This is a genomic window from Micromonospora sp. NPDC093243 (assembly GCF_044753725.1).
Lineage (GTDB): Bacteria > Actinomycetota > Actinomycetes > Mycobacteriales > Micromonosporaceae > Micromonospora.
This window is the reverse complement of record NZ_JBIVNT010000008.1, coordinates 281285-325268: the sequence shown is the minus strand read 5'-3', so window position 1 is coordinate 325268 and position 43984 is coordinate 281285. Positions and strand designations below refer to the sequence as shown.

Annotated in this window: 38 protein-coding genes, 1 tRNA gene, 1 rRNA gene and 1 pseudogene (1 of these 41 only partly in view); 19 read left to right on the top strand and 22 right to left on the bottom strand. The window is 71.5% G+C overall.

Going from position 1 to position 43984, the window contains the following annotated elements; all coding sequences use genetic code 11:
* Window positions 1-91 (top strand): 5S ribosomal RNA (rrf, locus tag ACIP9D_RS26945); the annotation flags it as partial.
* Window positions 92-592: 501 nt separating this feature from the next.
* Here the strand turns inward: rrf and ACIP9D_RS26940 are convergent.
* Window positions 593-2404: a VanW family protein gene (locus ACIP9D_RS26940; protein ID WP_350873664.1), complete on the bottom strand. Its 1812-nt coding sequence runs from the start codon at window positions 2402-2404 to the stop codon at window positions 593-595.
* A gap of 183 nt (window positions 2405-2587) precedes the next feature.
* Here ACIP9D_RS26940 and nudC point away from each other — a divergent pair, with 183 nt between their 5' ends.
* Window positions 2588-3508, top strand: coding sequence for an NAD(+) diphosphatase (gene nudC / locus ACIP9D_RS26935; protein WP_350873663.1), 921 nt, complete (start codon window positions 2588-2590; stop codon window positions 3506-3508).
* Between the two features lie 6 nt (window positions 3509-3514).
* Here nudC and ACIP9D_RS26930 read toward each other — a convergent pair whose 3' ends face one another.
* Both ACIP9D_RS26930 and ACIP9D_RS26925 read right to left on the bottom strand, forming a co-directional pair.
* Entirely contained in the window at window positions 3515-4768 is a 1254-nt protein-coding gene (locus tag ACIP9D_RS26930; RefSeq protein ID WP_350873662.1) for a polysaccharide biosynthesis protein, read from the bottom strand.
* Window positions 4765-9162, bottom strand: coding sequence for an alpha-(1->3)-arabinofuranosyltransferase (locus ACIP9D_RS26925; protein ID WP_350873661.1), 4398 nt, complete (start codon window positions 9160-9162; stop codon window positions 4765-4767). The genes ACIP9D_RS26930 and ACIP9D_RS26925 overlap by 4 nt, the downstream gene beginning before the upstream one ends.
* Before the next feature lie 167 nt (window positions 9163-9329).
* Here ACIP9D_RS26925 and ACIP9D_RS26920 point away from each other — a divergent pair, with 167 nt between their 5' ends.
* The 3 genes from ACIP9D_RS26920 to ACIP9D_RS26910 are packed head-to-tail and all read left to right on the top strand — an operon-like array spanning window position 9330 to window position 13147.
* Window positions 9330-11207 (top strand): hypothetical protein, encoded by a 1878-nt coding sequence (locus tag ACIP9D_RS26920; RefSeq protein WP_400451154.1) that lies wholly within the window; start codon window positions 9330-9332, stop codon window positions 11205-11207.
* Window positions 11208-12917, top strand: a complete 1710-nt coding sequence (locus tag ACIP9D_RS26915; RefSeq protein WP_350873659.1) for a hypothetical protein — start codon at window positions 11208-11210, stop codon at window positions 12915-12917.
* Between the two features lie 35 nt (window positions 12918-12952).
* Complete coding sequence (locus ACIP9D_RS26910; RefSeq protein WP_350873658.1) at window positions 12953-13147, top strand: hypothetical protein; 195 nt, start codon at window positions 12953-12955, stop codon at window positions 13145-13147.
* Here the strand turns inward: ACIP9D_RS26910 and ACIP9D_RS26905 are convergent.
* Window positions 13132-14328, bottom strand: coding sequence for a glycosyltransferase family 4 protein (locus tag ACIP9D_RS26905; RefSeq protein WP_350873657.1), 1197 nt, complete (start codon window positions 14326-14328; stop codon window positions 13132-13134). The genes ACIP9D_RS26910 and ACIP9D_RS26905 overlap by 16 nt on opposite strands.
* A gap of 87 nt (window positions 14329-14415) precedes the next feature.
* Window positions 14416-15693: an acyltransferase gene (locus ACIP9D_RS26900; RefSeq protein ID WP_350873656.1), complete on the bottom strand. Its 1278-nt coding sequence runs from the start codon at window positions 15691-15693 to the stop codon at window positions 14416-14418.
* 111 nt (window positions 15694-15804) lie between these two features.
* Here ACIP9D_RS26900 and ACIP9D_RS26895 point away from each other — a divergent pair, with 111 nt between their 5' ends.
* The 3 genes from ACIP9D_RS26895 (at window position 15805) to ACIP9D_RS26885 (ending at window position 19543) form a co-directional block, all read left to right on the top strand.
* Complete coding sequence (locus tag ACIP9D_RS26895; protein ID WP_350873655.1) at window positions 15805-17019, top strand: DUF3068 domain-containing protein; 1215 nt, start codon at window positions 15805-15807, stop codon at window positions 17017-17019.
* Between the two features lie 383 nt (window positions 17020-17402).
* Window positions 17403-18026, top strand: coding sequence for a DUF6230 family protein (locus ACIP9D_RS26890; protein ID WP_350873654.1), 624 nt, complete (start codon window positions 17403-17405; stop codon window positions 18024-18026).
* 77 nt (window positions 18027-18103) lie between these two features.
* Window positions 18104-19543 carry a DUF6114 domain-containing protein gene (locus ACIP9D_RS26885; protein ID WP_350873653.1) on the top strand — a complete coding sequence of 480 codons (1440 nt, stop codon included), beginning with the start codon at window positions 18104-18106 and terminating at the stop codon, window positions 19541-19543.
* Between the two features lie 188 nt (window positions 19544-19731).
* Here the strand turns inward: ACIP9D_RS26885 and ACIP9D_RS26880 are convergent, their stop codons facing one another.
* Window positions 19732-21402 carry a DUF885 domain-containing protein gene (locus tag ACIP9D_RS26880; RefSeq protein ID WP_350873652.1) on the bottom strand — a complete coding sequence of 557 codons (1671 nt, stop codon included), beginning with the start codon at window positions 21400-21402 and terminating at the stop codon, window positions 19732-19734.
* A gap of 140 nt (window positions 21403-21542) precedes the next feature.
* Between ACIP9D_RS26880 and ACIP9D_RS26875 the strand changes: the two genes are divergently transcribed.
* Window positions 21543-22526 carry a DMT family transporter gene (locus ACIP9D_RS26875; RefSeq protein ID WP_350873651.1) on the top strand — a complete coding sequence of 328 codons (984 nt, stop codon included), beginning with the start codon at window positions 21543-21545 and terminating at the stop codon, window positions 22524-22526.
* A 3-nt stretch (window positions 22527-22529) separates the two neighbouring features.
* Here the strand turns inward: ACIP9D_RS26875 and ACIP9D_RS26870 are convergent, their stop codons facing one another.
* Both ACIP9D_RS26870 and ACIP9D_RS26865 read right to left on the bottom strand, forming a co-directional pair.
* Window positions 22530-23600, bottom strand: coding sequence for a PHP domain-containing protein (locus tag ACIP9D_RS26870; protein WP_350873650.1), 1071 nt, complete (start codon window positions 23598-23600; stop codon window positions 22530-22532).
* A gap of 29 nt (window positions 23601-23629) precedes the next feature.
* The gene (locus ACIP9D_RS26865) at window positions 23630-24370 is read right to left on the bottom strand and encodes a M23 family metallopeptidase (protein ID WP_350873649.1); all 741 of its coding nucleotides are present in this window, start codon (window positions 24368-24370) and stop codon (window positions 23630-23632) included.
* Between the two features lie 106 nt (window positions 24371-24476).
* On the opposite strand from ACIP9D_RS26865, the gene ACIP9D_RS26860 reads away from it, so the two are divergent.
* From ACIP9D_RS26860 to ACIP9D_RS26845, 4 genes are all read left to right on the top strand, one after another.
* Window positions 24477-24824 (top strand): hypothetical protein, encoded by a 348-nt coding sequence (locus ACIP9D_RS26860; RefSeq protein ID WP_350873676.1) that lies wholly within the window; start codon window positions 24477-24479, stop codon window positions 24822-24824.
* Between the two features lie 76 nt (window positions 24825-24900).
* Complete coding sequence (locus ACIP9D_RS26855; protein ID WP_350873648.1) at window positions 24901-25068, top strand: hypothetical protein; 168 nt, start codon at window positions 24901-24903, stop codon at window positions 25066-25068.
* A gap of 124 nt (window positions 25069-25192) precedes the next feature.
* Window positions 25193-25720 carry a tRNA adenosine deaminase-associated protein gene (locus ACIP9D_RS26850; protein WP_350873647.1) on the top strand — a complete coding sequence of 176 codons (528 nt, stop codon included), beginning with the start codon at window positions 25193-25195 and terminating at the stop codon, window positions 25718-25720.
* A 184-nt stretch (window positions 25721-25904) separates the two neighbouring features.
* Window positions 25905-26348: a nucleoside deaminase gene (locus ACIP9D_RS26845; RefSeq protein ID WP_350873675.1), complete on the top strand. Its 444-nt coding sequence runs from the start codon at window positions 25905-25907 to the stop codon at window positions 26346-26348.
* Between the two features lie 81 nt (window positions 26349-26429).
* On the opposite strand, the gene ACIP9D_RS26840 is transcribed toward ACIP9D_RS26845, so the two are convergent.
* Window positions 26430-27593, bottom strand: coding sequence for a HAMP domain-containing sensor histidine kinase (locus ACIP9D_RS26840; protein ID WP_350873646.1), 1164 nt, complete (start codon window positions 27591-27593; stop codon window positions 26430-26432).
* Entirely contained in the window at window positions 27590-28246 is a 657-nt protein-coding gene (locus ACIP9D_RS26835; protein WP_350873645.1) for a response regulator transcription factor, read from the bottom strand. Before ACIP9D_RS26835 ends, ACIP9D_RS26840 begins: the two co-directional genes overlap by 4 nt.
* A gap of 184 nt (window positions 28247-28430) precedes the next feature.
* On the opposite strand from ACIP9D_RS26835, the gene ACIP9D_RS26830 reads away from it, so the two are divergent.
* From ACIP9D_RS26830 to ACIP9D_RS26815, 4 genes are read left to right on the top strand one after another with little or no spacing between them, the layout of a single operon-like run.
* Window positions 28431-28955 carry a hypothetical protein gene (locus ACIP9D_RS26830; RefSeq protein ID WP_350873644.1) on the top strand — a complete coding sequence of 175 codons (525 nt, stop codon included), beginning with the start codon at window positions 28431-28433 and terminating at the stop codon, window positions 28953-28955.
* Window positions 28952-30034, top strand: a complete 1083-nt coding sequence (locus tag ACIP9D_RS26825; RefSeq protein WP_350873643.1) for a peptidoglycan-binding protein — start codon at window positions 28952-28954, stop codon at window positions 30032-30034. Before ACIP9D_RS26830 ends, ACIP9D_RS26825 begins: the two co-directional genes overlap by 4 nt.
* A complete protein-coding gene (locus ACIP9D_RS26820; RefSeq protein WP_350873642.1) occupies window positions 30031-30729 on the top strand; it encodes an ABC transporter ATP-binding protein in 699 nt (232 codons plus the stop codon). The genes ACIP9D_RS26825 and ACIP9D_RS26820 overlap by 4 nt, the downstream gene beginning before the upstream one ends.
* Window positions 30729-31937, top strand: coding sequence for an ABC transporter permease (locus tag ACIP9D_RS26815; RefSeq protein ID WP_400451135.1), 1209 nt, complete (start codon window positions 30729-30731; stop codon window positions 31935-31937). Before ACIP9D_RS26820 ends, ACIP9D_RS26815 begins: the two co-directional genes overlap by 1 nt.
* A 97-nt stretch (window positions 31938-32034) precedes the next feature.
* Here the strand turns inward: ACIP9D_RS26815 and ACIP9D_RS26810 are convergent, their stop codons facing one another.
* From ACIP9D_RS26810 to deoD, 3 genes are all read right to left on the bottom strand, one after another.
* A complete protein-coding gene (locus tag ACIP9D_RS26810) occupies window positions 32035-32499 on the bottom strand; it encodes a thioesterase family protein (RefSeq protein ID WP_350873641.1) in 465 nt (154 codons plus the stop codon).
* Window positions 32496-33134, bottom strand: a complete 639-nt coding sequence (locus ACIP9D_RS26805) for a TetR/AcrR family transcriptional regulator (RefSeq protein WP_350873640.1) — start codon at window positions 33132-33134, stop codon at window positions 32496-32498. The genes ACIP9D_RS26810 and ACIP9D_RS26805 overlap by 4 nt, the downstream gene beginning before the upstream one ends.
* A 127-nt stretch (window positions 33135-33261) precedes the next feature.
* Window positions 33262-33969 carry a purine-nucleoside phosphorylase gene (gene deoD / locus ACIP9D_RS26800; protein ID WP_350873639.1) on the bottom strand — a complete coding sequence of 236 codons (708 nt, stop codon included), beginning with the start codon at window positions 33967-33969 and terminating at the stop codon, window positions 33262-33264.
* 75 nt (window positions 33970-34044) lie between these two features.
* Between deoD and ACIP9D_RS26795 the strand changes: the two genes are divergently transcribed.
* Window positions 34045-34131 (top strand) — tRNA-Ser (locus tag ACIP9D_RS26795).
* A gap of 274 nt (window positions 34132-34405) precedes the next feature.
* Here the strand turns inward: ACIP9D_RS26795 and ACIP9D_RS26790 are convergent.
* Complete coding sequence (locus ACIP9D_RS26790; RefSeq protein ID WP_019033731.1) at window positions 34406-34648, bottom strand: hypothetical protein; 243 nt, start codon at window positions 34646-34648, stop codon at window positions 34406-34408.
* 497 nt (window positions 34649-35145) lie between these two features.
* Window positions 35146-36326 (bottom strand): annotated as a pseudogene (locus tag ACIP9D_RS26785) (tyrosine-type recombinase/integrase).
* On the opposite strand from ACIP9D_RS26785, the gene ACIP9D_RS26780 reads away from it, so the two are divergent.
* Window positions 36250-36948: an HAD family phosphatase gene (locus tag ACIP9D_RS26780; RefSeq protein WP_350873638.1), complete on the top strand. Its 699-nt coding sequence runs from the start codon at window positions 36250-36252 to the stop codon at window positions 36946-36948. The pseudogene ACIP9D_RS26785 and the gene ACIP9D_RS26780 sit on opposite strands and share 77 nt — an antisense overlap.
* A gap of 702 nt (window positions 36949-37650) precedes the next feature.
* On the opposite strand, the gene ACIP9D_RS26775 is transcribed toward ACIP9D_RS26780, so the two are convergent.
* The 7 genes from ACIP9D_RS26775 to ACIP9D_RS26745 form a co-directional block, all read right to left on the bottom strand.
* Window positions 37651-39159 (bottom strand): RNA-directed DNA polymerase, encoded by a 1509-nt coding sequence (locus tag ACIP9D_RS26775; protein WP_350873637.1) that lies wholly within the window; start codon window positions 39157-39159, stop codon window positions 37651-37653.
* Between the two features lie 189 nt (window positions 39160-39348).
* Window positions 39349-40473, bottom strand: coding sequence for an XRE family transcriptional regulator (locus ACIP9D_RS26770; protein WP_350873636.1), 1125 nt, complete (start codon window positions 40471-40473; stop codon window positions 39349-39351).
* A gap of 39 nt (window positions 40474-40512) precedes the next feature.
* Entirely contained in the window at window positions 40513-41172 is a 660-nt protein-coding gene (locus ACIP9D_RS26765; RefSeq protein WP_350873635.1) for a hypothetical protein, read from the bottom strand.
* 408 nt (window positions 41173-41580) lie between these two features.
* Window positions 41581-41760 carry a hypothetical protein gene (locus ACIP9D_RS26760; RefSeq protein ID WP_350873634.1) on the bottom strand — a complete coding sequence of 60 codons (180 nt, stop codon included), beginning with the start codon at window positions 41758-41760 and terminating at the stop codon, window positions 41581-41583.
* A 111-nt stretch (window positions 41761-41871) separates the two neighbouring features.
* Window positions 41872-42498 (bottom strand): SigE family RNA polymerase sigma factor, encoded by a 627-nt coding sequence (locus ACIP9D_RS26755; RefSeq protein ID WP_350873633.1) that lies wholly within the window; start codon window positions 42496-42498, stop codon window positions 41872-41874.
* Window positions 42462-43070: a permease-like cell division protein FtsX gene (locus tag ACIP9D_RS26750; RefSeq protein ID WP_350873632.1), complete on the bottom strand. Its 609-nt coding sequence runs from the start codon at window positions 43068-43070 to the stop codon at window positions 42462-42464. Before ACIP9D_RS26750 ends, ACIP9D_RS26755 begins: the two co-directional genes overlap by 37 nt.
* A gap of 201 nt (window positions 43071-43271) precedes the next feature.
* On the bottom strand, window positions 43272-43984 hold the 3' end of the coding sequence (locus ACIP9D_RS26745; protein ID WP_350873631.1) for a hypothetical protein. Its footprint extends 1876 nt past the window's final position; only the last 713 of its 2589 coding nucleotides appear in the window; its start codon lies off the right edge, out of view — the gene reads right to left on this strand; the stop codon is at window positions 43272-43274.

Genomic DNA, 43984 nt, shown 5'->3' with positions numbered 1-43984 from the left:
GCCCGGTCACATTCCGAACCCGGAAGCTAAGCCCTCCAGCGCCGATGGTACTGCACTCGGGAGGGTGTGGGAGAGTAGGACGCCGCCGGACAATCGTTCCCGTCAGGGCCACCCCAATCTGGGGGTGGCCCTGACGGCGTTTTCCAGGCCGTTTCGGTGGCCCTCGGTGTGGGTTTGTGGCAACCGCCGGCGCCCGGCCTAGCCGCGCTGGTCTGGTGCCCGCACCCGCAGGCGCCTTGCTAACTGCGGATTCCGCTTCCAGATCACCCAGGGCGCCGGCAATTCCGGCTGTACGTAGCGGGCTATTTCCCTGTGGACGGTCCGCCAGGCAAGGCAGCCGCGGGCCCTGGTCGGGACGCTGTACCGACACACCTTCCACGGATATTGGCCGCCGAGGTCCCCACCCCGTCGCTTGCTGAAGCGCGAACCGGCCCACCGACCGGGAGCGGCACCCGAGCTGGTCCAGCCCACCGGAGTACCGGCGGGCGACCCGGGACTGGCCGCGGGCCGGCGCTCCACCCCGTACCTGCGAAGCGGCCCCCGCCGGCGACGATGCCGGCGGGGGCCGCTGCGTGGTGGGAGGGGGCGAGCGTCAGGAGGGCTCGCGGGCGCAGATGTAACGCGGCTCGGCGTCGTAGCGCCAGCTGAACTTCTCCCGCTTGACCACCTTGCCGTCCTTGCGGATCACCCGGTACGCGTCCTGGGCGAAGCCGTTGATGCCGTTGCTGGGAATGCAGGACGGCCCCGGCTCCAGGTAGATGGTCTTCGGCACGGTGATGTTGCGGCGCGGGCCGTACTCGGTCTTGACGCTGTCGTAGATCTTCGTGCTCCACATCGACACGGTCACCGTGCTCGACGTGTAGGAGGTGTCGATCAGGACTCCGTGCGGGGTGTTGTTGCGGAACTTGAAGTCGAGGTTCGGCCAGAAGATCGTCGACTCGATGACCGCCGGATAACGGTCGAACCAGTAGGAGTGCGGCTTGTGCTCGACGTCCTCCAAGCCGGCGTAGTAGCTGGCGTTGAAGAGTGTGGTGGTGAACTGCGAGGTGCCGCCACCCACCCCGGGGACCAGCTTGCCGTCGAGGATCACCGGCGCGTCCCGGTAGCCCTGCTGGTAGCCGCGCTCGCCGGTGTGCCCGTTGAGCGAGAACGTCTCGCCCGGCAGCACGACCGTGCCGTCGACCTCCTTGGCGATGGTCACGATGTTCTGGCTGCGCGACGAGGCGAGGCCGCCGGTGAAGCGGGTGGTGAACGAGGAGACCTTCTCCTTGATACCGAGACCGGCCACCTTCTCCGCGGTCACCTCCGGCTCGGTCGGCTTCAGGACGGCCGTGACTTCCCGGTCGTCGCTCTTCGGCAGCACGGCGAGCAGGTCCCGACCGAGCGCGGAAGCATCCAGCTGCTGGCCGGCGCGGCCGGAGTCCACCACCTTCGGCTTGCCGCCGGCGATTGTCAGCCGGGCGTTCTTCGGCGTCACCTCGATGGCCGCCAGATCGTCGCCGAGCGCGGTACGCAGCCGCTTCACGTCCACCTGCGGGCTCAGCTTGCCGGCCTTGTCGGCGGTGAAGCGGAGGCTCTTCGCGATCGCCTTCGGCGCGATGGTGACCGAGCCCTTGTCGGTGGTCAGCTTCACCGGCGCGGCGACCGCCGGCTTCGCCAGCTCGTCGACCAGCCGGTCCACCTCCTCGGCGGTGGTCGCCGGGTGCGACTCGACCAGCGGCACGGTCACCGGCTGGTCGGCGAGCCATCCGGCCCGGACCACCTCGGCGGAGCGCTCCGCGTCCAGCGCCAGGCTGGGCTTCGGGTGGACGGCCTTCGGCGTGGTGCCGGAGAACGTGATGGCCGGCAGGGTCATCTTCCGCCCCTGGTCGCCGACCACCTTCCGCAGCGCGGCATCAAGCTTCGCCGCGTCGACCGAGACCACCGGCTGCACCGAGCGCGAGCCGACCAGCCGGCTGACCGGGTGGGCCTCCGCCTCGACCGCAGCGGCCACCGTCGCCTCCACGTCGACCGTCAGGCCGACCTCCGCGGGATTGATCTCGGCGGTCCGTTCACCGACCCGGACCGACAGCGGGGCGGCCAGCTCGGCCGCGCGCCGCTCCAACTCGGCCCGGAGGTGCCGGGCGGCCTCCGCGCGGCTGCGACCGCCGAGCTCGGCACCGAGCACGGTGGTCCCGCGCGGCACGTCGCCCGCGTACGCGTACGCACCGGCGCCCGCCACGCCACCCAGCACGACGGTGCCGAGCCCGGCGGCGAGCAGCAGCCGGAGCCGGCGCGAGCGGGGCCGGGTGGACGCCTCGGCCGGTGTCCCGGGCTCGGGCTCGTCACCGGGCCAGCTGACCGCGGTGACCTGCACGGTCGGCCGGTCGTCGGCGGGCGGACTCTTCTCGCCGTACAGCGTCACAGCAACCTCTATCGCGACGTGCCGCGGGGGGCGCTCCCCGCGCGGAGGAACACCTACGGTAGCCAATGCCCGGCCAAGCGCGCCGCCGCCGCCCCGGCCCGCCCGCGGTGGCGTGTCGTACGGCGTGTCGGACCGGTGCCGGCCGGCTGCCGAGCCGTCGGGCCGACATGGCACGGTAACGGCATGCGTACCGATGAGCGGGTGCTGGCGTACGGCGGTGGGTGGCTGGACCGGGCGGCCGCGTTGCGCGCCGACGCGGAGCGGATGGCCGCGCTGCGCGCCGACCCACGGACCACCGTGCTGCCGCTGTGGCGGGACCGCTCGCTGGTCACGGCGGACGACCGGCCGGTCCGGTTGACCGGCGCCGCAGCGGGGCCGGTGCTCGCCGCGGCGGACGAGCTGGTCTTCCTCGGCCTCGACGCCGACGTGGCGATCTTCGCCGTCGACCTGTCCGGGCACGCCGAAGCCGACGCGGTCGCGCTCGCCGGCGCGGCGTCTGCGGTCGACGTGCGGAGCCTCGCCGGCCGGCTCGACCCGGCCGAGGCGGCAACCCAGGCGTACGCGCGGGGGCTGCTGCACTGGCACCGGCGGCAGCGCTGGTGCGGCAGCTGCGGTGCGCCCACCACCACCCGCGACGCCGGGCACGTCCGGCAGTGCTCGGCGGCGGAGTGCGCCGCGCTGCTGTTCCCCCGGATCGAGCCGGCGATCATCGTGCTGGTCGAGGCGCCCGGCGCTCCCGACCGCTGCCTGCTGGCCCGGCACGCCGGCGCGTCCGAGGGCGCCTACTCGACGCTGGCCGGCTTCGTCGAGGTGGGCGAGAGCCTGGAGGACGCGGTACGCCGGGAGATGGCCGAGGAGGCCGGCATCACCCTGACCGACGTGTCGTACCAGGGGTCGCAGGCGTGGCCTTTTCCGGCCGGGCTGATGGTGGGCTTCCGGGCCACGGCCGCGTCCGAGGAGGTCCGGGTGGACGGCGTCGAGCTGCTGGAGGCGCGCTGGTTCACCCGGGACGAGCTGCGCGCCCGGATGGCCGCCGGCCGGCCGCTCGGGCGGGTCGACTCGATCGACCACCGACTGCTGCACGGCTGGCTCGGGCAGGGCTGACGGCGGTCAGCCCGATCGGGGTGCGCTGGCCTGATCCACGGCGACCGGCGCCGGGCCCGGCCGGCGGGCGGTCACCGCCATGGCCAGCGTGGTGATCAGCGCGGTGCCGAGGGCTACGACGAGGAGACCCGGGACGGTACGGGGCCGGACGGTCGCCGCGACGGCCACCAGGCCGGCCGCGCCCACCCAGAGCGGTGCCGCCGCCCACCGTACGCCGGCCGCGACGCGGTCGTTGAGCAGCACGAACGCCACCGCGTAGAGCGCACCGACCGCGGCGAACAGCGGCGCGTACCGGCCGAGGTGGGTGTAGTCGGGGCCGCCGGCGAGACGGAAGGCCAGCCCGCCGGCGAGCGTCGAGGCGAGTACCAGCACCAGGCCGCAGCCGCCGGTCACCGCGAGCGCCACGGTGCGGCTGCGGCGGTCGCCGCGGGCCAGCCGCGGCAGGGCGAGGACGGCGGCGACCTGGGGGGCCCAGAGTGCCCCCTTGCTCAACACCGTGCCCACCGCGTACGCCCCGGACCCCGCCGGGGGCAGCAGTTGACGGGCGAGGAGCAGGTCGGCGTAGGAGACGACGAGCATCGCGAGGGTCGCGCCGCAGCCGGCGACCACCTGGGCGGCGGTCAGCCGGGGCGCCGCCGGCGCGGCGGACGGGCGCCCGGTTGCGCGGGCGAGCCGGGCCAGCACCGGCGGGACGAGCGCGGCGCTCAGCGCGCCGCCCACGAGCGCGCCGGTCAGGCCCGTACCGAGCAGCAGCCCGGCGACCACCCCGCCGTAGCGGCCCGCGGCGAGCAGCGCCATCCCGGCGGCGAGCCGCAGGAACCGTTGGCCACCCTGCAACTCCCCGAGGAAGCGGGAGGAGAGCACGACCGCCGCCGTGGTGACCGCCAGCAGCGTGGGCACCTCCACCGGGAGGTCCAGCGCGGCGACCAGCAGCGGGGTGGCCGCGATCAGCGCGCCCGCGCACCCGGCGGCGATCAGCGCGGTGAGCCGCCGGGCGTCGGACGACCCGTGCCGGGCGTGGTGCACGGCGACGGCCAGTTGCAGGCCGAGTCCGGGCACGCTGGCGATGGCCACCAGGCCGAGGGCGGTGGCGAGCGCGCTGAGGCCGGCCGGGTCGAGCCGCCGGGCGGCCAGCACCGGCACCAGGTAGGCCAGGCCGTTGACGAGGACGCCGGCCAGGGTGACGGCGGCTCCGGCCGCGCCGAGGCCGCTGCTTCGTCCGCCCGTCCGCTGCCGACGGGCCGGTAGTCTAGGGCTCATGTGATCGGCGAGAAGTCGGGAACGTGCCCGTCGGCCGGGCCCGGCGCCGCCGTCTCCGGCTTCCGCGGCTCCGTTCCCACCGGAGCCGGCGGGTCGGTCGGATCGGTCGGGTCGGTCGGTGGCGCCGGCGGGTCGGTCGGGTCGCCCGGGGGTGCCGGCGGGGCCGCCGGGGTCGGCGTGACGCGGCGTACCGGCCGTCGCCGGGCGGCGGTGGAGAGCCAGAGGGCGCCCAGGGCGACGACGACCGCGAGCTGCGGGAGCGCGTCGGTGTGCCGTTGCGCCGACTCGAGGTGGAGCCAGCCGGCGAGCAGGACGAGCGCGCCGGGAAGCCACGTCTCGACGGCGCGGCTGATCGCTCTGGCCCGGCGGGGGTCCGTCGTCCAGGGCAGGCGGCGTGGGCCGGGTACCGCCAGCAGGAACCCCGCCGCGACCAGCAGGCCGCCGATGAGTCCGCTCGACAGCACCAGCGCGGCGGCGCCGACGGCCAGCAGCGGCAGGGAACGGGTGAGCCGGCGTCGGCCGCGCGGCAGGGCGGTCGACGGGGCGGGCCCGGCGGGCCGGCGGGCGGGCAGCACCGCGAGGAGCACCACCGCCACCAGCAGGCCGCCGCCGAGCAGCAGGCCCGCGCGGTACGTCGTGTCCGGGGCGAAGCGGAGCACCACCTCGCCGGAGGCGCCCGCGGGCAGGATCCAGCCCTGCTGCCAGCCGTCCACCACCACCGGTTCGAGCTTCCGGCCGCCGATGCTCGCCTGCCAGCCGATGTTGGTGTTCTCCCGTACGGCGAGCACCCGGTCGACGGGGTGCTCGCCGACGCGTACCCGTCGTTCGGTGGCCGCCCAGGAGTCGACCTCGACGGCGCTCGGAGCCACCGTCGCGGCCGGCGGCGACGTCCGTGGCACCAGGGCGACCCGGGTGGGCGACGCCAGCGTGCTCGGTGTGGTGACGAGCCGGTGCTCGCCACGGCCCAGCTCGAGTTGCCGGGGCGTCTCCCGGCCGCAGGGCGCGGCCGGCATCTCGCGCAGTTCCAGCAGGTCGCGCAGCGTGCCGCGGAGCGCGGTGGTCACCCGGGACCGGCCCACCTCCAGCGTCGGACCCGATCCGCAGGCCAGCTTCAGCGGAGCGTCGACCGGAGGCCGGACGGTGGGCGCGCCCGGCAGCACGGTCACCTCGCCGACGGTGACCGGCAACGACTCCGGTAGCCGCAGCCCGTACGGATCGGTGCTGGCGGCGGACGGCTTGTCGAGGAACTGGATGGTGATCTCGTCGGTGCGCATCGGCGGGTCCAGGGTGAGCAGGCCGCTGTCGCCCAGCAGGCTGCTGCGGAACCCGTCGTCGCCGACCACCCGGACGCTGCCGAGCCGGGTGGCGGCGGCCGCCGGGTCGACGGTGAACCGGAGCCCCTTGATGAGCTGCGGCTGGAGCCACTTGAGGCGCAGGATCGGCGCCTCGTCGCTGACCGCCGGCGACCAGCTGGTGGTGGGATCCCCGTCGAGCACCGCGCCGGGCCGGCCGGTCGGGTCGGTCACGGCCGTCGAGGAGGCGGTGACCTTCGGCGCGAGGCGCAGCGCCTGGGCGTCGGCGACGGCCTCGTCGAGCGCCGTGTCCAGGGCGGGCCCGGGCGTCGGTCGTGCCCACAGCTCGGCGGCGTACTCCCCGGCGCTCGGCAGGGTCAGGGAGCGGTCGATGGTGTGCCCGTCCTCTGAGCCCCGGACGGCGTCGGTGGAGCAGCGGGGCCGGCCGTCGACGGAGAAGCAGGCCGGCGTGGTGGGGGCCGCCGACACGACGACGGTGGCCGGCCGGTCGGTGGCCGGCGCGGCGGGAAGTTGGAGGGTCCGGCTGGTCCGCACGCCGGGGATGCTGATCTCGGCGACGCCCACCGTCCCGTTGCCGAGTGGGCGCAGGTCGAAGGTGGCGCCGACCGAGATCCGGATCTCGCGGGTGGCGTGGACGCCGGGTAGTTCGAAGACCATGTGGTCGCTGAACTGCTCGATGGTCCGGCTCTCGTACCCGGCGGTGACGGTCACCGTCGTCGGCAGCGCGTCGGCCTTCAGGTCGAACCGGACGTCCACCCGGGTGACCCGGGTCGGGTTCGCGAGGCTCACCTCGATCCACTGCTCGTCACCGGGCGAGTACGGCGCGGACTGCCAGGAGGTCGCGGGGTCGCCGTCCATCGCCGCGTACGGCTGGTTCTCGGGGCGTGCGCCGCCGGGGGCGTCCACCTCGGAGCGCGCGGTCGACGCGCGGATCGTGCTGATGCCCTCGAAACGGGCGACGGTCGACCGCTCCGCTCCCCACTCGGGCAGGTAGTCGTGCGCGGGCGCCGACACCTCGAAGGTGTCGTCTGCGGTGAGGGTCTGCGAGGCGTTGTCACGCAGCCGGCCGAACGACACGTCGCGCCGGCGGAGGCCGTCGGTCATCGCGACCGGCCCGGTGCCGTCGCCGGCAGGCGCGTCGCCGGCCAGGACCGTGGGCGCCGGGTTCAGCTGTCCCGCCGCGGCGAGGTCGAGCAGGGACTCGGGGCCGCCCACAACGGTGGTCACGTCGTCCCGGTCGTAGGCGACCACCGGCTCGACGCGCCGGTCCACCCGGTAGACCTCCAGCGCGCGGAGCGGCACGTCGAGCCCCTGGTCGCGGAACTCGTCCGGGTCCGACGGTCCGCCGCGTAGCGGGCCGAAGCTGGTGACCCGGGTCAGCCCGGGTGAGCGCTGCAGGGCCTGGCGGACCACCGCCGGGCGGGCCGTGTCGGAGCGGCCGTGGTCGAGGTCGGCGCGGAACAGGACGTGGCTGATCCCGGAGCGGGCCAGCAGGTCGGCCAGGCCGGCCGAGCCGGCGCCGGTGGCGAGCGTCGCCTCGACCGCGTCCAGCAGCCGGATCGTGGCGGGCGGGGTGAAGGGGATGGCGTTGCGCACCGCCCACCGGCTGTCCAGCAGCGGCTGGGTGATCTCGTCGGTGGTGCTCCCCCAGTCGTACGACGGGAAGCGCGCCCCGGGAACGACGAGCACCCGTCCCCGACCGGTGTTCGCGTCGAGCCAGTCGGCGGCCTCGTGCCAGTAGCCGGGCACCTCCTTGACGCTGCCCGGCGTGGCGAGTCCACCGGCGAGCGCCGGCGTGGCGACCACCGCGACCGCCGCCATGGCCGCTCCGGCGGTCAGCCAGGCGGTGGCGACGGTCCGTGGGCGGTGCCGGGCGGGCGCCGTGCGCGCCGCGCGGACGACCAGGCCGACCAGGTGCGCCAGGCCGAGCGCCAGCGGCAGGCGCAGCAGGACGTCGAACTTGTGGATGTTCCGCAGCGGAGCGCCGACGCCGTCGAGGAACTCCTGCTGCGGCCCGGCGAGGATGTTCGGCAGGTCGCCGACGTGCCCGAGGCCGACGAGCGCGGCGCCGAGGACCAGACCGGTGACCAGGAACCGGCGGTGCGGCATCCCGCGCCGGGACAGCCCGAGGACCCCGAGGGCGGCGACCGCCAGGGTGGCGGCGACCAGCAGCGGCTCGTTGGCCAGCCGGGCTCCGGCCGGGATCGTCGACCCGAACGGCGAGCCCAGGTAGGCGACCCAGTAGGAGGCGCCGCGGAGCGTGGTCACCGCATCGGTGACGCTGGTGGTGTTCCGGGCGGTCTCGATGTAGTCCAGGAAGGGTGGGCTGTACCGGCCGAGGACCAGCAGCGGGATCAGCCACCACGCCGTGGCCAGGGCGACCGCGCCGCACCAGGCGGCGATGGCGGTGAGGCGTCGGCGTACGGGCTGGAGAGTGGCGAGCCAGAGCAGGGCGAGTGGCACCACCGCGAGCACGGCCGTGGCGTTGACGCCACCGGCGCAGGCGACGGCGAGCGCCGAGCCGGCTACGGCGCGCCGCAGCGGCGCGCCGCGAGCGAGGCCCACCAGCGGGATGAGCACCCACGGGGCGATGGCGCTCGGCCAGGCCTCCACCGAGGACCAGCCGAGCTGGGTGAGGATCCGGGGCGACAGCGCGAAGGCGACGCCGGCGATCATGCGGCCGGCGGGGGTGCCGATGCCGAGCCGGCCGGCCAGCCGCACCGCGCCGAGGTACGCGACGCAGAAGAGCAGTGCCCACCACAGCCGCTGGACCACCCACGGCGCGAGGCCGACCTCCGAACCGAGCAGGAAGAACGGGCCCATCGGCCAGAGATATCCGTACGCCTGGTTCTGGAGCTGGCCGAAGGTGCCGTTCGGGTCCCACAGGTGCAGCGAGCGGAGCAGCCACCCGGCCGGATTGACGTTCAGGTCGACCTTGGTGTCGGGGACGATCTCCCCGGGGGCCTGCTGGAAGGCGAGGGCGGTCAGTGCGATGCAGATGGCCAGGTGCCGGAACCGCCGGGCGGTACGCCGGGTACGGCTGGACCCCCGATCGCCACCGTTGGTGACCTCTGCACGCATCTCGGCTCCTGTCTGCGCCGGCCGTACGCGCACCGGCAGCCGACGACCGTCGCGCGACGTTATCCGGACCGGGCACGGACGGGCGACCTGGGGCGCTGCGGTGGCGTTATCGGCAGAACGGCCGTCCCCACGGCGTGTAAGCGTGTGGCAGGCTGCCGACCATGTCAATGCCAGAAGCTGAGGCCGAGACGCGTCCGGAGCGCGTTGCCTCCGATGGCGACGGACCGGGGCCGTTCGGCCGGTGGCTCCGGGCCGACCGCGTCCGCGCGGTCGCGATCGCCCTCATCGTCGTCTCCGTCGCCTGGCGCGCCGGCCTCGCCACCCGCGGCTGGTTCTCCCAGGACGAGTTCGTCATCGCCGCGCAGGTTCTCGACACGCGGCTGGACGCGGACTTCCTCCTGCGTACCTTCAACAACCACCTCATGCCGGGCGGACTGCTGGTGGCGTGGGCGATGGTGCGGGCGGCCGGCTTCGTCGGCTGGCCGTGGGTGCTGCTGCTGGCGGTCGGCCAGGCGGCGGTCGGCATCGCGGTCTACCGGCTGCTGCGCGACCTGCTCCGGCCGGGCTGGGGGCTGCTCGTCCCGCTCTGCCTGTTCCTGTTCAGCCCGCTGACGCTCGAGGTGTCCTCGCTGTGGCTGGTCGGGCTGCTCGTGCTGCCCATGCAGCTGGCCCTGGTCCTGGCGGTGGCGGCCCAGGTCCGCTACGTGCGCACCGGCCGCCTGCGGCACCTCGTGGTGGTTGCCCTCTGGGTGGTGTTCGGCCTGCTCTTCGACACCAAGGCCCTGCTGATCGTGCCGCTGCTGTTCCTGCTGACCGTCTTCCTCTTCACCTCGGGCGGCGTGTGGCGCAGCCTGGTGACGGCGGTCCGCCGGCACTGGCCGGCCTGGCTGGTGCTCAGCGTGCTCTCGGGGGCGTACCTGGCGTTCTACCTGACCCGCCCGGCCCGCGAACTGGACGAGCCGACCTCGGTCGGTCAGGTGCTCACCTTCCTCGGTGACCTGGTCGGCAACACCCTCGTGCCGGGTCTGCTCGGCGGTCCCTGGCGCTGGACGTACGCCGGCGACGGGCCACCGCTCACGGACCCGTACGACGTGGCCAAGTGGCTGTCCTGGGCGGTGCTGGTGACGCTCGTCGTGGTCACCGTCCGGCAGCGCCCGTCGGCCGGACGGGCCTGGCTGCTGCTCGCGTCCTACCTGGGCCTGGTCGCCGCGCTCTTCGCCGTCACCCGGCTCGGCGGCCCGCTCGGCCCGCTGGTCGGCGTGGTCCCCCGGTACGTCGCCGACGTGGTGCTGGTCGCCGCGATCTGTGTCGGCGCGGCCCTGCTCGGGACGAAGGACGCCGACGAGGAGGACGTGTCCGCGTGGCCGCTGCCGACCGTCCTGCGCGAACCGGGCGCCTTCGCCGTCGGCCTGGTCTCGATCATCGCCGTCCTGGTCACCATCGGGGTGGGCACCCTGTGGAGCACGGCCCGGTTCGGTGACAACTGGAGCACGAAGTACGGACGGGAGTATCTCGCGACGACGCAGGCCGAGCTGGCCACCGCACCGCCGGGCACCGTCTTCCTGGACAACGTCGTTCCGGACCGCGTCGTCGCCGGGTACTTCTGGCCGGACAATCTCCAGTCGCATTTCTTCCGGCCGGCGGACCGTCGGCCCACGTTCGTGACGGAGGCCGAGCGACCGTCGACGTTCGACGAGTTCGGCCGGATCCGTCCGGTCGTGGTCGAGGGCCGGAAGGTCCTACCCGGCCCGGTGCCCGACTGCGGGCACCTGGCGCAGGGCGGCCAGACCGCCCGGATCCCGCTCGACGGTTACCTCGAGGAGTGGCCCTACGTGGTGCACTTCGGCTACCTCAGCTCGGGCGACTCCACCGCGATCGTGCGGCTGGGCGAGGCCAGCCGGCAGATCACCCTGCGACGCGGGTTGAACGAGGTGTTCTTCCTGCTGGAGGGGGCCGGCAGCGCCGTCCAGGTCACCGTTGGCACCCCCGGAGTCGGGGTCTGCACCAACCTGATCACCGTCGGCCGGGCGGTGCCGGCGCCGTGAATGGTTGAGCGGTCCACCGGCGTCGACGCTCCACCGGGTCGGCCGACGCGGGAGCGGCTGCCGCTGTACGCCGTCGGGGCGGCCGTCACGGCGCTGGTGCTCGCCCCGCTCGCGGCGCCGGGCTACGCGCTGCTGTACGACATGGTGTTCGTACCCCGGCAGCCGCTGAGCTGGGATCTCATCGCCCCGGCGCAGAGCCTGCCCCGGGCGGTGCCGATGGACGCGCTGGTCTCCCTGGTCACCCAGCTCGTCCCGGGCTGGTTGCTGCAGCGGCTGGTGCTCGGTGCGGCGATCCTGTTCGCCGCCGTCGGTGCCGGCCGGCTGGTGCCGACCGACCGGCGCGCGGTGCGGCTGTTCGCCGCGGTGGCGTACGCGTGGACGCCGTACCTCGCCGAGCGGCTGCTGATCGGGCAGTGGGGGTTGCTGCTCGCGTACGCCGCGCTGCCGTGGTTGGTGCGGGCGGCGCTGGACCTGCGGGCGGGCCGCGACGGCGCGCTCGCCCGGGTGGTGCTCGCCGCCGCGCCCGCCGCCATCACCCCGACCGGGGGGCTGATCGCGCTGGCCACGGTGGTCCTGCTGGTGCCCGACCGGTCCCGTCCGCGTCGGGCGGCGTCCGCGATCGCCGGTGTCGCGCTGCTCAACGCCCCCTGGGTGACCGCGGCCCTGGTCACCGGCGCCGCCGGTTCCTCCGACCCGGCGGGGGTGGCGGCGTTCGCGGCGCGTGCCGAGAACTGGGCCGGCCCGCTGGTGGCGCTGGCGGGGACCGGCGGGATCTGGAACGCGCAGGCCATGCCCGCCAGTCGAGGCGCCCCGCTGGTGCCGCTGGCGACCCTGGTGCTGCTGATCCTGGCCGGCGTCGGCGCGGGTCTGCTGCACCGGCGGCTGCCGCCGGGTGCGGCGGTGCGGCTGGCGGTGCTCGCCGGGGCCGGTTGTCTGCTCGCCGCCCTCGCGTTGCTCCCCGGCGGGGACGCCGCGCTGCGCTGGGCAGTGGCTCAGGTGCCCGGGGCGGGGCTGCTCCGGGACGGTCAGAAGTTCCTGGCCCCGTACGCCCTGTTGCTGGTGGTGTGCGCGGCGCTGGGCGCCGAGCGGCTGGTGGCCCGGATCGACCGGGAAGTGGCCGGGGTGGTCCTGGTGGGCCTGCTGCTCCTGCCGGTGGCCGTCATGCCGGACCTCGCGTTCGGCGGTGCCGGCCGGCTTCGTCCGGTGAGCTATCCGGCGGACTGGCGGTCGGTCGCCGACCGGTTGGCCGGCGAACCGGGTGAGATCCTCGTGCTGCCGCTGAGCGCCTACCGGACGTTCCCGTGGAATTCCGAACGGGTCGTGCTGGACCCGGCGCCGCGCTACCTGCCGGGGACCGTGCTGACAGACGACACGTTGCGGGTCGGTGACGTCGCGGTGGCCGGGGAGAACCCACGGCTCCGCGAGGTGCGCCGGGTGCTGGCCGACGGGCGGCCCGTCGCGGCCACCGGCGTGCGCTGGGTGGTGGTGCAGCACCAGCTCCCCGGCGCCGTGGAGCCGGCGGCCCTGGCGGAACTCCAGGTCGTCCACGACGGACCATTCCTGACCCTCTACCGCAATCCGGCCGTAACGGCCGGTCCGGTTGCCGCCCGGCCCGCCCGCTGGGCCGTGGTGGCGGCGCTCGGTACCGCCCTTCTGGTGGTCATGGCTGCCGCCTTTTCGGCGCTACACCGCAGGCCTACCGCGTGGTAACGTCCGCTCGCACGTCTCGCCATTGGAGGATTGGCATGCGTAGAACTCTGACCCTGGTCGTGTCCGGCCTGGTGGCGGCGTTGCTGGGGATCCTGGCCCTCGGCGGGCTCTCGGCCGCCGCGACCGCCACCGACGCCGAGGCCGCCCGTGAGGCCAAGAACGTTTCGGAGGCGGCCAAGCGGGCCGGCAAGCAGGACCCGTACGCCCCCGAGTCTTACGGCGTCAGGTAGGACGGTTCGCCCCGCCGCTGCACTGGGCGGGGCGATTCCGCGCCCTGCAGCAGAGCCGCGAAGTGTCCGCCCGCGGCCTGCCAGGTGAAGCTCGCCGCGTGCTCCCGGGCCTCCGCGCCCATCTCCCGCCGCACCTCGTCCTCGTGCAGCAGCGTGCGCACCTTCGCGAGGTAGTCGTCGACGTCGTCGGCCAGCAGGCCGGTCCGCCCGTCGACGACCGCTTCGGCGACACCGCCCGCGTGCCGGAACGCCACCGTGGGCGTGCCCGCCGATCCCGCCTCGACGATCGTCAGACCCCAGCCCTCCTTGAGCGACGGGGTGAGGGCGACCCAGGCCGAGGCGAGCAGGGCGGCCTTCTCCTCCTCCGTCACGAAGCCCCGGAACTCCACCCGCTCGGCGATCTCCAGCTCGGTGGCGAGCTCGCGCAGCTGCGGCTCCCACCAACCCTGACCGGCGACGACCAGTCGCAGCTGGGGAAGCTCGTCGGTGAGGGCCGCGACGGCCCGCAGCGCCACCTCCACCCGCTTGTGCGGCACCAGCCGGCCCAGCGCGACGAGCAGCGGGAACGGGGCCCGCTCGACGTCGGTGCGGGGCAGCTCCGGTGTGCCGTTGTGCACCACCGAGACCTGCTCCGGCGGTACGCCGAGGCTGGCCAGCTCACGACGGGTGGCCTCGGAGACGGTGACGTAGCGGCACCGCTGGTAGATGCGGACGGCGAGCGACGACTCGACCCACCAGCCGAACCGGGCGGCCCACTGCGGGAGGACCACCGGCCACTGCTCGCGATGCACGTGGTGGATCAGCTTGACCACCGGCCGGCGGGCCCACAGTGGAGCGAGGAACGGCAGCCCGTTGCAGACGTCGACCAGGATGTCGGGTCGGCCGCCCCGCCGCGCCGCCAGCGGGCCCAGGCCCAGCGCGCCGGCCAGGTAGCAGAGCGCCGCCCAGAGGTAGACCGTGTGCCGGCCGCCGCGCCGCACCAGCCGTACGCCCGCCTCGTTGACCTCGTCGGCGGGAGCCTGGCTGTGGGCGGCGCAGAACAGCGTGGCGCGGAAACCGCGCGCCACCAGCTCGGCGGCGATCCGTTCGACGTACACCTCGGAACCGCCACCCTCGGGGTTACGAGTGTCCCGCCAGTTGAGGAACAGCACGTGTCCCGGCACGCCGACGCAATGCTCCACGCGAACCCTACTCTCAGGTAATTTAGCGACGCGCGTCACATTAGGGGCTGGGATCGCAGCCGGCAATGCCCGATGGGCCAGCGCTGTTCAGCGTGACGTGCCGACCGTGGGTGCGTCGGCACCCGTGTCGGCCGAGGGCGGCGCCGCGCCCGGGGAGGCCGCCGCCGCGTCGAGGGCGGACACTTCGGACACCCGCCCCGGCCGAGCCGGTCGACGGCCCCACTGCGAGCCGAGCAGCTGGACGGGCCGCTCGACGCCGTAGTAGCTGACCGCGGCGTAGACCAGGGCGAAGAGCATGGTGAGGGTGAACGTGCTGAGCAGTCCGCCGGTGAACAGCGGCCGGTCGTCCACCAGGTAGATGAGTTCCAGGACCAGCGGGTGCCACAGGAAGAGGCCGTAGGAGACCGCGCCGAGCCACCGGGCGGAACCGCGACCGAAGAACTCCTTGACCCGGCTCGGCCCACCGAACGCGACCGGAATCAGGATCAGCACCCCGACCGCGAGGTACAGCGCGAGCTTGACGGCGAACTCGGCGGCCGTCGGCTCGGCGAGGTCGCGCGGGCCGGCGACCGGCGTGGTCGCGATCGCCAGCAGGCCGACGGCCGCGACCCAGCACGCGACCGGCGCCGAGGCGAGGTCGTCCAGCACCCGGAAGGCGGGGGGCGCGGTTCCGGTGCGCAGCGCTACGTGTGCCGCGGCCAGGGCCATGCCGGCGGCGAACCAGGCCGCGTACGAGGGCAGCCACATGGTGTGCAGCGCGGCGTCGAGCCAGCCGAAGCCCATCAGGGTGAGCCACCCCGCGGTCACCAGGACGCCGCTGCTGGCGATCACCACGGTCCGGACGGGACGCCACGTCCGGCCGACGGCGAGCACGGCGACCAGCGGCAGGATCAGGTAGAACAGGACCTCGGTGGCGAGACTCCAGGTCTGGCTGAGCCCGTGACGCAGCTGGGCTGGCTGATAGATCTGGGTGAAGGTGAGGTGCCGCAGCCAGTCACCGGCGGACGCCGGCCGGTTCTGCGGCAGGACGATCAGGCAGACCACCACCGCCAGCCAGTAGGCCGGCAGGATCCGTAGGGCCCGGCGCCAGAGGTACCGCCCGGCGCGCGGCCGGGGCCGACCCGTCGCGGCGTTGAGCGCCCACGGCCGGAACAGCAGGAACCCGGAGAGCACGAAGAAGATGGCGACGCCGACGTCCAGCCGCGCCAGCCAGCCGCCCCACGGCGCGTTCATGCTGACGCCGGTGTGGAATCCGACGTGGTGACCGACGACCGCTGCGGCGCCGATGGCGCGCAGCGCGTCGAGAGCGGGGAGCCGGCCGCTGACCGAAGGCCCCGACACGGTTGGCGCGGCGGCTGTGGACATCTGGACATCCAGGGGGTCGCATTGAAGGTGACCGGAGAGTAACCTCCCGCCATGTTAAGGATCGGGTGCCCCGGACAACAGGTCGTAGGGCGGCAGGTTACAGGAGGATGAGTGAAGCTTCGCGTGGGCGCCGCGCTCTTCGGGCTTGGCGTCTTATTGCTGGTCTTCGCGGCCGGGCTGCCGTTCTACGTGGCCCCTGCCGTGACCAAGCTCCCCTATGATCTCGAACCGACGACGTCCGTCGCGGAAGCGAAGGACGCGCAGTTCCTGAAGATCACCGCCAATGGAAGCTCGGTGAGCATCGAGGTTCCGCAGGCCACCCTACGGTCCAACGTCGAGGTCATTCCGCAGCCCGACGACACGAAGGACCGGCTGCCGAATGAGCTCAAGGGCGACGCGGTGATCTGGGACGTCTACCAGACGGTCAGGCGTGCCGACAACCAGGAGGTGGTCAGCCAGTACAGCACGGAGCTCGCCCTCTACCGGATCTCCGGAGCTGCCGCCCCGTGGAAGGACCAGTGGCTCAACGAGACCGGGGCGCAGGAGACCCCGGTCGGCAACGTGAGCTACTCGGGCCAGATCTACAAGTTCCCGTTCGGCACCGGCAAGCGGGACTACCAGGTCTTCGACCGTGACCTGAAGCGGGCCCTTCCGGCGAAGTTCATCGGCACCGAGAACATCAAGGGCATCGAGACGTACCGCTTCGAGCAGCGGATCGAGAACGAGGCGCTGACCACCCCGGAGAGCAGCCTCAAGACGCTGATCGGCAAGTTCGCGCCCAATGCCACCAGCGGCCAGGTCGTCTACAGCAACACCCGGACGCTCTGGGTCGACCCGGTGACCGGCTCCTACGTGAATGTGCGGGAGCAGCAGCGCAAGGAGCTGCGTACGGACACGGGCACCGCCACCGTGCTGCTGAACGCGGACTTCAACTACACCGACGAGACGGTCAGTCGCAGCGTCGAGACGGTCAAGGACAACCGCTTCAAGATCGGGCTGATCAGCCTCTGGGGTCCGATCGCCGCCGGTGTCCTCGGCCTGATCGCCCTGGTCGCCGGCGCATGGCTGGTCACCCGGCCCAGCGGCAGCGGCAGCGCCGCTCGGCACCGCGCCGAGCCGGCGGTCGCCACGCCGGCCGCCGACCCGACGCCGACCCGGGTGGACCAGGAGCCGGTACGCGACAAGGAGACCGTCGAGCAGCCCAGGACCGAGGCCGCGGGTGGCCCGCTGAGCGACGAGATCCCACCGGCGACGACGAACTGGAAGGGCGACGAGTCGTCGGTGCCCGCCCAGCGCTCCGGCACCGACGAGGCGGAGAAGCGCTGATCGTCGACTGAGCGTGCGTACGACCGAGGGGTGGACCGGATCCGGTCCACCCCTCGGTGCTTTTTCGAAGGCACCCGGTGTCTGTTATTCCATTGTTATCTGTCGATGGTTCGGATACTCATGGTGACGAGTCTCGCGGAGAATGTCCGCTATGGGTGCTTCGTGCGGCGGAGAACGACCGCGCCGGAGTGACGTGCAGTGACGGACCTGCTGCGCGGTTGCGGCAAGTGTTACCAGCGGGTAGGCAGGGGGTTGTGACGTCGCGCGGCACGGGTGCATCATCACCGCACGTTCGTTACCCGCCGGTAACAGAACGACGGGGGCCCGGAGCGCAGCCGCCACTTCGGGGACCGGCCACCGCGCGTCCAGCTGAGGAGGAACCCGTGCAGGATCGGTTTGACAGTCAGGGTCGTACCCGGTGGCGGCGGTTCGCCGCCCTGATGGTGCCGGCCACCGCCGCCGTCGGCGCCATCCTCTTCGGCATGTCGACCGGGGCCATCGCCTCCGACATCACCGTCTCCGGGCAGACGTTCAAGATCGGCGCGGACCGGCTCGAGGGCGACGGCTTCAAGCAGTACGGCGGCATCGTCAAGGAGAAGGGCAAGGACGGCAAGCCGGGTGAGGTCCACCCGATCGCCCTCTCCGAGATCAGCAGCGCCGAGCTGTACAGCCTCTGCCAGTCCGTCCGCGCCGACCTGCCCGGCCTGCCGGTGGTGCTCACCATCAACGCCGGCGAGGGCAAGGAGCCTGCCCGGGCCAAGGACCTGCTGATCGCGATGGACACGCTCGACGGCAACGCGACCTTCACCAACATCAGGATCGGCCGGGACGCGACCGACCTGAACCCGACGGCGCAGCGGGGTTCGTTCGGCCAGAACTCCGACCACGTCACCATCACCAACCTGCGGCAGGTGTCCCGCTACACCACCGCGGCCACCTTCAACCTGGTCGGGCTGCGGCTGAAGGTCAACGTGGGCGACGACGCGAAGGGCAAGGAGTGCTTCTGAGGTGAGCCGTGGCCCGCGGTGGTCGACCAGCGCGGGCCCGCTCCGTTCCCCCGTTCCCGCTCCGCCAGGAGGCGTACGTGACAACCGCCAACCCGTCCCCTGCCCGGCCCGGCGGTCCGGCCCAGGCGTGGCGGAGTTTCCGCCGCTGGCAGCGGAGCCGACCGTTCTGGGGCGGTCTGTTCACCGCCCTGGCCGGGATCGAGATGTTCGCCTCCACCCGGATGACGGTCAACGGCCTGAGCTTCCACAGCGGAGCGACCGGCCTGCTCTCGCTGCTGATCCCGGTCATCCTGGTGAGCTGTGGCCTGCTGCTTTGGTTCAGCCCGGCGCAGCGGCTCTTCTACTCGATCGTCGCGGCGGTCACCGCGGTCTACTCGCTGATCGGGCTCAACCTCGGTGGCTTCTTCGTCGGTCTGCTGCTCGGCATGGTCGGCAGCTCCCTCGCCTTCGCCTGGACCCCGACCACCCCCACCACGCCCACCGAGCCGGAGCCCGCCGCGCCCCTCGGGGCCGAGTCGCAGTCGGAGCCCGCCGCGCCCACCGAGCCGGAGCCTGACGGGGCCGTCGCAGCGGTGGACGACGCCGAGGAGCCGCGCCACCAGGTGCCCCAGCCGCGCGGTGTGAGCGACCCCCGCTACTTCGCCGTCGCGCTGCTGGTGCTCGGCCTCGCCGCCACCGGTCTGGTCGCCACCCAGCCGAGGCCCGTGCAGGCCGCGCCGGCGCAGCCGGGACGATCCGCCGCGCCCCCGTGTCCGACCCGGTCGAAGGGGGCCACGCCGGCCGAGTCGGCCAGCCGTGGTGCCCCGGCCGCGACGCCGACGGCGAGCCCGACGCCGACGCCGACGAAGGACGGCAACATCATCACCGACATCCTGGAGGGGATCGGCGACCTGCTCACCGGAGGCGGCCGGCGTACCCCCACCCCGAGCCCCTCGGTGACGCCGACGCCCACCGCGAGCGCCCGGCCGACCGCCACCGCGGCACCCGCCGCCCGGCCCGGCTCCACCGCCTGCCCGGGCGCGCCCACTCCGCCGGCCCGCCCGGGCAAGGTGGAGGCGGGCAAGCCGTTGCCCCGCATCGCCCCCGACCCGGGTCAGCCGCAGGTGGCCCGGAAGCCGTCCAAACTCACCGGGTCGTCGTTGACGATGACCGGGCTGCGATTCGAGGGCATCACCGACCTGCCGACCGACGGCGGCAGCCTGAAGGTGCTGAAGTTCAGCATGCGCAAGGCGGTGACCGACGACTTCCTGCTGCGCGCGGACGGTCCGCAGGGGCTGAACCAGCGGTACGCGACCGACCGGCTGACCGTGCAGGGGGACGTCGCCTTCTACACCACGAGGTTCGTCGGCCGGCTGCTCGGCATCAAGATCACGTTGACGCCGGACCTGCCCTTCCCGGACGGCATCCCGGTCACCTCGCCGATCCCGGTCACCTTCACCGACCCGGCGATCGACCTGGCGTACGTCACCACCGACACGCTGACCGCCCGCCCGGCGCTGGCCCTTTCCATCGGCTGACACCGACGTCGCCGGCTCTACCGCGAACGCGTGCACCTGGGCAGCCGGGCCGGATTTCGGGTGGGCCGACCGTCGACCGCCGTGCGCCGGACGCCGATCAGCGTGATGACTCTGCGGTATCAATATGCCGCAGAGTCATCACGCTCGTGAGCAGGTGGCCGCCGGGCCGCCTGCCGTCCGCCGGTCCGTCAGAGCCGGGCGAGCGCCCGGCGCAGCGGGTCGAGCCCGAGCGCGCCGAGGTCGAGCGCCTGCCGGTGGAACTCGCGGAGGTCGAAGTCGGCGCCCTTGCGGGCCTTCGCCTCGTCCCGGGCCTGCAACCAGATCCGCTCGCCGACCTTGTAGGACGGCGCCTGTCCCGGCCAGCCCAGGTAGCGGTTCAGCTCGAAGCGCAGGTTCTCGTCGGGCACCCGGCAGTGCGCCCGCATGAACTCCCAGCCCAGCTCCGGCGTCCACCGCTCGCCCGGGTGGAAGCCGAACGGGTTGTCGCGGGGGATCTCCAGCTCCAGGTGCATGCCGATGTCGACGATCACCCGGGCCGCCCGCATCGCCTGCCCGTCGAGCATGCCGAGCTTGTCGCCCGGATCCTCCAGGTAGCCCAGCTCGTCCATCAGCCGCTCGGAGTAGAGCGCCCAGCCCTCACCGTGGCCGGAGACCCAGCAGAGCAGCCGCTGCCAGCGGTTGAGCAGGTCGGCCCGGACCGCGGTCTGCGCGACCTGGAGGTGGTGACCCGGCACGCCCTCGTGGAAGACGGTGGTCACCTCGCGCCAGGTGGAGAAGTCGGTGATGCCCTGCGGCACCGCCCACCACATCCGCCCAGGGCGGGAGAAGTCCTCGCTCGGCCCGGTGTAGTAGATGGCCCCGTCACTGGTCGGGGCGAGGCAGCACTCGATCCGGCGGACCTGCTCCGGGATGTCGAAGTGGGTGCCGTGCAGTTCGCTGATCGCCTTGTCGGCCAGCGCCTGCATCCAGTCGCGGAACGCCTCCTTGCCCTGGATGGTCCGGGCCGGGTCGGCGTCGAGGGCCCGCACGGCGTCGTCGACGCTGGCGCCCGGACCGACGATCCGGGCGGCCACCGCCCGCATCTCGCTCTCCAGGCGGGCCAGCTCCGCGAAGCCCCAGGCGTACGTCTCGTCGAGGTCGATCTTGGCGCCGAGGAAGTACTGCGACGCCAGCTCGTAGCGCTCCCGGCCGGCGGCCTGCTTGTCCCGCCCCTTCGGAGCCAGCTCGGTGCGGAGGAACTGGCCGAACTCGGCGGTCGCCGCGGTGGCCGCCGCCGCACCCCGGCGCAGCTCGGCAGCGAGCGTGCCGTCCGCGCCCAGCCGCTCGACCAGGCCGTGGAAGAAGTTGTCGCCGTTCGGGTCGACCCAGATGTCGCACTGCTTGGCCACCTCGACCAGCTGCACCTTCGAGCTGATCTGCCCGGCGGCGGCCGCCTCGCGCAGCGTGGTCTTGTAGCCCTCCAGCGCGGCGGCGAAGCCGTTCAGCCGGGTCGCGACGTTCGCCTGGGCGTCCGCGCCCTCGGTGGGCATCAGGTCGAAGACCATGCGGATCTCGTGCAGCCCGCTGGCGATCACGTTGACCTCGCTGGTCGCCTCGCCCGCGTCGTAGCGGGCGAGGTCGAGGCCGAGCCGCTCCTGCATGGCCTCCTTGGCGGTCCGTTCCGGCTCGCTCTCCGGCTCGGTCACGTCGAGGTCGGCCAGCGTGCGGCGGGTCAGGTCGGCCCGGGCCGCGTAGCCGTCGGGCGACAGGTCGTCGAGCTGGTCGTCGTAGCCGGCGATGCCGACGTAGGTGGCGCCGGTCGGGCTCAGCGGCGCCCACTCGGCGACGTAGCGGTTCGCGAGTTCGTCGATTCGTCCCACGCTGCGACCCTACGTGACCGGCCCGGCCCGATGTCGACCGCGTTTGCCGTGTTCAGGCGGCCAGGTGCAATCCCGTGGCGTTCGGCACTGTGTCCGAAAAGCGCGGGACTTCGTCGTACCCCTCGGGCAGAGTGTCAGGGGTGACTGCCGACATCACCCCTGACCGGCCGGCGCTGCGGAGCTGGCTGCCCGGGTTCATCGCGCTGGCCGCGATCTGGGGTTCCAGCTTCCTGTTCATCAAGGTCGGGGTTGAGGAGCTGCACCCGCTGCAGCTCACTCTCTACCGGGTCACCGCAGGGGCGCTGACCCTGCTGGTGGTGCTCGCCGTGCTCCGCGACCGGCTGCCTCGCGAGCCCCGGGTGTGGGCGCACCTCACGGTGGTCGCCGCGTTCGGCGTCGCGATCCCGTTCACCCTCTTCGGCTACGGCGAGCAGCGCGTCGAGTCGATGCTCGCCGGCATCTGGAACGCCACCACACCGCTGATCGTCCTGCCGCTCGCGGTGCTGGTCTTCCGTACCGAGCGGCTCACCTCGCGCCGGGCCATCGGGCTCGGGCTCGGTTTCGCCGGCGTGCTGGTGGTGCTCGGCGTCTGGGAGGGCATCGGCGGGGCGCACTTCACCGGGCAGCTGATGTGCTTCGGCGCGGCCGCCTGCTACGGCCTGGCCATCCCGTACCAGAAGCGGTTCGTCGCCGGCAGCGCCTACTCCGGCGTCTCGCTCTCGGCGGCCCAGCTGCTGATCGCCGCGGCGCAACTGGCGATCGTCACCCCGCTGGTGGCCGGGGCGCCCCCGCTGCCGACCGAGCTGTCGATCGAGGTGGTCGGCAGCGTGCTCGCGCTCGGCGCGCTCGGCACCGGCCTGGCCTTCGTCATCAACATGCGCAACATCCGGGTCGCCGGGGCGAGCACCGCCTCCACCGTGACCTACCTGATCCCGGTCTTCGCGGTGCTGATCGGCGCGCTGGCGCTCGACGAGCGGCTGAACTGGCACCAACCCGTCGGTGCGCTGATCGTGCTCTTCGGCGTCGCGGTCTCCCAGGGCCTGATCCGGCGGCGGGGCCCGGCGACGCCGGTCGGTGTCGGCGCGCCCGCCGTCCCCGCCGCCGAGCCGGCCAGCCAACGCTGACCGTCAGGAGCGCTTGCCGACCCAGTCGAGCAGTTCCGCCGCCGACCGGGTGTTGACCACCCGGTCGGCGGTCACCCCGCAGAGGGCCGCCCGTTCGCAACCGAACCGCTGCCAGTCCAGCTGGCCAGGGGCGTGCGCGTCGGTGCTGATGGCGAAGCGGCAGCCGGCCTCCAGGGCGCGGCGGATCAGCCGCTTCGGCGGGTCCTGCCGCTCCGGCCGCGAGTTGATCTCCACAGCGACGTCGTGCTCGGCGCAGGCCGCGAAGACCGCGTCCGCGTCGAAGTCGCTCTCCTTGCGGGTCCGCGCCCGATGCCCACGGTCGCCCGGCCCGGTGACCCCGGCCGGCCGGGACGACACCATCCGGCCGGTGCAGTGCCCGAGGATGTCCAGGTGCGGGTTGGCGATCGCGGCGAGCATCCGCCGGGTCATCTTCGACCGCTCGTCGCTCAGCCCGCTGTGTACCGAGCCGACCACCACATCGAGCCGGGCCAGCAGCTCCTCGTCCTGGTCGAGCGAACCGTCGGCGAGGATGTCCACCTCGATGCCGGTGAGGATCCGGAACCCCTCGGGCAGCGCCGCGTTCACCTGCTCGACGTGGTCGAGTTGGCGGCGCAGCCGGGCCGCGGTCAGCCCGCGGGCCACCGTCAACCGGGGCGAGTGGTCGGTCAGCACCACGTACTCGTGCCCCAGCTCCACCGCCGCCAGCGCCATCTCCTCGATCGGCGAGCCGCCGTCGGACCAGTCGGAGTGCGTGTGGCAGTCACCGCGCAGCGCCGTCCGCAACGCGGTCGCCTCGGCGTCCAGGTCGCTGCCCTCGGTGGCGTTCAGCCGGCGCAGGTAGACCGGTTCCTCGCCGGCCAGCGACTCCGCAACGCAACGGGCGGTGACGTCGCCGACCCCGCTCAGGTCGGTGAGGGTGCCGGCGGCCGCTCGCGCGGTCAGCTCGGCGGTCGGCAGGCCGGCGAGCGCCTTGGCCGCGGAGCGGAACGCGCGCACCCGGTAGGTCGCCTCGTTCGCCCGCTCCAGCATGAACGCGATCCGCCTGAGGTCGGCGATGGGGTCCCGAGCCTTCATCCCACCGAACCTAGCCGCTGCGCCGGTCGTCAGGGAGCCTTGGGGCAGCCGTGTTTGCGCTGCCAGGTGCCGACCTCGGTGGCGGGCGCCCGGTTGTCGCCCCGCCGCCAGGAGTCCAGGTAGCGGGCCGGCCAGATCACCCCGCGCCGGATCCACCAGCCGTCCTTGCCGGTGCACGGCGGCGAGATGCCGAAATGCAGGTGGCAGACATTGTTGGCGTTACCGGTACGGCCCACCTCGCCCAGCTTCTGCCCGGCCCGCACCCGGACGCCGGCGTCGACGCCACCGGCGATCTCGCTCAGGTGCGAGCCGTAGTAGCGCACCCCGTCGTCGCCGAGCAACGCCACCGAGAGCCCCCCGTTGTACGGCCCGAGCGGCCCCCGCTTGTCGAACCGGTCGACCCGGCTGACCTCCAGGATCTTCCCGTCGGTCACGGCGACGACCGGCTCTCCACAGTCGGCGAAGATGTCCGTGCCCGGGTAGCCGGAGTGCGTCGGGTGGTAGTCGACGTTCCCCGCCCGGACCGGGAAGACATGGCGGAGATCGGCGCGGGCGGAGGTCGCCGGCGCGGCACTGGTCGGTGCGGGGGCGGTCGGCCCGGCCGAGCTGGGCGTCGACGCCGGCTGCTCGGCGGTCGCCCAGACGCTCGGTGGGGTCGGCGCGGGCCCCGACGGAACCCCCGGACGGGTGGTGGCGCAACCGGCGGCGAGCACCGTGACGAGCAGCAGCGGAACCGGGTACGCGCGGCGTCCGATCGTCGGCGAGGGCATCCGGTCATCCTGGCAGAGTCGGTACGGTGGGGACGAGTGGTCCGGTTGAGGGGAGGCGACGGTGACGACCGACCGGCCGTACTTCCCGTCGAACCCGGGCGCCGAGATCCGTCCGGCGCCGCGTACCCCCTCGGGGCTCTTTCCGGCCGGGCCACCGACCCGGCCGACGTTCCGCGAACCGCACCCGGTCACCGGGGCCGGGGTCGCCGTGGGCGGCGGTGCCGCCGCCGCCTGGCTGCTGCTGTTCGGGCTGCTCGGCACCGACGTGGCGAGCTACGCGTGGTGGACGGTGGTCGCCGGGTTGCTGGCCTGGCTGGCCGCGCTGCTGCTGGTCCGCTACGGCGACCGGGGAGTGGCCACCGGCGTCGCGATCGTCACCGCCGGGGGATGGAGCATCGCCGCCGCGATCGTCGCGGTGCGCTGGGCCACCACCGGCGACTGGCCGCTCTGGTGACTGCGTCGCGTGGCGGGTCGGCTGCGCAGCGAAGCCCATCTTGACGTGGGCCGCCCGACTCGGCACTCTCGGCACTATGGCCTGGACCACTCCGCGGCAGGATCCCGAGCGCAGCCGCCGCCGCCTGCAACTCCTCGCTGAGTTGGCCGGGGCCCGGGCGGTACGCCAGCGCGAGCGGCCGCAGCGGGCCCGCAGCGCGCAGCTCCGGCAGCTGATCGCCACCCGCCGACGGATCGCCAGCTGACCGGTCGGTGAGTTTGGTAGGAATGGCCGGGCCTTCGGGGCGTTGACCGGTCGCCTGCCGACCCGACGGGCTAACGTGCACGCGTAACGAGTCGGCGAGCTGTGCCGAGGCAATTGGGGGGACCGTGTCGTACTTCGCTGCTGCCGTGGTGCGCGATGAGGGCAGCTGGACGGCAGCCGAGGTGAACCTGCGGGGTGCCGGCGACATCGACGAGGTCGCCGACCGGCTGCGGGACGTCGACCAGGAGGCCGACCTGTCGCTGCTCTTCGTCGAGGCCGACGACACGTACCTGGTGATCCTGCGCCTGGACGAGGGCGAGGACCTGCGGATCTTCGGCTCCGACTCGGCGTACGCCGAGGAGTCCCGGTTGGGCGCGCTGCTGGTGGGTGACCTGAAGACCTCGGTCACCGGGCTGGACGACACCGAGGAGCCCCGGCCGGCGGCGAGTGGCGACGAGGAGAACGAGCAGCCCGCCGTCGACCCCGAGGCCGACCCGGTCGGTGACGCCGACCTCCTCGCCGACCTGGGCATTCCGGCGCAGAAGCTGCTGAACCTCTGTGCCCAGGAGGGGATGCTGCCGGCGGACGTGACCGCCGAGATCTGCCTGGTGCTGGGCTGCGTCGACGAGGTCGAAGAGCTGCGTGAGGTCTGAGCCGGTGGGTGGCGAACCGCTCCTACCGCGCGGGTCCGAGCCGGCCGACGCGACCGATCCGGCGCTGGAGACGGTCCGGCCCGGTCAACCGACGCCGGGCCGGATCGGGCGGGTCGGCCCGGGTGCCGACGAGGGGCTGGCCGACCCGGGCGAGCTGGGCCGCCGGCAGCGGCACGAGCTGTGGATGCGCCGGGCCCTGGAGGTCGCGGTGACCGGCCCGGCGTCGGGCGCGAGCGACACCTCCGTCGAGGACATTCCGGTCGGCGCGGTGCTCTACGGCCCGGACGGGACCGAGCTGGCGATCGGCCGCAACGAACGGGAGTTGACCGGCGACCCGACGGCGCACGCCGAGGTGCTGGCTCTGCGCCGGGGCGCCGAACGGCTCGGCCGGTGGCGGCTGGACGACTGCACCCTGGTGGTCACCCTGGAACCGTGCACCATGTGCGCCGGCGCGCTGGTGCTGGCCCGGGTGTCGACCGTGGTCTTCGGCGCCTGGGAGCCGAAGACCGGGGCGGTGGGGTCGCTCTGGGACGTGCTGCGGGATCGGCGGCTGAACCACCGCCCCGAGGTCTACGCCGGGGTGCTGGAGAACGAGAGCGCCGCCCTGCTCCGCGCCTTCTTCCGCTGACCGGCGCCACTGCCGGGAGCAGCTGCCCGCGGGGTCCGGTGGTCACCTGGGTGCTGTCGAACTGCCCCAGATATGGGCACCTCAAGCCGGGGGCAGGCTGACCGTGACCTCCAGCCCGCCGCCGTCGCGCGGCTGGGCGGTCACCGTGCCGCCGTGCGCCCGGGCGACCGCCCGGACGATGGAGAGCCCGAGGCCGAAGCCGCGCCCGCCGCCGATCCGCTCGCCGGAGAGCCGGCGGAACGGCTCGAAGATGGCCTCCACGTCGTAGCCGGGCACCACCGGGCCGGTGTTGCTGACGGTCAGCGTCGAGCGGCCGTCGCGCAGGCCGGTGCTCACCCGGACCCACCCGCCGGACCGGACGTTGTGCCGCAGCGCGTTCTCCACCAGGTTGGTGGTGAGCCGCTCCAGCAGCACCGGGTCGCCGGAGACCATCGCCGGCGCCAGCTCCCGGGTCACCGCCGGGCTGCCGTCGCCCGCGCTGGCCTGGTCGAGCACGTGGTCGGCCAGGTCGGCCAGGTCCACCCGGGACCGGGCGGTCAGCTCGTTCTCCGAGTCGGCCAGGGTGAGCAGCCCGTCGATCAGCCGTTCGTGCCGCTCGTTCACCGACAGCAGCGACTCGCCGAGTCGGCGTACGTCCTCGGAGGCGCCGGGGCGGGTGACCGCCAGCTCGATCAGGGACCGGTTCAACGCCAGCGGCGTACGCAGCTCGTGCGAGGCGTTCGCGACGAACCGGCGCTGCCCGTCGAAGGAGCGGTCCAGCCGCTCGATCATCTCGTCGAAGGTGTCCGCCAGTTCGCGTACCTCGTCGGGCGGCCCGGGCAGCGAGATCCGTTCGTGCAGGCCGCGGCCGGCCACGTCGGCGCCGGCGATCCGCCGGGCCGTTCCGGTGATCTGGTGCAGCGGTTGCAGCGCCCGGCCGGCGATCAGCCAGCCGAACGCGATGGCCACCACCGAGACCAGGGCGAGCGCGATCCCGCCCTGGGTGAGCAGGGAGTAGAGCGTCTGGTCGCGCGCCTCGTCCTGCGCCTTGTCGATGATGAGGCGCAGCTGCTCGGCCTGGTTGCCGGAGAGCTTCGTGTCCGCCGCCGGGACGATCGGCTTGACGTCGCGCAGCGCCACCCCGAACGGCTGCGCCGTGCGCTGGTCGACCAGCACGTAGGTGACCGCGAGCAGGACCAGCCCGGCGATCAGGAAGAGGCTGCCGTAGATGACGGTGAGCCGGGCCCGCAGCGAGAAGCGCTTCACGGTATCCGGTATCCCACACCGGGCACGGTCTCGACCACCTGCGGCTCGCCCAGCTTGCGGCGCAGCTTCATGACGGTGACCCGGACCACGTTGGTGAACGGGTCGATGTGCTCGTCCCAGGCACGTTCCAGCAGGTCCTCCGCCGAGACCACCGCGCCGTCGGCGCGCAACAACTCGACCAGCACGGCGAACTCCTTGCGGGACAGCGGCACGTACCGGCCGTCCCGGTGCACCTCGCGGCGGGCCGGGTCGACCAGGACGCCGGCCCGGGCCAGGGTGGGCGGCGCCGCCCGCCGGGTCCGCCGGCTCAGCGCGTGCACCCGGGCGGAGAGCTCCACCAGGGCGAAGGGCTTGGTCAGGTAGTCGTCGGCGCCGAGCGCCAGGCCGGCCACCCGTTCCCGGACGGCCGCCGCGGCGGTGAGCATCAGCACCCGGGTCTCCCCGCCGCTGTCCACGATCGCCCGGCACACCTCGTCGCCGTGCACCACCGGCAGGTCGCGGTCCAGGACGACCACGTCGTAGTCGTTGACGCCGAGCCGTTCCAGCGCCGCGTCGCCGTCGTACGCGACGTCCACCGCGAACGCCTCCCGCCGCAGCCACTCGGCGATGCTCTCGGCGAGCAGGCTCTCGTCCTCGACCACCAGCACTCTCACCCGCCCATGGTGCCCCGGGCCCGGATAACGCCGCCGTAAACGTCGGCGGTTACGCCCGGGATACGCCCGTTGTCGTGGACTGGCCGGGACGCCGGCGGTCCCGCCGAGCGTCCCGCCCGCCGGTCCGGTCGGGCGGTACCGGAAAGGCCCGGCGGTCCCGCCGGGCCGGGAGAGGAAGCGTGCGATGCGACGAGGACTGTTCGCGCTGCCGCTGCTGCTCGCGTTGGCCGTGGCCGGCTGCGGCGGGTCGGGCGACGAGCCGGCGGTGGCCACCGCCGGCGGTGGCGGGGCGCAAGCCGTGTCCGCCAGCCCCGCGGCCCAGCTCAGCGACGACGAGCGGCGGCTGAAGTTCAGCGAGTGCATGCGGGAGAACGGGGTCGAGGTGCCGGACCCGGAGCCCGGCGGTGGACAGCTGTTCCGGTTCGGCAAGGACACCGACCCGCAGAAGGTGCAGGCGGCGATGGAGAGCTGCCGGCAGCACCTGCCCAACGGCGGGGAGAAGCTGAAGCTCGACCCGGAGCAGGTGGAGCGGCTGCGCAAGCTCGCCACCTGCATGCGGGAGAACGGCGTGCCGGAGTTCCCGGACCCGTCGGCCGACGGCGGCCTCCAGCTCCGGCTCGACGTGGTGAACATCAAGGACCCGAAGGTGAAGGCCGCGATGGAGAAGTGCCGGCAGTACGCGCCGAAGATCGCCGGAGCCACCCGGTGAGGGCTCGCCGTATCCGGTTCCGCACGGTCGCGCTGACCGTGGCCGTCGTGGTCGCGGCGGCCGCGGGCGTCGTGGCCGCGGTGGGCTTCGGCGGCACCGACCGGGGTACGGCCGCCGCCGGCACCACCCCGCCGGCCACCGCCACGGTCACCCGGCAGACGTTGACCGACGCGCAGAACGTGGACGGAGAGCTGGGCTACGGCACCACCCGCTCGGCGACCGCGCGGCTGAGCGGGACGATCACCGCGCTGCCCGAGACCGGCACGGTGGTGAAGCGGGGCGGGCGGTTGTACGCGGTCGACAACGACCCGGTGCTGCTGCTCTACGGGTCGCTGCCCGCGTACCGGGTGCTGGAACCGGGCGTCGAGGGGGCGGACGTGGCGCAGTTCGAGCGGAACCTGCGGGCGCTCGGCCACGACGGCTTCACCGTCGACGACGAGTACACCGGAAGCACCGCCGACGCCGTCCGGGACTGGCAGGAGGACCTCGGGCTGCCCGAGACCGGCCGGGTCGAGCCGGGCCGGATCGTCTACGCCGACGGGGCGGTGCGGGTGGAGAGCCACCAGGCGGCGACCGGCGACGCGGCGCAGCCCGGCCAGGCGGTGCTCGCGTACACCGGCACGAGCCGGCTGGTCACCGTGGAGCTGGACGTGGACGACCAGCGGTTGGCGAAGGAGGGCGGCGCGGTGAGCGTCGCGCTGCCGGACGGCGACCCGGTCGCGGGGAAGATCGAGTCGGTGCAGACGGTGATCGAGGCCGGTTCGACAGGCGCGGCCGGGCAGTCCACCGAGGCCGAGACGAAGATCGAGGTCACCGTCTCGGTGACCGACCCGGCGAAGCTCGCCGGTTACGACCAGGCGAGCGTGGAGGTCACCTTCACCGCCGCCGAACGCCCCGACGTGCTCACCGTGCCGGTGGCGGCGCTGCTCGCGCTCGCCGAGGGCGGCTACGGCGTCGAGGTGGTCGACGGCGGCCGGAGCCGGATCGTCGCGGTGACCACCGGCCTCTTCGCCGCCGGCCGGGTCGAGGTCAGCGGACCGGACCTCGCCGAGGGCCTGACGGTGGGGGTGCCGGCGTGACCGGCGACGCCGTCGTGCTCGAGGAGGTGAGCCGGACGTACCCGGGCGGGGTCGCCGCGCTGCGCGAGGTCTCGCTGCGGATCGGGTACGGCGAGCTGCTGGCGATCGTCGGTCCGTCCGGTTCCGGCAAGTCGACGATGCTGCACCTGATCGGCACGCTGGACCGCCCCTCCGCCGGCCGGGTACGCATCGACGGGTACGACGTGGCGACCCTGCCGGACCGGCAGCTCTCCGCGCTGCGGGCCCGCCGGATCGGCTTCGTCTTCCAGCAGTTCCACCTGGCCGCCGGCACGCCGGTACTGGACAACGTGGCCGACGGGCTGCTCTACGCCGGCGTACCCCGACGGGAGCGGCGGCGGCGCGCGGAGGCCGCGCTGGACCGGGTCGGGTTGGGTCACCGGCTGACCCACCGGCCGCACGAGCTCTCCGGCGGCGAGCGGCAGCGGGTCGCGGTGGCCCGGGCGGTGGTCGGCGAGCCCGCGGTGCTGCTCGCCGACGAGCCGACCGGCAACCTCGACTCGGTGGCCGGCGCCGCTGTGCTCGCCCTGCTGCGTGACCTGCACGCGGCCGGCACCACGGTCGTGGTGATCACGCACGACCGGGAGATCGCCGACGGGCTGCCCCGGCAGGTGCGGATGCGCGACGGTCAAGTGGTCTCCGACCCGGCGGCGCCGCTGATGGCGGGGGTGCGCTGATGGCGGTGGACCTCCGGCCGCGACTGGCGCCGGCCCGGCTCGGCCCGGGCGACGTGTTCCGGGTCGGCGGGGTGGGGCTGCGCACCCGGCCGCTGCGGGCGTTCCTCTCCGCGCTGGGCATCGCGATCGGCATCGCGGCGATGGTCGCGGTCGTCGGCATCTCCTCGTCGTCCCGCGCCGACCTGGACCGCACGCTGGACCGGCTCGGCACCAACCTGCTGACCGTGGCGCCCGGCAGCACGCTCTTCGGTGACCAGGCGAAGCTGCCGGTCGAGTCGGTGGCGATGATCGACCGGATCGGGCCGGTGACCGGCGTCGCCGCCACCGGGCAGGTGCCGGACACCCCGGTCTACCGCAGCGACCGCATCCCGTCCGGCGAGACGGGCGGCATCGCCACCCGGGCCGCCCAGCTCGGGCTGCTCGACACGGTCGGCGCGACGGTACGCAGCGGCAGTTGGCTGAACGGGGCCACCGAGCGGTACCCGGCCGTGGTGCTCGGCGACGCAGCCGCCCGCCGGCTGGGGCTCGGCGCGGCCGGGCCGGACGTGCAGGTCTACCTGGGCGGACGCTGGTTCACCGTGCTCGGCATCCTCGCCCCGGCCCCGCTCGCGCCCGAGCTGGACAGCTCGGCGCTGGTCGGCTGGCCGGCCGCAGCGGCGTACCTCAACTTCGACGGGCACCCGACCACCGTCTACACCCGGTCGCGGGAGTCCTCGGTGGAGGCGGTCCGCGCGGTGCTCGGCGCGACCGCCAACCCGGAGGCGCCGAACGAGGTGCAGGTCTCCCGACCGTCGGACGCGCTGGCCGCCGCGGCCGCCACCGACGAGGCGTTCACCGGGCTGCTGCTCGGGTTGGGCGCGGTGGCGTTGCTGGTCGGCGGGGTCGGGGTGGCGAACACGATGGTCATCTCGGTGCTGGAGCGGCGGGCCGAGATCGGGTTGCGGCGCTCGCTCGGCGCCACCCGGGGGCAGGTCCGGGTGCAGTTCCTGGCCGAGTCGCTGCTGCTCTCGGCGCTCGGCGGGGCGGGCGGGGTGCTGCTCGGCATCCTGGTCACCACCGGGTACGCCCTCTGGCGGCAGTGGCCGACCGTGGTGCCGGTCTGGGCGATGGCCGGCGGTGTCGGGGCGACCCTGCTGATCGGTGGTCTCGCCGGCCTCTACCCGGCCGTGCGTGCGGCCCGGCTCGCCCCCACCGAGGCGCTTGGCTGACCGGCCCGCCGTGTCGGTCGGGCCGGACGCCGGCGCCGCGTTGGCGCGGGGCTGCGGGTGCGTCTGTCGTCGCTCGGGCGGCGACAGACGCACCGCGTCAGGCGGGGGTGGGGGCCGGGCGGAGCAGGGTGACGGCGACCGCCCGGGCGGCCTCGGTCCAGGGCGCGGGCCGCAGCGTCGCCGGGTCGAGGCGGACGATGGCCCGCCGACCCTCGGCGTGCAGGGTGCCGCCGTCGACCGAGCGGAACTCGAAGGCGTACTCGGCGCTGGTGGTGCCGAAGTGTTCGAGCCAGAAGTGCACGGCCACCGGGCCGGTGGCGGCGATCGGGGCGCGGTAGCTGATGGTGAACTCGCGGACCGCGTGGAACAGGTCGGGCGGGGTGGCGCTGCCCCGATAGGCCAGGCCCCGCTCGGTCCAGTACGGCGTCAGCGCGCGTTCCAGCAGCACCGCGTAGCGGGCGTTGTGCAGGATGCCCATCGCGTCGAGGTCGTCGAAGTGCACCGTGACGTGCTCGATGTGCCCGAACTCGACGGTGGGCTGGTCGGCGACGGCGTGGGTCATGAGGGGCCTTCCGTTAGGAGGTTCGGGTCGGGGCAGAGCCGCCGCAGGCGGTCCAGCAGACCGGCCCGGGCGTGCCGGTAGGCGGCGTCCGGGTCGAGCAGCCGGGAGTGCATCGCGGCGGCCATCCCGAGCGCGTCGATCTCGTACGCCAACTGCGGGACGTCCAGGTCGGCGGGGAGTTCGCCGGCGTCGACCGCCTGCTGCACGAGGCGATCGAGGAATCCGGTCCACTGGCCGTAGATCTCGGCCAGCCGGTCCCGCACCGGGCCGGGGCGGGCGTTGAACTCGAACTGGGTGTTGGCGAAGAAGCAGCCACCGGGCAGGATCCCGGCGGCGTAGAAGTCGACCCGGGCCTCGTGCAGGGCCCGCAGCCGCCGTACGCCGCGCGGGGCGAGCAGCGCGGGCGCGACGATCCGCTCCTGCCAGAGCGCCACCGCGCGGTCGATCGCCGCGAGCTGGAGCGCCTCCTTGGAGCGCCAGTGCGCGAAGAGCCCGGACTTGCTCACCCCGAGGGTGTCGGCCAGCTGGGCGAGGCTGAGCCCGTCGAGGCCGGCCTCGGTGGCGAGCACCACGGCCGCGTCGAGCGCGGCGTTGCGGGTGCGCTCGCCCCGGGCGAGGCGTCCGTCGACGGTCATGCTCGTCACCGTACTCAATAAGCACGACCGGTCGTATTGTTTTCTGCCGTGACCGTCGTCACCCACCCGACAACACTCCGCCCCGCCGTCCGGGCGGACGGCGGGGCGGCACGGGTACGACGAAGGGTCAGGCGATGATCGTGTCGAGCGCGATCTCCACCATCTGGCTGAAGGTCTGCTCGCGCTCGGCCGAGGTGGTCTTCTCGCCGGTCTTGATGTGGTCGCTCACGGTCAGCACGGTCAGCGCGCGCGCCTGGTAGCGGGCCGCGATGGTGTAGAGCGCGGCGGACTCCATCTCGACGGCCAGCACGCCGTAGTCGGCGAGGGTGTCGTAGAGGTCCGGCCGGTCGGTGTAGAAGGCGTCCGCGGCCAGGATCGGGCCGACGTGCATGGTGATGCCCTGCCGCTCGGCCACCTCGACGGCGGTCCGCAGCAGCCCGAAGTCGGCGACCGGGGCGTAGTCGATCAGCCCGTCGAAGCGCATCCGGTTCATGTTCGAGTCGGTCGACGACCCGATCGCCGCGATCACGTCCCGCAGCTGAAGGTCCTCGCGCAGCGCGCCGCACGAACCGACCCGGATCAGCGACTTCACGCCGTACTCGTTGATCAGCTCGTGGGCGTAGATCGAGGCCGACGGCATGCCCATGCCGGAGCCCTGGACGGAGACGTCGACTCCCTTCCAGCGGCCGGTGAAGCCCAACATGCCCCGAACCGTCGAGTAGCACGTGGCGTCCTCGAGGTAGGTCTCCGCGATCCACTTGGCCCGCAGCGGGTCGCCCGGCATCAGGACCCGCTCGGCGATCTCGCCCGGCTTCGCGCCGATGTGCGTACTCATGGCAAAGATCCTGCCAGGCGCGGCCGGGCGATACCGGTTCGGCATCGGAACCAGGGGTCCTGTAGCCTACTCGGCGGTGGCGTGTCCGAGTGGCCTAAGGAGCACGCCTCGAAAGCGTGTGAGGGTTTACGCCCTCCGCGGGTTCAAATCCCGCCGCCACCGCTCGTGAACAGCGAGAACGCCCGGTCGATCCGCGAGGATCGACCGGGCGTTCCGCTTGTGGTCTCATTTTTGGTCTCGGTTGCCCGCCCGCAAAGCTGTCGCCTGGCATGACCAGCCTGGTTGGTCCGGGGCGGTGTCGACCCACTCCTGCCGCCAGTTGCAGATTCGAGGGTGGAGAAGGTGACGAGTACCGTGCCCGAAACGCGATGGTGCCCGCCCAGCGAACTGGGCGGGCACCGCCATACGTGGCCGAGTCTGAACTAGGCCGGATAGATCACTTGCCGGACTTGTTCTTGGTGGGGTCGACCAGCTTCGACGGGCCGCCGTTGGGGGTCGGCGGGATCCGGTGTCCCTTGGGGACAGTCACCTCGGGCCCGCCCTGGGTGGGCAGGTACTGACCGCTCTTCGGAGCGGGCGTGCCCGGGTTCACAATGACCGGCTTGGAGGCCGGACGGCTGGCCGGCTTCGCAGCCGGCTTGCTGCCCGTTCCAGACGGCTTCGCGCTTTTACTTGCCACTTGCGTTCTCCTTCTTGATGGAGCACGCCGGGCGCCCTACGGAGAATTTCACTCCGCTGAAGTCTCGCGAGAGGCTTCATCCGCTGCTAAAGTCCCCGTTCTACTGCCAGGTAGGAACGACGACCCGGTGGGGTGCCCGGAGAACCGGCCCCTTGCCGGGTCTTCGTGCTGTCATGCTGCGATCACGCTACTCGACGTCCGGGTGGTGGGCAAGGAGATCGACTGAGCCGCTGACCCGTACATCTAGTGGTTCGGCTGCTCAACGGCGGCCACATCTTGTGGATAGACGCTATGGTGTCCTGTGGACAGTGGCGGTGCCGGGTGCGGTGGCCGCTCGAACGTTTGTTCCATTCGAACATAAGGGCAGCTCAGGGCTGTAGTCGCGTCGATCAATGTTGATGCCCATGATCGGGCCACCCCTGTGGATAACCTGTGGATGGCATGTGGATCTTACCCTTGTGACCTGCCGGTATCACGGACAGCTACGTCGGCAAACTTCATCCTTTCGGGTGATCCTTCGGCGTGTCGCACGTGGACCCGGGGTGGCCCAGAGAAGTCCGCCGACCCGTTGAGCGATGTCCTGACGGACCTGTGCCGTCAGGTGCTGGTATCGGGTGGCCATCGCCGAGTTGGACCAGCCCATGATGCCCATCACCGCCCGTTCGGCCACGCCCAGGATCAGCAACACCGTGGCGGCCGTGTGACGGGCATCGTGCAGCCGCCCATCGCGCAGTCCCGCGCGGGCCAGCAGCCGCTTCCATTCGGTGTAGTCGGTGCGCGGGTTCACGGGCCGCCGCTCGGCGTGGTGAAGAGATAGCCGGTAGCTGTCCAGAGTTGCGCGGCGGTCTCGCGCTCGGCGGCCTGTTCTTCCGGTGCTGGCGCAGCAGGGTAACCAGGGGTCCGGAAGTCCGATGCTGCGCCGACCGGCCCGCGATTTCGTGTCGGCGGTCTCCGCGCGCAGCGGCTGTCGGTTGGGGCAGTGACCGCCGAACTTTCGACCGCACGGGTTCGTGCACCCGTGCTTCCATCTGGGGCGCTGCCAGGCGCGGCGAACCATCAGCGTCCCACCGTCGAGGTCAACGTCATCCCACTTCAGGCCCAGCACTTCGCCCTGCCGCAATCCGAGCGCTAGCGCGATTGCCCACCGCGCGCTGTTGCGCCGTTTGCTCGCGGCGAGCAACAACCGCTGCACCTCCTCCACCGAATAGGGTTCGACCTCTTCGTCTTCGAGGCGTGGCGCCTTCGCCAGGCTGGCGGGGTTACCCACGAGGTGTTGCCGGCGTACCGCCTCGTTGAGGGCAGTTCGCAAGGTGCGGTGCGCCTGGTGGGCGGTGGCGGCGGCGCTGCCGGCGGCCTGCATCTTGCGGGTCAGCTTCTCCACGTGCTCGGGCCGCAGCTTCTCCAATCGGTGCGCGCCGAGTCCGGGGATCAGGTGTCGGTATACGGCGACCCGGTAGCCGGCGATCGTGTTGTCACGCACGGCCGGCGCGGCGATGTTCTGCACCCAATGCGTGAGCCACGTCTTGACCGTCCACGACTGCCCCGCCTTGCGAACGGTGGTTCGACTCCGTGTGGTCGACCGTCGCCTACCGGTACGACGGATGAGCGCCGACCTCGGCCGTCTGCTCGGCGAGGTTGGCGCGGTGCTGCTCGACTTCGATGGGCCGGTATGCAGCATCTTCGCCCGATACCCGGCGCCACAGGTCGCTGCCGAGCTGGTGGACGTGCTGCGGCAGCACGGCGTCAACGTGCCGCCGGACCTAGCCTGCGAGCGAGATCCGCTTGACGTGCTACGCCGTACCGGGGCAACCGGCAACCAGGAGGTCACGCGAGCGGTGGAGGAAGCGCTCTGCGCAGCCGAACGCCAGGCCGCCGAAACTGCCGAACCAACGCCTTACGGCCGGGAGGTCATCGTGGCAGCCTGTCAGGCCGGGCTGCCTGTAGCGGTAGTCAGCAATAACTCAGCTGGGGCGGTCACCGACTACCTGATGACCCACCGGATCGCTGGCTACGTGCGGCCAGTGGTTGGTCGGGCATACGCCGACCCAGCCCGCATGAAGCCCAACCCAGAACCGATCCTGCGTGCTGCCCACGCGCTTGGCCGGCCGCCAAACCACTGCGTCCTTGTCGGTGACTCGGTCTCGGACATTGTGGGAGCCCGGGCTGCTGGGGTGCGGGTGGTTGGCTATGCGAACCGGCCACCAAAGGCCGGGGAGTTCGCGGCTGCTGGCGCGGACATAACAATCACGAGCACGAGGGAGTTCGCCGTCTCCCTGCTAGGGCGCGAGATGGGGGCGTGAGAGCGACTGATTATCCGGCGGCGAGCTGACCCGACCCTGTCAGAGTAGCGAGGGTGACTCACTGCCCTGCCACCCCGAGCGGTTGCAGGCGCCCTAGGAGTCGCAACACCTAGGGCGCCTTAGCATCAACGTCTCTAACAAACTCTAGGCAAGAATTTTTTGCTAGAGACAGACAGTTGGCACCGAAGCTGAGCTCGCCGTCAACCAAGCTGATGTCTATGGACTTAAGCAGGGACGCGAAGTCTTTCATCCGCCCCTGCTTTGGAGTCATGCGCCCTAGGCCATGAGCAATAGAATTCCGCGCTTGAATTGCAGCAGAAACAGGCTTCCAAGAGGCGCACTTCATGAGCTCAAACCCGTGGTATCGCGTGTAAGCCTCATGACGCTGCGACCAATTCGCTGTTGTGTTGCTTGTGAAGTCCTCCACAAGTCGGTTTAGCGTAGCAGTTCTATTCGGCACGTACTCGCCCATCAGTTCGCGAGAAAGGGTGTCGAGGAATGCCTCAACAATCGATACCATTCGGAAGATGGTAGCTTGCTTCCGGACGTGCTCGGGGGAAGTAGGGCCTAGAAGCGATCGGCCGATTCGCGGTCGCGTCGACGCCGCCCCCGTTGTCGCACTAAGGTCATTCTGCGCCCAGATCAGCAGCTTCAGCGCGATCTCGGTCACTTCTTTCTGTGGAATCGTCTTCGATGTCATGGCTATTTGAGGAGTGCTCGAAACAGGGGCGACGATTGGCGAATTGCCCCAAGTTGCTTGTCTGACGGGGGTGTAGGAGCACTGGAAAGACTTTTAATCGCCAGGAGGTACCAAGGAGCGAGAGCGTCGGGCACGCTTCGCAACTGCGCATCCAGCTCGTCAAAGTTCGTAAGGTGTCCATCGGCAAGGGCTAAATACGCCTCGGCCTTTAGTGGTTCTGACGCATGCCCTTGGATGTGAGTCCTCATCCATTCCTGGACGTCGGCATTACTCGCTACAAGGCCCATCTTCCGCGCTGCGTAACACAGCCACATCGCTTGCCAGTCGCTTACGGTATACTTCGCCAACTCCCGCCATTGCTGCGAGAACGCATCCGCATCGGTGCCGTGCACCTCGACCATGTAGCCAACAACGCTGGGAGTTAGGGCAGGCACGAATCGGAAGATGCTTGTCAGCCACGGAGCGCCTTGAGGGTCGCTGTTCCGAGTCAGCACGCTGATGGCCCGGCGCAAGTCCCTCATGTCTTGGGCACGAAGGCTGCGAAGATTAATGTGGCCTGAGACTTTGGGGTCGGAGTCAATACGCCGCAGCCTCTGCACTGCCCATACGACGTTCCCAGCCTCATCCTGGTCTGAGTAGTCGCTTACTGCAACCTCGACATCTTGAGGATCGAACGCCGCGGCCGCCTTGTCTACGTCCATATCTGTATGGGCAAACATGTAGTTGAAGAAGGTCGTAGTAAACGTCTTGTGGTCGCCGACCACGAGTCCCACATCGCGTGCGGCTTGCGCTAGCTCCTCAAGGCTCTTAAGTGCGTGACGATAATCGCCGCACCCAATGCGGAAGTCATCGTTGAAGCGCCAGACCGCCAATCCGTTGCGAATCAGGTTGCGCTCTACGATCCTAATGTAAGCCTCGGAGAGCCAGTCGGACGCATCTAGCAGTTGAGGTATCCCGAAAGCCTTTCCATTGATCTCACCGAGCAGTTCGATCAGCTTGGAAGCTCCCTCTACTTCTCCAGTCTGCATCTGGAGTTCTTGCCGTAGCACTTCATGATCAACGTATTGGTAGAAGGCTGTAATGTCCGCCTCTAGAACGTACTTGATTCGCGCATCACCGAGGTGCACCATCTTTTGCTTTATGTGCTCGTAGGCATAGGAGATCGGAGCATGTATGAACTCTCGATACGTTTCGGGAGTTCGGTTAGGTAGCTCAATTCCATCGGTGGCGAGTTTCGCTAGTGCGCGGTACGACACACGCTCTGCGACTCCCAATATCGGAACTGGCCTAATTCCATGTCCAAGCTTACGCGCGTTAACCACTATGCCAGGGCTGTTCGGATCCCCCGCCAGAAGTCGGGTCTTGACCCATGCAGCGATCGAGGCACTGTTGCTCCGCACCGCGTCGACCCACGGCTCGGGAGGAAGCAGGTTTCTGCGCGTTTCCACCTCTTCAAGCACCGCTTGTTCAAGTTTGAGCTTCCCCACGAGGCTCTTATCTAGGGGGTTCATCCGACGGCCCGCTCTCGTTCGCCCAGTTCTGGGGACCCTACTAGATCCGACAACGTCTGTCAGTACAGGTACCTCGATTTCCGGAGAAGCAGCACCGGAGGCTGAGCCGGTCGTCGGAACGTAGACGTGAACAGCAAGTGCCCCGGTTCCGCAGAAGCGGCACCGAGGCACTTGAAGACCTGTGCTTGCTTAACCCCTAGACGAGACGAGACGCAGCTTGCGCTCCCCTTCTGTGGAGTTGTAGACGAGGGCCGCTGGGTCTTGCGTCGCTACTGATTGATCAACCGCTGCCATCACAAGTCCGAAGACGTATTTGGTCAGCTCGGCGGGCGTGGTATGAAGTTCCCTAGCGAGCAATTGAGGAGAAAGTCCTTGGCTTCGAAGGCCCTTGAATACCTTTTCTAGAAGCTGGGAAGTCTCCCTCTGGATACCAGAGGGCTCGCCCTTCCGGTAACCCATGTGGCCTAGCTCAATGAGAACGCGCCGGTAACTCCATTCGGAAAGCATAGATAGATCGTTCAGCCGGTAGGCCAACGCCACGGCTGCAACTCTCCAATGCTTCTTCGCGCGAATGATCTGGTCGGTCGTTGGGTTGCTAGGCATCTTCGATCGCACACTTGCGCGCGGCATCAGGAAAGCTGACGCAAAGACATTGGCCTCGCGCTCGCAATCTCTGGACCAGTCGGAATTGTCATTTCCTCCATGTAACACAAGGTGCCCGAGCTCATGTGCCGCATCAAAGCGGCCGCGCTCACCAGACTTCAAGGTGTTCAGGAAAACGAACGGGGTGCCACGGCGCCACATCGAGAACGCATCCACGTCACTGTACTCGGGCGGCAGCGAAAACACGCGGACTCCGTGCGCTTCAAGCAGGTGCACCATATTGGGGGCAGGATTCATCTCTCCTATCCCCCAACGTGCTCGTACGTATTCTGCTGCTCGCTCTGGCGTCTGGTTCTCTAGCGTAGGAATATCGGGCGGAGGAAGTCTGAAGCGCGCATCCATTAGGTCGTTCAGCTCCAGAGCTAGCCGCGCGGCACTTAGGACAGCATCGCGCGCCGTCGCAGTTATCTTGGTCCGAGCCCTAAAGCTAACCAGGGCAACATCGACTTCGTCAATGTCACCCTGGTCGAAGAATGAAGTTGGAAAGCCAAGCTCGACGGCAATTTTTTCCAGCGTCTCCACCGAGGGCATTTGCCGCCCTCGTTCATAATTGGAGATGCTTTGGCTGCTAACTCCGACACGTCGGGCTAGCTCAATAGCCGTTAAACCTCTCCTCTTGCGGGCTAGAAGCAATCGCGAAGGTGTAAACATACTTACTTTCTGCCCCCTTGTCTCAGGGGCGACATATGATCAACGAGGGTCGACGGGCACGTCGATCGGCCCGAAACCACCGTTGGGGTCGTCGTCACCCGGAATATCGTCTACCGCGTAGGGCGGCAACTGAATGCGATCGAACCAGCGAGAAACGTAACCCTTAGCATTCTGGCTTTCCGGCAAAGAAACTTCAGACCTGATCTCCAACGTGGTCTTGTCGAAGTACACCAGGAAGAGCCAGTACGCATAGCCGTCGAACTCCTCCGGCGGCTCCTCGGTGGAGGGAGGTTCGAACAGCACGCCCTGACCGGGCGGCTGGTTGCTCCGTAGCAGCCGGCGCGTGAGCTCCCCCTTCGAGTAGCGGCTCTTGGGTTCCCGGCCGAGGTTAGAAGTGCCCGTCAGGCGGTCACCGCTAGAGACGCCGAGGATCTGACGCAGGCGGTCGTGGACCAGGAGCGGCAAGACGCCGTTCAGGTTGATTCGACGCCATCCGAAGTCGCGCAGTCCACCGGTCAGGCTGGCAACCAGCCCGTTGTACGCGAAGTAGCCCGGTGCGGTCGGAGCCCCGTCAGGGTGACACGACCGCCGAGCAGTGTTGCTCGCGCCCAAGGACTCCGTCAGGTGCGAGTACGGAGTGCCGATCTTCATCAACCTCTGCTCGTAGCCGCCGTCACCGGCGGGGACCAACAACGCCATGCATCCTCCAGCTTATAGAACGGCCTCCTCGATCGTGGGGCCGGAACTATAAGTCACCCTAGCGGAACCGGGCAGGCGAGCACGAACGCGACACGCCCTCAGCTCTGAGCGGCGGATCTCGGGCACAGATGATCACCCGTCGAACATACGTTCGACGGGTGGAGCTCGCAAGATCTCGCTAGCGCCTCAGTTGCGGTCTCATTCGCCACGGTCCGTCGGTGCGCGCCGCCATTCGTCGGGGGCCTGCACTCCTGGTCGCGGCCACTACCGGACCACCCAGGATGCATGGTCGCAGACCTCGAAAGCGTGTGAGGGTTTACGCCCTCCGCGGGTTCAAATCCCGCCGCCACCGCTCGTGAACAGCGAGAACGCCCGGTCGATCCGCGAGGATCGGCCGGGCGTTCCGCTTTAGATCCACTCGCGGCGCACCGGAGGCTCCGGCGGCTCCTCGCGCGGGGGATCCGTGTCTGCCGTCTCGACCAGATCCTCCGGCTCGACGCGGTCCGGCAGCTTGCCGAACCTGGCGTGCCGCTGCTCCTCGAACTCCTCGTCCTTCGACCGGTCAGCGTGCCCTCGTTTGTCACCCATCGCCAACCTCCCTCGTCCGTTCCATTGTCCCCGCCGAGGCGATCTTCGCGTCGGGATCGATGGGGCCGATACCACGCGGGTACGGCCGGCTTCGGCGGCGCGACCAGCCCGTCAGACCCGTACGAAGTCATCGCCCAGCAAGGCCCGCAGCCGGCTCAGGGCCCGGGCGTTCTGGGTCTTGACCACCGACACGGACACGCCGAGGGTGCTCGCCACGGCTTCGACACTCTGATCCTCCCAGTGGCGCAGCACCACGATGGCCTGGTCGCGGATGGGCAGGGTGGCCAGGGCCTGGAGCAGGGCGACGTGCAGTTCCACGGTGTCGTCGGGCCGGTGGTGCGGTGCCTCGGGCAGCTCGGCGAGCACGAGTTCGGAGTCGCTCCGCCGCCTCTTCTGGTCGAAGACGGCGTTCATCAGGACGCGACGGCTGTACGCCTCAAGGTTCGTAGTGCGCCGGATCGTGCCCCACCTCGCGTACATCTTGGCGAAGGTGATCTGGGTCAGGTCCTGTGTGAGGTGCCAGTCGCGGCACATCAGATAGGCGGTACGCCGCAGCCTCGGCGCGGCGGCCTCGACGAACGCGGTGAACTCGGCCTGCCGGGCGATTCGCTCGCGCCGCCGGGTCGCGCTCAGCCGGGCCACCAGGCCGGTCCTGGCGTCCCCCGGCGAGCCCGGGACCTGGGCGGTCTGGGCAGCGGCCATCAGCCGGCCGGCCGGACGCTGGTGCCCGCGGGGCACTCGCTGCCGACGATCTCGTCGACTCCGGGCAGGCGCTCGACGCGGGCCGCCAGGTTCGCGTACTGGGATTGCCTGGCCAGCTTGATCCGGAACGACTCGGGCAGCTGGCTGGGCTTGACGGCGGCGACGAGTTCGGGCGCGTCCTCGAACATCTTCTGGTACCTGGCGTGGGCCTCTTCGCGGCTCTCGTACGCCAGGGTCCGGACCGCCGGGTCCGCGTGCAGCACGTGGCTCATCGCGCTGCGCTGCTGGTCGGTGATGTCCGTGGTCAGGAAGATCGAGACGTCGGTTGCGGTGTACCGGACGGGCGACTCGCACGCCGGGTTCAGCAGCATCCCGAAGCCCGCCGGCACCGGCGCCGGCGGCAGCGAACGTTCGGTTGGCGTCGCCACGTTCACCACCCCCAACGCCACGATGGCCGCCAGGCCCGCCGCACCCGCTGCGATGAGCCCGTGCCGGCGGCGGCGCAGGCCGGTGCCGGTCGCCATGGCCCGGCCGGCCAGGTCACCGGGCGCAGGCTCGGGCTCGTCGGCCAGGGCGCGGTCGAAGAGCAGTCGCAGGTTCTGATCCAAGGTGTACTCCCGTGGTCCGGTGGACTCCCACCCGTGATGACTGGTTGGGGCACCGGATCGGTGACATCGAGGAGGGCCTCGGCCGATGGGGTAGGTCGTGAACAGCGAGAACGCCCGGTCGATCCGCGAGGATCGACCGGGCGTCTCCGCATGCCAGGCGGGCCGACCCGGGCACGAGGCCAGGGCCGCCACCTCTCTACGTCACGAGGTCGTGGCGTCCCTGTGGGTCAGCCGGTACGTGGCGGCGACGGCGTCGCTCTCCAGGAGCACCGTGACCGGGCCGGCCGGCAGGGTGCAGGTGGTCGTCCGCTCGACCGCGTAGGGGCCCGGGCCGCAGTACCGGATGCCCTGGCCGTCGAGGACCGACAGGCGGGCGTCACCGGCGCCGGAGGTGCGCGCCCAGGTGAAGCTCTCCCGCGCGCCGTGCTGATCGGCCGGGATCGAGTAGCAGACCACGAACCGGTCCGCGCCGGTGGTCGCCGTGGCGCCGGTCGCGTCCCGGGGCAGCACCGGGCAGGCCGGCGGGCCGTCGACCCGGCTGAAGGCCATGGCGTACGCGCCGGTCGGGTTGCCGACCGCGGCGTTGAGCACCGCGTAGAAGGGGGCCTGCCCGGTCAGCTTGCAGCTGTACTGGCGCAGCTCGGAGTAGTCGCACTGGTAGTCGCCGGTGGCGTCCACGACGGTGATCTCCGGGCTGGTGTCGCCGGTCACCTCACCCGGCTGCGACTGGACGATGCGCGCGCCGGCCGGGCTGGCGAGCTGGAGGCAGTTGACCTGCCCGGCGCCCTGGAACGCGCCACGGTGCGGCGCCTCCCGCCAGCCGGCGTCGGAGACCGCGACGCAGCCCGACGGGGCCCACGGCAGGAGCGAGACGGCGTGTTCGACGTCGTTCTCGAGCACCGCGTACGGGCTGC

Excerpts from the sequence above, each read along its gene's own strand:
- ACIP9D_RS26810 (WP_350873641.1), bottom strand. The coding sequence starts at position 32,499 with ATGACCCACGCCGTCGCCGACCAGCCCACCGTCGAGTTCGGGCACATC.
- ACIP9D_RS26920 (WP_400451154.1), top strand. The coding sequence starts at position 9,330 with ATGCCAGAAGCTGAGGCCGAGACGCGTCCGGAGCGCGTTGCCTCCGAT.
- ACIP9D_RS26760 (WP_350873634.1), bottom strand. The coding sequence starts at position 41,760 with ATGGGTGACAAACGAGGGCACGCTGACCGGTCGAAGGACGAGGAGTTC.
- ACIP9D_RS26845 (WP_350873675.1), top strand. The coding sequence starts at position 25,905 with ATGCGCCGGGCCCTGGAGGTCGCGGTGACCGGCCCGGCGTCGGGCGCG.
- ACIP9D_RS26870 (WP_350873650.1), bottom strand. The coding sequence starts at position 23,600 with ATGAAGGCTCGGGACCCCATCGCCGACCTCAGGCGGATCGCGTTCATG.
- ACIP9D_RS26910 (WP_350873658.1), top strand. The coding sequence starts at position 12,953 with ATGCGTAGAACTCTGACCCTGGTCGTGTCCGGCCTGGTGGCGGCGTTG.
- ACIP9D_RS26865 (WP_350873649.1), bottom strand. The coding sequence starts at position 24,370 with ATGCCCTCGCCGACGATCGGACGCCGCGCGTACCCGGTTCCGCTGCTG.
- ACIP9D_RS26770 (WP_350873636.1), bottom strand. The coding sequence starts at position 40,473 with ATGTTTACACCTTCGCGATTGCTTCTAGCCCGCAAGAGGAGAGGTTTA.
- ACIP9D_RS26830 (WP_350873644.1), top strand. The coding sequence starts at position 28,431 with ATGCGACGAGGACTGTTCGCGCTGCCGCTGCTGCTCGCGTTGGCCGTG.
- ACIP9D_RS26815 (WP_400451135.1), top strand. The coding sequence starts at position 30,729 with ATGGCGGTGGACCTCCGGCCGCGACTGGCGCCGGCCCGGCTCGGCCCG.
- ACIP9D_RS26900 (WP_350873656.1), bottom strand. The coding sequence starts at position 15,693 with ATGTCCACAGCCGCCGCGCCAACCGTGTCGGGGCCTTCGGTCAGCGGC.
- nudC (WP_350873663.1), top strand. The coding sequence starts at position 2,588 with ATGCGTACCGATGAGCGGGTGCTGGCGTACGGCGGTGGGTGGCTGGAC.
- ACIP9D_RS26930 (WP_350873662.1), bottom strand. The coding sequence starts at position 4,768 with ATGAGCCCTAGACTACCGGCCCGTCGGCAGCGGACGGGCGGACGAAGC.
- ACIP9D_RS26855 (WP_350873648.1), top strand. The coding sequence starts at position 24,901 with ATGGCCTGGACCACTCCGCGGCAGGATCCCGAGCGCAGCCGCCGCCGC.
- ACIP9D_RS26925 (WP_350873661.1), bottom strand. The coding sequence starts at position 9,162 with ATGCGTGCAGAGGTCACCAACGGTGGCGATCGGGGGTCCAGCCGTACC.
- ACIP9D_RS26765 (WP_350873635.1), bottom strand. The coding sequence starts at position 41,172 with ATGGCGTTGTTGGTCCCCGCCGGTGACGGCGGCTACGAGCAGAGGTTG.
- ACIP9D_RS26805 (WP_350873640.1), bottom strand. The coding sequence starts at position 33,134 with ATGACCGTCGACGGACGCCTCGCCCGGGGCGAGCGCACCCGCAACGCC.
- ACIP9D_RS26775 (WP_350873637.1), bottom strand. The coding sequence starts at position 39,159 with ATGAACCCCCTAGATAAGAGCCTCGTGGGGAAGCTCAAACTTGAACAA.
- ACIP9D_RS26780 (WP_350873638.1), top strand. The coding sequence starts at position 36,250 with ATGAGCGCCGACCTCGGCCGTCTGCTCGGCGAGGTTGGCGCGGTGCTG.
- ACIP9D_RS26915 (WP_350873659.1), top strand. The coding sequence starts at position 11,208 with ATGGTTGAGCGGTCCACCGGCGTCGACGCTCCACCGGGTCGGCCGACG.
- deoD (WP_350873639.1), bottom strand. The coding sequence starts at position 33,969 with ATGAGTACGCACATCGGCGCGAAGCCGGGCGAGATCGCCGAGCGGGTC.